The 57,671-nt window shown below is 52.6% G+C and carries 52 protein-coding genes (2 of these 52 cut by a window edge); 35 read left to right on the top strand and 17 right to left on the bottom strand.

The window, feature by feature from the left end:
- Positions 1-481, bottom strand: the 5' portion of a protein-coding gene (locus NNO03_RS08675; RefSeq protein ID WP_271441902.1) for a sugar-binding transcriptional regulator. It extends 473 nt beyond the left edge of the window; 481 of the gene's 954 nt are visible here — the first part of the coding sequence; the start codon lies at positions 479-481; its stop codon lies beyond the left edge, outside the window.
- Between the two features lie 469 nt (positions 482-950).
- Between NNO03_RS08675 and rluF the strand changes: the two genes are divergently transcribed.
- Positions 951-1,826, top strand: coding sequence for a 23S rRNA pseudouridine(2604) synthase RluF (gene rluF, locus NNO03_RS08670; RefSeq protein WP_137381201.1), 876 nt, complete (start codon positions 951-953; stop codon positions 1,824-1,826).
- Here the strand turns inward: rluF and NNO03_RS08665 are convergent.
- On the bottom strand, positions 1,823-2,095 hold the full coding sequence (locus NNO03_RS08665; protein ID WP_137381200.1) for a DUF3811 domain-containing protein: 273 nt from the start codon (positions 2,093-2,095) through the stop codon (positions 1,823-1,825). The two genes, rluF and NNO03_RS08665, sit on opposite strands and share 4 nt — an antisense overlap.
- Positions 2,096-2,231: 136 nt before the next feature.
- Positions 2,232-3,581 (bottom strand): lysine-sensitive aspartokinase 3, encoded by a 1,350-nt coding sequence (gene lysC / locus NNO03_RS08660; protein ID WP_271440982.1) that lies wholly within the window; start codon positions 3,579-3,581, stop codon positions 2,232-2,234.
- Positions 3,582-4,017: 436 nt separating this feature from the next.
- Between lysC and pgi the strand changes: the two genes are divergently transcribed.
- The 6 genes from pgi to psiE all read left to right on the top strand — a co-directional run bounded on the left by pgi (position 4,018) and on the right by psiE (position 10,502).
- The gene (pgi, locus tag NNO03_RS08655; RefSeq protein ID WP_271440981.1) at positions 4,018-5,667 is read left to right on the top strand and encodes a glucose-6-phosphate isomerase; all 1,650 of its coding nucleotides are present in this window, start codon (positions 4,018-4,020) and stop codon (positions 5,665-5,667) included.
- A gap of 418 nt (positions 5,668-6,085) precedes the next feature.
- Entirely contained in the window at positions 6,086-6,328 is a 243-nt protein-coding gene (gene yjbE / locus NNO03_RS08650; protein ID WP_003826562.1) for an exopolysaccharide production protein YjbE, read from the top strand.
- 119 nt (positions 6,329-6,447) lie between these two features.
- The gene (locus NNO03_RS08645; RefSeq protein ID WP_271440980.1) at positions 6,448-7,086 is read left to right on the top strand and encodes a YjbF family lipoprotein; all 639 of its coding nucleotides are present in this window, start codon (positions 6,448-6,450) and stop codon (positions 7,084-7,086) included.
- Positions 7,083-7,820, top strand: a complete 738-nt coding sequence (locus tag NNO03_RS08640; protein WP_271449298.1) for a capsule biosynthesis GfcC D2 domain-containing protein — start codon at positions 7,083-7,085, stop codon at positions 7,818-7,820. The genes NNO03_RS08645 and NNO03_RS08640 overlap by 4 nt, the downstream gene beginning before the upstream one ends.
- Entirely contained in the window at positions 7,820-9,916 is a 2,097-nt protein-coding gene (locus NNO03_RS08635) for a YjbH domain-containing protein (protein ID WP_271440978.1), read from the top strand. The genes NNO03_RS08640 and NNO03_RS08635 overlap by 1 nt, the downstream gene beginning before the upstream one ends.
- 175 nt (positions 9,917-10,091) lie before the next feature.
- Entirely contained in the window at positions 10,092-10,502 is a 411-nt protein-coding gene (gene psiE / locus NNO03_RS08630; protein WP_003031674.1) for a phosphate-starvation-inducible protein PsiE, read from the top strand.
- A gap of 40 nt (positions 10,503-10,542) precedes the next feature.
- On the opposite strand, the gene xylE is transcribed toward psiE, so the two are convergent.
- The 4 genes from xylE to malE form a co-directional block, all read right to left on the bottom strand.
- The gene (gene xylE, locus NNO03_RS08625; protein WP_271440977.1) at positions 10,543-12,018 is read right to left on the bottom strand and encodes a D-xylose transporter XylE; all 1,476 of its coding nucleotides are present in this window, start codon (positions 12,016-12,018) and stop codon (positions 10,543-10,545) included.
- Positions 12,019-12,353: 335 nt separating this feature from the next.
- Entirely contained in the window at positions 12,354-13,244 is an 891-nt protein-coding gene (gene malG / locus NNO03_RS08620) for a maltose ABC transporter permease MalG (RefSeq protein WP_137381190.1), read from the bottom strand.
- Between the two features lie 156 nt (positions 13,245-13,400).
- A complete protein-coding gene (gene malF, locus NNO03_RS08615) occupies positions 13,401-14,945 on the bottom strand; it encodes a maltose ABC transporter permease MalF (protein WP_121585325.1) in 1,545 nt (514 codons plus the stop codon).
- Between the two features lie 130 nt (positions 14,946-15,075).
- Positions 15,076-16,266, bottom strand: coding sequence for a maltose/maltodextrin ABC transporter substrate-binding protein MalE (malE, locus tag NNO03_RS08610; protein WP_003031680.1), 1,191 nt, complete (start codon positions 16,264-16,266; stop codon positions 15,076-15,078).
- Between the two features lie 361 nt (positions 16,267-16,627).
- Here malE and malK point away from each other — a divergent pair, with 361 nt between their 5' ends.
- The 5 genes from malK (at position 16,628) to ubiA (ending at position 21,810) form a co-directional block, all read left to right on the top strand.
- A complete protein-coding gene (gene malK, locus NNO03_RS08605; RefSeq protein ID WP_271449297.1) occupies positions 16,628-17,737 on the top strand; it encodes a maltose/maltodextrin ABC transporter ATP-binding protein MalK in 1,110 nt (369 codons plus the stop codon).
- A gap of 92 nt (positions 17,738-17,829) precedes the next feature.
- The gene (locus NNO03_RS08600) at positions 17,830-19,185 is read left to right on the top strand and encodes a maltoporin (RefSeq protein ID WP_271449296.1); all 1,356 of its coding nucleotides are present in this window, start codon (positions 17,830-17,832) and stop codon (positions 19,183-19,185) included.
- A 113-nt stretch (positions 19,186-19,298) separates the two neighbouring features.
- On the top strand, positions 19,299-20,246 hold the full coding sequence (gene malM / locus NNO03_RS08595) for a maltose operon protein MalM (RefSeq protein ID WP_137381187.1): 948 nt from the start codon (positions 19,299-19,301) through the stop codon (positions 20,244-20,246).
- A 180-nt stretch (positions 20,247-20,426) separates the two neighbouring features.
- Complete coding sequence (gene ubiC / locus NNO03_RS08590) at positions 20,427-20,924, top strand: chorismate lyase (RefSeq protein ID WP_005132668.1); 498 nt, start codon at positions 20,427-20,429, stop codon at positions 20,922-20,924.
- Positions 20,925-20,937: 13 nt separating this feature from the next.
- Positions 20,938-21,810: a 4-hydroxybenzoate octaprenyltransferase gene (ubiA, locus tag NNO03_RS08585; RefSeq protein WP_137381186.1), complete on the top strand. Its 873-nt coding sequence runs from the start codon at positions 20,938-20,940 to the stop codon at positions 21,808-21,810.
- Between the two features lie 59 nt (positions 21,811-21,869).
- Here the strand turns inward: ubiA and plsB are convergent, their stop codons facing one another.
- A complete protein-coding gene (plsB, locus tag NNO03_RS08580; RefSeq protein ID WP_188232235.1) occupies positions 21,870-24,290 on the bottom strand; it encodes a glycerol-3-phosphate 1-O-acyltransferase PlsB in 2,421 nt (806 codons plus the stop codon).
- 171 nt (positions 24,291-24,461) lie between these two features.
- On the opposite strand from plsB, the gene NNO03_RS08575 reads away from it, so the two are divergent.
- From NNO03_RS08575 to NNO03_RS08560, 4 genes are all read left to right on the top strand, one after another.
- Positions 24,462-24,830, top strand: coding sequence for a diacylglycerol kinase (locus NNO03_RS08575; RefSeq protein ID WP_003031701.1), 369 nt, complete (start codon positions 24,462-24,464; stop codon positions 24,828-24,830).
- Between the two features lie 109 nt (positions 24,831-24,939).
- On the top strand, positions 24,940-25,548 hold the full coding sequence (gene lexA / locus NNO03_RS08570; protein WP_103777801.1) for a transcriptional repressor LexA: 609 nt from the start codon (positions 24,940-24,942) through the stop codon (positions 25,546-25,548).
- 121 nt (positions 25,549-25,669) lie between these two features.
- Positions 25,670-26,989, top strand: coding sequence for an MATE family efflux transporter DinF (dinF, locus tag NNO03_RS08565; protein WP_271440974.1), 1,320 nt, complete (start codon positions 25,670-25,672; stop codon positions 26,987-26,989).
- Between the two features lie 136 nt (positions 26,990-27,125).
- Entirely contained in the window at positions 27,126-27,335 is a 210-nt protein-coding gene (locus tag NNO03_RS08560; RefSeq protein ID WP_005132658.1) for a CsbD family protein, read from the top strand.
- Positions 27,336-27,379: 44 nt separating this feature from the next.
- Here NNO03_RS08560 and zur read toward each other — a convergent pair whose 3' ends face one another.
- The gene (gene zur / locus NNO03_RS08555; protein WP_137381183.1) at positions 27,380-27,898 is read right to left on the bottom strand and encodes a zinc uptake transcriptional repressor Zur; all 519 of its coding nucleotides are present in this window, start codon (positions 27,896-27,898) and stop codon (positions 27,380-27,382) included.
- Positions 27,899-28,013: 115 nt separating this feature from the next.
- Between zur and NNO03_RS08550 the strand changes: the two genes are divergently transcribed.
- The 3 genes from NNO03_RS08550 to pspG all read left to right on the top strand — a co-directional run bounded on the left by NNO03_RS08550 (position 28,014) and on the right by pspG (position 29,983).
- A complete protein-coding gene (locus NNO03_RS08550) occupies positions 28,014-28,502 on the top strand; it encodes a cupin domain-containing protein (RefSeq protein WP_048213928.1) in 489 nt (162 codons plus the stop codon).
- A gap of 106 nt (positions 28,503-28,608) precedes the next feature.
- Positions 28,609-29,607 (top strand): tRNA dihydrouridine(20/20a) synthase DusA, encoded by a 999-nt coding sequence (gene dusA / locus NNO03_RS08545; protein WP_137381181.1) that lies wholly within the window; start codon positions 28,609-28,611, stop codon positions 29,605-29,607.
- A 133-nt stretch (positions 29,608-29,740) separates the two neighbouring features.
- Positions 29,741-29,983: an envelope stress response protein PspG gene (gene pspG / locus NNO03_RS08540; protein ID WP_048213926.1), complete on the top strand. Its 243-nt coding sequence runs from the start codon at positions 29,741-29,743 to the stop codon at positions 29,981-29,983.
- A 227-nt stretch (positions 29,984-30,210) separates the two neighbouring features.
- Here the strand turns inward: pspG and NNO03_RS08535 are convergent, their stop codons facing one another.
- Complete coding sequence (locus NNO03_RS08535; RefSeq protein ID WP_271449295.1) at positions 30,211-31,194, bottom strand: quinone oxidoreductase; 984 nt, start codon at positions 31,192-31,194, stop codon at positions 30,211-30,213.
- Between the two features lie 61 nt (positions 31,195-31,255).
- Between NNO03_RS08535 and dnaB the strand changes: the two genes are divergently transcribed.
- The 5 genes from dnaB (at position 31,256) to NNO03_RS08510 (ending at position 36,664) form a co-directional block, all read left to right on the top strand.
- Positions 31,256-32,671, top strand: a complete 1,416-nt coding sequence (gene dnaB, locus NNO03_RS08530) for a replicative DNA helicase (protein WP_137381179.1) — start codon at positions 31,256-31,258, stop codon at positions 32,669-32,671.
- A 145-nt stretch (positions 32,672-32,816) separates the two neighbouring features.
- A complete protein-coding gene (gene alr, locus NNO03_RS08525; RefSeq protein WP_271449294.1) occupies positions 32,817-33,896 on the top strand; it encodes an alanine racemase in 1,080 nt (359 codons plus the stop codon).
- 136 nt (positions 33,897-34,032) lie between these two features.
- The gene (tyrB, locus tag NNO03_RS08520) at positions 34,033-35,226 is read left to right on the top strand and encodes an aromatic amino acid transaminase (protein WP_271440971.1); all 1,194 of its coding nucleotides are present in this window, start codon (positions 34,033-34,035) and stop codon (positions 35,224-35,226) included.
- A gap of 240 nt (positions 35,227-35,466) precedes the next feature.
- On the top strand, positions 35,467-36,180 hold the full coding sequence (gene aphA, locus NNO03_RS08515) for an acid phosphatase AphA (RefSeq protein ID WP_271449293.1): 714 nt from the start codon (positions 35,467-35,469) through the stop codon (positions 36,178-36,180).
- 127 nt (positions 36,181-36,307) lie between these two features.
- Entirely contained in the window at positions 36,308-36,664 is a 357-nt protein-coding gene (locus NNO03_RS08510) for an MmcQ/YjbR family DNA-binding protein (RefSeq protein ID WP_006688292.1), read from the top strand.
- 487 nt (positions 36,665-37,151) lie between these two features.
- On the opposite strand, the gene uvrA is transcribed toward NNO03_RS08510, so the two are convergent.
- Positions 37,152-39,974: an excinuclease ABC subunit UvrA gene (uvrA, locus tag NNO03_RS08505; RefSeq protein WP_271449292.1), complete on the bottom strand. Its 2,823-nt coding sequence runs from the start codon at positions 39,972-39,974 to the stop codon at positions 37,152-37,154.
- A gap of 251 nt (positions 39,975-40,225) precedes the next feature.
- Here uvrA and ssb1 point away from each other — a divergent pair, with 251 nt between their 5' ends.
- Positions 40,226-40,753, top strand: coding sequence for a single-stranded DNA-binding protein SSB1 (gene ssb1, locus NNO03_RS08500; RefSeq protein ID WP_271449291.1), 528 nt, complete (start codon positions 40,226-40,228; stop codon positions 40,751-40,753).
- Between the two features lie 66 nt (positions 40,754-40,819).
- Here ssb1 and NNO03_RS08495 read toward each other — a convergent pair whose 3' ends face one another.
- Complete coding sequence (locus tag NNO03_RS08495; RefSeq protein ID WP_271449290.1) at positions 40,820-41,101, bottom strand: YjcB family protein; 282 nt, start codon at positions 41,099-41,101, stop codon at positions 40,820-40,822.
- Between the two features lie 551 nt (positions 41,102-41,652).
- Here NNO03_RS08495 and NNO03_RS08490 point away from each other — a divergent pair.
- On the top strand, positions 41,653-43,239 hold the full coding sequence (locus NNO03_RS08490) for an EAL domain-containing protein (protein WP_271440969.1): 1,587 nt from the start codon (positions 41,653-41,655) through the stop codon (positions 43,237-43,239).
- 2 nt (positions 43,240-43,241) lie between these two features.
- On the opposite strand, the gene soxS is transcribed toward NNO03_RS08490, so the two are convergent.
- Positions 43,242-43,565 carry a superoxide response transcriptional regulator SoxS gene (gene soxS, locus NNO03_RS08485; protein ID WP_005132611.1) on the bottom strand — a complete coding sequence of 108 codons (324 nt, stop codon included), beginning with the start codon at positions 43,563-43,565 and terminating at the stop codon, positions 43,242-43,244.
- Between the two features lie 86 nt (positions 43,566-43,651).
- Here soxS and soxR point away from each other — a divergent pair, with 86 nt between their 5' ends.
- The 4 genes from soxR to NNO03_RS08465 all read left to right on the top strand — a co-directional run bounded on the left by soxR (position 43,652) and on the right by NNO03_RS08465 (position 48,759).
- Positions 43,652-44,110 carry a redox-sensitive transcriptional activator SoxR gene (soxR, locus tag NNO03_RS08480; protein ID WP_003826630.1) on the top strand — a complete coding sequence of 153 codons (459 nt, stop codon included), beginning with the start codon at positions 43,652-43,654 and terminating at the stop codon, positions 44,108-44,110.
- A 599-nt stretch (positions 44,111-44,709) separates the two neighbouring features.
- Entirely contained in the window at positions 44,710-46,059 is a 1,350-nt protein-coding gene (gene ghxP, locus NNO03_RS08475) for a guanine/hypoxanthine transporter GhxP (protein ID WP_137381172.1), read from the top strand.
- A gap of 157 nt (positions 46,060-46,216) precedes the next feature.
- A complete protein-coding gene (locus NNO03_RS08470) occupies positions 46,217-47,863 on the top strand; it encodes a Na+/H+ antiporter (protein WP_040229801.1) in 1,647 nt (548 codons plus the stop codon).
- Positions 47,864-48,267: 404 nt separating this feature from the next.
- Entirely contained in the window at positions 48,268-48,759 is a 492-nt protein-coding gene (locus NNO03_RS08465; protein ID WP_271449289.1) for a transposase, read from the top strand.
- A 77-nt stretch (positions 48,760-48,836) separates the two neighbouring features.
- On the opposite strand, the gene NNO03_RS08460 is transcribed toward NNO03_RS08465, so the two are convergent.
- The gene (locus NNO03_RS08460; RefSeq protein WP_271440967.1) at positions 48,837-49,727 is read right to left on the bottom strand and encodes a LysR family transcriptional regulator; all 891 of its coding nucleotides are present in this window, start codon (positions 49,725-49,727) and stop codon (positions 48,837-48,839) included.
- Between the two features lie 101 nt (positions 49,728-49,828).
- Here NNO03_RS08460 and NNO03_RS08455 point away from each other — a divergent pair, with 101 nt between their 5' ends.
- Positions 49,829-50,239 carry a CidA/LrgA family protein gene (locus tag NNO03_RS08455; RefSeq protein ID WP_271440966.1) on the top strand — a complete coding sequence of 137 codons (411 nt, stop codon included), beginning with the start codon at positions 49,829-49,831 and terminating at the stop codon, positions 50,237-50,239.
- Positions 50,232-50,921: an LrgB family protein gene (locus tag NNO03_RS08450; protein ID WP_137381170.1), complete on the top strand. Its 690-nt coding sequence runs from the start codon at positions 50,232-50,234 to the stop codon at positions 50,919-50,921. The genes NNO03_RS08455 and NNO03_RS08450 overlap by 8 nt, the downstream gene beginning before the upstream one ends.
- A gap of 45 nt (positions 50,922-50,966) precedes the next feature.
- Here the strand turns inward: NNO03_RS08450 and actP are convergent, their stop codons facing one another.
- From actP to acs, 3 genes are all read right to left on the bottom strand, one after another.
- Positions 50,967-52,616: a cation/acetate symporter ActP gene (gene actP / locus NNO03_RS08445; RefSeq protein WP_271449288.1), complete on the bottom strand. Its 1,650-nt coding sequence runs from the start codon at positions 52,614-52,616 to the stop codon at positions 50,967-50,969.
- The gene (locus tag NNO03_RS08440; protein WP_003031750.1) at positions 52,613-52,927 is read right to left on the bottom strand and encodes a DUF485 domain-containing protein; all 315 of its coding nucleotides are present in this window, start codon (positions 52,925-52,927) and stop codon (positions 52,613-52,615) included. Before NNO03_RS08440 ends, actP begins: the two co-directional genes overlap by 4 nt.
- 242 nt (positions 52,928-53,169) lie before the next feature.
- Positions 53,170-55,128, bottom strand: a complete 1,959-nt coding sequence (acs, locus tag NNO03_RS08435) for an acetate--CoA ligase (protein WP_271449287.1) — start codon at positions 55,126-55,128, stop codon at positions 53,170-53,172.
- 432 nt (positions 55,129-55,560) lie between these two features.
- Between acs and nrfA the strand changes: the two genes are divergently transcribed.
- The 3 genes in view from nrfA to nrfC are tightly spaced (at most 44 nt apart) and all read left to right on the top strand, a layout consistent with a single transcriptional unit that may run on beyond the window.
- On the top strand, positions 55,561-56,997 hold the full coding sequence (gene nrfA / locus NNO03_RS08430) for an ammonia-forming nitrite reductase cytochrome c552 subunit (RefSeq protein WP_137381165.1): 1,437 nt from the start codon (positions 55,561-55,563) through the stop codon (positions 56,995-56,997).
- Positions 56,998-57,041: 44 nt separating this feature from the next.
- Positions 57,042-57,608 (top strand): cytochrome c nitrite reductase pentaheme subunit, encoded by a 567-nt coding sequence (gene nrfB, locus NNO03_RS08425; RefSeq protein WP_137381164.1) that lies wholly within the window; start codon positions 57,042-57,044, stop codon positions 57,606-57,608.
- Positions 57,605-57,671, top strand: partial view of a cytochrome c nitrite reductase Fe-S protein gene (gene nrfC / locus NNO03_RS08420; protein WP_202037163.1) — the start only. The gene runs 605 nt beyond the window's last position; the window shows 67 of its 672 coding nt (coding positions 1-67); its start codon is at positions 57,605-57,607; the stop codon falls past the right edge of the window. Before nrfB ends, nrfC begins: the two co-directional genes overlap by 4 nt.

Raw genomic sequence — 57,671 nt, 5'->3', positions numbered from 1 at the left:
GCGTATTGACGTGGTAACGGCTTTCAAGCTTGCCGGAGGGGCCGCCGATAATCGGTACGCAGATCAGCTGGCGCGACTGGCTGGCGGGGGATAACCCTTCGACCAGCCCCCGAACGGCGCGCCCCCATGAGAAGCCGATAATATCGCCGGGTTCCAGTAAGCGCTCCAGCAACTGTGCACCGTGCACACCCATCATCGCAAGTTGTTCGTCTTCCTGTTCGCTGTCGCAGGAGACCACCACCGCTTCTTTCAGGCCAAATTTCTGTTTTAGCTGTTGTTCCAGCCACAGGTTCTCGTTGAAGTCGTAATTAATGGCAATGGTAACGATGCCTGATTCGCGGCCACGTTTTAGCAGGCGGCTGATCGTGGTGCGATAAATTCCCAGCTCGCGGGCGATTTGCGCTTGCGTCATATCCTGTTCGTAATAGAGCTGCGCTATTTTTACGATCAGGCGGATATCATCGCTGTTTTCCGTTGCCATCTTTGGGCTCCTGCACATTTGTGCAAATCACTATATTGTCTTCTTGATCTGATATAACCCCATCGATGGCCCAGTTCAAAGTAATTTTCTCTTCTTTCAGCGCCATGAACTGGCAGTTTGTGTTGCACATTTGATGTGCAGATAGCGCGTTGTCGGCACATATGTGCTTATTGATGTAATGCCTTGATTCTGTGTATTTTCGCGCAACAAAATTGCAGGTATGGGTTGCGGACACTTTTGTGTCGAAAGGTGTGGCGGATCACAAATAGCGTTCTGGCATTCGAACACGATTATTTTTTATCGCCCGCAAGGTAGGGTATATTTCGCTTTTAATACACAAAGTCATTCAAGTTGTATCAAGGCGGCAAGGGAGCGAATCCCTGGGAGCATAGAGAGCTATGTGACCTGGGTGAGTGAGGGCAGCCAACGCAGAGACAGCCTGAAGGATGACGTGTATACAGGAGAAATTATGCTGCCCGACTCATCTATCCGATTAAACAAATACATCAGTGAAAGCGGAATCTGCTCGCGTCGCGAAGCAGATCGCTTTATCGAACAAGGGAATGTCTTCCTGAATGGCAAACGCGCCACCATTGGCGATCAGGTGATGCCTGGCGACGTCGTAAAAGTAAATGGTCGGTTGATTGAGCCGCGCGAAGCGGAAGATCTGGTTTTTATTGCGCTGAACAAACCCGTGGGGATTGTCAGTACTACTGAAGACAGCGAACGCGACAACATTGTTGATTTTGTTAACCACAGCAAGCGTGTGTTCCCAATTGGTCGTCTGGACAAAGACTCTCAGGGACTTATCTTTCTGACCAACCACGGCGACCTGGTGAATAAAATCCTGCGTGCCGGTAACGATCACGAAAAAGAGTATCTGGTGACGGTAGATAAGCCAGTCACTGATGACTTTATCCGTGGGATGGGAGCCGGTGTGCCAATTCTCGGCACCGTTACCAAAAAATGTAAGGTGAAGAAAGAAGCGCCGTTTGTTTTCCGCATTACGCTGATTCAGGGGCTGAACCGCCAGATCCGTCGCATGTGCGAGCACTTTGGTTATGAAGTGACTAAGCTTGAGCGTACGCGCATCATGAACGTTGGTCTGTCAGGCCTGCCGCTGGGTGAATGGCGCGACCTGACGGATGACGAACTGATCGGTCTGTTCAAGCTTATTGAGAACTCGTCCTCAGAAGCCAAACCGAAGGCCAAAGCAAAGCCAAAAACCGCAGGCATTAAGCGCCCGGTGGTGAAAATCGAAAAATCGGCGGAGAAAGAGAAATCACGCCCGGCGGCAAACGGTAAGCGTTTTACCTCGCCGGGGCGTAAGAAGAAAGGGCGTTAACGTCTGCCGCGCGTTGGCGTATTCGCTGACCAGGAAAACGATGCTTCCGCATCCGGTTTATAAGCCTGCTTTTTCTTCAACTGGCGGGCTTTTTTTGCCTCTGCTTCGCGCAAAACCATCAGTTTATCGATGTACTCTTTCTTAATGCTGTTGGTCTCAGCGTTGGTGAGTAGTCGACCATGTGCAATACGCGCGCGGTCGAGAAGCGTTTTCAGTTCACGCTGTTCGCGCTCGGTCATCTCTTTTTGGGTAATGCGGGGGAGTGCCATTAGGGTGCCCTCAGTTAGCCAGAGATTTTAGTTTACGGGAATCTCTGGCTGAGAGATAGCGCTGCTGCTTATCAGGCTTACGGAGAATTTACAGGCCGGATAGGGCGTTTCGCCGCATCCGGCATGCGAGCTTATATCACTCAAACAAATTATGGTGCAGTTTCTGGACGACCAACTCGGCTTCGGTGCCCGGCACCAGGAAGCACAGGTTATGGCTGGATGCGCCGTAGCAAATCATGCGAATGTTGAATGGCTCCAGTACACCGAACACCTCTTTGCCGACGCCACAGGCTTTTGACAGGTCATTACCAATCAACGCCACCAGCGCCAGACCTTCTTCAACTTCAACCCGACACAGGGCAGACAGTTCCATCAGCAGAGACTGTGTTAACAGTGTATCGCCGGTGGAGGTGGAGCCGGTGGTGTCCAGCGTCAGCGCCACACTGACTTCGGATGTGGTGATCAAATCTACCGAGATATTGTGGCGTGCCAGGATGCCGAACACTTCCGCTAAAAAGCCGCGAGAGTGCAGCATATTCAGGCTATGCAGCGTCAACAGTGTTTGTTTGCGGCGCAGGGCCAGCGCCCGAAACAGCGGCGGATTCGCGGTTTTATTACACACCAGCGTGCCGCCTGCTTTTGGATCTTTGCTGGAGCCAACAAACACCGGAATATCGCTACGTACGGCAGGTAATAGGGTTGCCGGGTGCAGGACTTTCGCACCGAAGGTTGCCATTTCCGCGGCCTCTTCGAAGGCGATCTCATCGATACGCTGCGCTGCGGGAACAACGCGCGGATCGGTGGTGTAAATGCCAGGAACATCGGTCCAGATATCGACGCGCGTTGCGTGCAGCGCTTCGGCCAGCAGGGCGGCTGTATAATCGCTGCCGCCGCGTCCCAGTGTGGTGGTGCGGCCTTTGCTTTCGCTACCGATAAAGCCCTGAGTAATGACCAGACCTTCGCTCAACCGCGGGGCAAGCTGGATGGCTGCCAGTTCGGCTAGCGCCGCTACATCTGGCTCAGCACGACCAAAGCGATCGTTGGTGCGCATCACTTTGCGGACATCAAACCATTGGGCCTGAACGTTACGCTCGCGCAGGATCTCAACAAACAGCAGGGTAGACATCAGTTCACCGTGGCTGACCAGTTCATCCGTCAGCGCCGTGGAGGTAGCCAGTGAGGCCGCCTCGGCCAGCGTAGTGATGTTTTCCAGCAGACGCTCAATTTCTTCGCGGATCACGTTCGGATAACGCAGGCGTTCCAGAATATTGAACTGAATTTGACGAATGGCGTCGAGTTTCTCGAAGCGCTCAGTCGGCTCCAGCCCTTCTGCCAGTGCAACCAGCAGATTGGTAATACCTGCTGAAGCGGAAAGCACCACTAAGCGGACGTTAGTATCGGAAAGTACGACATCCGCGCTGCGATTCATGGCGTCAAAATCCGCCACGCTGGTACCACCAAACTTGGAGACAACTACATCAGTCATAACTACCTCGTGTCAGGGAATGAATAGAGCGACCATGGCACATAAGGCAGAACAAAAACCGGTGCAGGCGCAAATGCAAATACCGTATTACATTTCGTCCTTCAATCTGCCTCTTCGTTGGCTGCACCTGCTCACCACAGTCACTTACTTCAGTAAGCTTCTGTGGATTCTCAGGTTTGCCGCCTTGACGCAAATCGAATGACTTTATGTATATAAATAAAAGGCATGGCCTGTGCTGTCAACGCTGGGATTATGCGGATTTTTCATGCTGCAACTGCGTTGAGTAACGGTACTAATAACAACGCTGAAAACCGCTATACTTTTTAGCCACGTTTGGCGGATGCCCTGGCAATGGCATTAAAACAATCACACTTTTCTGTGACTGGCGTTACAATCGATCCCAGTCACAATTCTCAAAATCAGAAGAGTATTGCTAATGAAAAACATCAATCCAACGCAGACCTCAGCCTGGCAGGCACTACAAAAACACTTTGAAGAGATGAAAGACGTTACTATCGCGGACCTGTTCGCGAAAGATAGCGATCGTTTCACTAAGTTTTCCGCGACGTTTGACGATTTGATGCTGGTGGATTTCTCCAAAAACCGTATCACGGAAGAGACGCTGGCTAAACTGCAGGATTTGGCGAAAGAGACCGATTTGGCGGGTGCCATCAAGTCCATGTTCTCCGGTGAGAAAATCAACCGCACCGAAGACCGCGCCGTGCTGCACGTGGCGCTGCGCAACCGTAGCAATACGCCGATCATCGTTGATGGTAAAGATGTGATGCCGGAAGTGAATGCGGTGCTGGAGAAAATGAAATCCTTCTCTGAAGCGATTATCTCCGGAAGCTGGAAAGGCTACACCGGCAAAGCGATCACGGATGTGGTGAACATCGGTATCGGCGGCTCCGACCTCGGCCCGTTCATGGTGACCGAAGCGCTGCGTCCATATAAAAATCACCTGAATATGCACTTTGTGTCTAACGTCGATGGTACGCACATTGCCGAAGTGCTGAAGAAAGTGAACCCGGAAACCACGCTGTTCCTGGTCGCGTCTAAAACCTTCACCACCCAGGAAACCATGACCAACGCCCACAGCGCGCGCGACTGGTTCCTGGCGACCGCTGGTGACAATAAACACGTTGCGAAACACTTTGCTGCGCTGTCCACCAACGGTAAAGCGGTTGGCGAGTTTGGTATTGATACTGCCAACATGTTTGAGTTCTGGGACTGGGTTGGCGGTCGTTACTCTCTGTGGTCTGCCATTGGCCTGTCCATCATTCTGTCCGTGGGCTTCGACAACTTCGTTGAGTTGCTGTCCGGTGCACATGCGATGGACAAACACTTCTCCACCACCCCGGCGGAGAAAAACCTGCCGGTACTGCTGGCGCTGATCGGTATCTGGTACAACAACTTCTTCGGTGCAGAAACCGAAGCAATCCTGCCGTACGACCAGTATATGCACCGCTTCGCGGCCTACTTCCAGCAGGGCAACATGGAATCCAACGGTAAATACGTTGACCGTAACGGTAACGCCGTGGACTACCAGACTGGCCCAATCATCTGGGGTGAGCCGGGTACTAACGGCCAGCATGCGTTCTACCAGCTGATTCACCAGGGTACCAAAATGGTTCCTTGTGACTTTATCGCGCCGGCGATCACCCATAACCCGCTGTCTGATCACCATCCGAAACTGTTGTCTAACTTCTTCGCTCAGACCGAAGCGCTGGCATTTGGTAAATCTCGTGAAGTGGTTGAGCAGGAATATCGCGATCAGGGTAAAGATCCGGCCCAGCTCGAACACGTTGTGCCGTTCAAAGTGTTTGAAGGCAACCGTCCGACGAACTCTATTCTGCTGCGTGAAATCACGCCGTTTAGCCTGGGTGCGTTGATTGCGTTGTATGAACATAAAATCTTTACTCAGGGTGCCATCCTGAACATCTTCACTTTCGACCAGTGGGGCGTGGAACTGGGCAAACAGCTGGCAAACCGCATTCTGCCGGAACTGAATGATGATAAAGAAATCACCAGCCATGATTGCTCGACCAACGGTTTGATTAACCGTTATAAGTCCTGGCGTGCCTGATGGCGCTGCGCTAATCAGGCCTACAGGCGCACACTTGTAGGCCGGATAAGGCGTTTCGCCGCCATCCGGCATTAATGAAATAAAAAAGCCGATATTAATATCGGCTTTTTTATAAGATTACTCCAGGATATCTACACCTTTTCTTCATTTCTTAATTGAGCTTAATCCTAAAATAATTCATTCAACGTTATCCTGTTTCTGATATTTTCAGATTTTCCGGGTATTGTATTTTTTATTTATATATTTTAACTGATTGATTAATTTAACTTTGTTATAAGTGGTTAATAATTTCATTTCTTGCCATCTAATTATCCTAAATATCCGGCTGGTCTAATTTGCATACTTTGGTTGTGTATACTCGATCTCGCCCGAAATTCTTTTGGGTAAATCTCCATTCATGCAATGAAGGGAATTTGTGATGAAAAAAGTTCTGTATGGCCTGTGGGCTATATCTGCGCTTGCGGCGACCTCTGTTTATGCCGCCCCCGTTCAGGTGGGGGAGGCCGCAGGGTCGGCAGCGGCATCGGTTTCGGCAGGAAGTTCCTCCGCAACCAGCGTGAGCACCGTAAGTTCTGCGGTGGGGGTCGCCCTGGCGGCAACCGGTGGTGGCGATGGTTCTAATACCGGAACAACCACTACTACAACCACCAGTACCCAGTAGTACCGGTACGTTTAACCATAACCACACTTCGGTGTGGTTATTTTGGATTGCCATAAGCCTGTGGGATTTGTAGGCCGGGGTAAACATAGCATCACCCGGCAATAATGCGGAGAAGCGTCGTGAAGCGACCAGCGCTGATATTGGTTTGCCTGTTATTACAAGCGTGTTCAGCTACCACCGAAGGGCTGGGTCATTCGCTGTGGGAGAGTGTGTTTGGGTCACCTGGCGTTCTGATGACGGATGATGATATCCACAATATGCCCTACGCCAGCCAGTATATGCAGCTCAACGGTGGTCCCCGGCTGTTTGTCGTGCTCGCTTTTACCGAAAACGGGCAGCAGAAATGGGTGACTCAGGATCGGGCCATTCTCGTAACGCAGCATGGGCGACTGGTGAAAACGCAACTCGGTGGCGACAACCTGATCGAGGTGAATAATCTGGCGGCGGATCCACTGATCAAGCCCAATCAGATAGTCGATGGCGCAACGTGGACCCGAACGATGGGCTGGACTGAGCATCAACAGGTCCGTTACGCCACTGCCCACTCGATTTTCAAATGGGATGGCCCTGATAGCATCAGCGTGGGCAGCGAAGAGACCGCGGTTCGGGTGCTGGACGAAGAGGTGACGACCGATCAGGCGCACTGGCATAACCGCTACTGGATCGACAATGAAGGGCAAATCCGTCAGTCAGAGCAGTATCTGGGTGCACACTTCTTCCTGGTGAAAACCACGCTGATTAAGGCGGCAAAACCATGATGAAACGGACAATTACCGCGTTGCTCGTCAGTCTGAGTATGTCATCTGTTTTTGCCGCAGGTGACGTAAAAGTGATGATCGCAGGCCACTCAGAACCGCAGATGTTGACCGGTGCTGAACATCTGATCGACCTGGTGGGGCAGCCACGATTAAGCAACAGCTGGTGGCCGGCAGCGGTTCTCGGTGAAGCGCAAGCCACTATCTCGGCACAACGCCAGCAGCAGGCATTACTGGCGCGCCTGGCAGTGCTGAGTGCAGAGGAAAGTGGTGAGGATGCTGCAGCGATTAACGCGCTACGCCAGCAGATTCAGGCAGTGAAGATAACCGGCAGACAGAAGATTAACCTCGACCCGGATGTTGTGCGCGTCAGCGAACGAGGCAACCCGCCGTTGCAGGGTAATTACTCGTTGTGGGTTGGTCCACAGCCAACGGAGATAACGCTATTTGGCTTACTAAGTCGTCCGGGTAAACAACCGTTTATGCCCGGCCGTGATGTGGCCAGTTATCTCGCTGAACAACATCGGCTCAGCGGTGCAGATCGCAGCTATGCGTGGGTGGTCTATCCCGACGGACATATGCAGAAAGCGCCAGTGGCTTACTGGAACAAACGCCACGTTGAGCCGATGCCCGGCAGCATCATTTTTGTCGGACTTTCCGAAGCCGTCTGGAGCAACGTTCCGGATGAAATCAATGCCGATGTTCTTCGCACCCTGACTCAGCGGATCCCTGAATAATGAGAAAAACTTATCTGCTCAGCCTGTTGGCGCTGGGCGTGAGCGTTGCCTGCCACGGTGAAACCTGGCCTGCACCCGTTGGACCATCACAGTCCGATTTTGGCGGCGTGGGGCTGCTGCAAACCCCGACTGCGCGGATGGCCCGTGAAGGTGAAATGAGCCTCAACTACCGCGATAACGATCAATACCGTTACTACTCAGGGTCGGTGCAGCTTTTCCCCTGGCTGGAAACCACGCTGCGCTATACCGATGTTCGCACCAAAAAGTACAGCAGTGTAGAGTCGTTTTCTGGCGATCAGACATACAAGGATAAGGCGTTTGACCTCAAACTGCGGTTGTGGGAAGAGAGTTACTGGATGCCGCAGGTCGCGGTTGGTGCACGGGATATTGGTGGAACCGGTCTGTTTGATGCGGAGTACATCGTGGCGAGTAAAGCCTGGGGACCGTTTGATTTCTCACTGGGTCTTGGCTGGGGCTACCTGGGGACCAGCGGCAACGTCAGCAACCCGCTGTGTTCCTACAGCGATAAATTCTGTTATCGCGACAATAGCTACAAACAGGCGGGTTCTATCGATGGTAGTCAGATGTTCCATGGTCCGGCATCGTTGTTTGGCGGTGTGGAATATCAAACCCCCTGGCAGCCGCTGCGTTTGAAGCTGGAGTATGAAGGCAATAATTATCAGCAGGATTTTGCGGGTAAGCTGGATCAGAAGAGCAAGTTTAACGTCGGCGCTATTTATCGCGTCACCGATTGGGCCGACGTTAACCTCAGCTACGAACGTGGCAACACTGTTATGTTTGGCTTCACGCTGCGTACCAACTTTAACGATCTGCGGCCCGCGTATAATGACAATGCCCGCCCGAAATATCAGCCCCAGCCCCAGGATGCCATCCTGCAACATTCTGTGGTGGCGAATCAGCTAACGTTGCTGAAATATAACGCTGGGCTGGCAGACCCTAAAATTCAGGTGCAGGGCGATACGCTATACGTCACCGGTGAACAGGTGAAATACCGTGATTCGCGTGAAGGGATCGAACGCGCCAACCGGATCGTGATGAACGATCTCCCTGACGGGATCCGCACGATCCGCATTACGGAAAATCGCCTGAACTTACCGCAGGTGACGACCGAAACGGAGGTTTCCAGCCTCAAGCGCCATCTGGAAGGCGAGCCGCTGGGTCATGAAACCCAACTGGCGCAAAAACGCGTTGAGCCCGTGGTGCCGAATACTACCGAGCAGGGCTGGTATATCGACAAATCACGTTTCGATTTTCACATCGATCCGGTACTTAACCAGTCGGTGGGTGGCCCGGAAAACTTCTATATGTATCAACTGGGCGTGATGGGAACGGCGGATCTGTGGGTCACGGATCACCTGCTGACCACCGGTAGCCTGTTTGCCAACCTCGCCAATAACTACGACAAGTTTAACTACACTAACCCACCGCAGGATTCGCATTTACCGCGGGTGCGTACCCATGTGCGTGAGTATGTACAGAACGACGTCTACGTGAATAACCTGCAGGCCAATTACTTCCAGTCTCTCGGTAATGGATTCTATGGACAGGTTTACGGCGGTTATCTGGAAACCATGTACGGCGGGGCGGGCGCGGAAGTATTGTATCGTCCGCTGGACAGCAACTGGGCGTTTGGCATTGACGCCAACTACGTGAAACAGCGTGACTGGCGTAGCGCACAGGACATGATGAAGTTCACCGACTACAGCGTGAAGACCGGGCATTTGACGGCGTACTGGAATCCTTCGTTTGCTCAGGATGTTCTGGTGAAAGCCAGCGTGGGGCAGTATCTGGCGGGTGATAAAGGCGGCACGCTGGAAATTGCGAAACGCTTCGATAGCGGCGTGATAGTTGGCGGCTATGCGACTATCACGAATGCATCGCCGGACGAGTACGGAGAGGGGGATTTCACCAAAGGGGTGTACGTTTCCGTGCCGCTGGATCTTTTCTCCTCTGGTCCAACCCGCAGCCGTGCAGCGATAGGCTGGACACCGTTAACGCGTGATGGTGGTCAGCAGCTTGGGCGTAAGTTTGGTTTGTACGATATGACCAGTGACAGGAGTGAGAACTTCCGTTGATGTGAATGTTGATCGCCCGGTGGCGCTACGCTTACCGGGCCTACGGCAGGCCGAATAAGGCAAAGCCGCCATCCGGCAAGAACCGTTGTGCGAACAAAATCTAAACAAAAAATGTAGATCTCTGTCACATTTTTGCGTTATACAGGAACCTCGCCACTGAGTAAGAGGTGCTGTTATGACGTCGCTATCTCGTCCGCGCGTGGAGTTTATCTCCACCATCTTGCAGACCGTGTTGAATCTGGGGCTGCTGAGTCTGGGCCTGATCCTGGTCGTATTCCTCGGGAAAGAAACGCTGCATCTGGCAGATGTGTTGTTCGCGCCGGAACAAACCAGCAAATATGAGCTGGTGGAAGGACTGGTGGTTTACTTTCTGTACTTTGAATTTATCGCGCTGATTGTGAAGTATTTTCAGTCAGGGTTTCACTTTCCGCTGCGCTACTTTGTCTATATCGGGATCACGGCGATTGTGCGGTTGATCATTGTCGATCATAAAGCACCCATGGATGTGCTGATCTACTCTGCGGCGATCCTGCTGCTGGTGATCACCCTGTGGCTGTGCAACTCGAAGCGGTTGAAGCGAGAGTAAAAAACAACACGCCGTTGGGGCGGCGTGTTGCAGGTCAGTCTTATTGTGCAGAGACGGGTTTGGCTTTCTCTGCTGCGGGTTCCCACAGCTCTTCAAGTTCTTCCAGTGTTTTACCTTTGGTTTCCGGTACGAATTTCCACATGAACAGCGCCGCCAGAATGCCCATACAACCGTAAATCCAGTAGGAGAAACCGTTGTGGAAATGGGAAACCAGCCAGGAGTTTTTGTCCATCATCGGGAAGGTCCAGGAGACGAAGTAGTTCGCCAGCCACTGGGCTGCGACCGCAATGGCGAGTGCTTTACCGCGAATCGCATTGGGGAAGATTTCTGCCAGCAACACCCAACACACCGGTCCCCAGGACATAGCGAATGCTGCGACATAAAACAGCATCGACAGCAGCGCCACCAGGCCGGAAGCCTGTGTATAAAATGCAGTGCCGAGGCTGAACATCCCAATTGCCATGCCGAGTGCGCCAATGATCTGCAGCGGTTTACGACCAAACTTGTCCACCGTCATGATAGCCAGCACGGTGAAGCTGAGGTTGATTACACCGACAATAATGGTCTGCAATAGCGCCACATCGGTGCTGGCCCCAAGCGTTTTGAAGACTTCCGGTGCGTAGTACAGCACGACATTGATGCCGACAAACTGCTGGAAGATGGATAACATCACGCCGATGACGATCACGCCTGCACCAAACATCAACAGACGACCACCGGTTTTGCGTCCATGCTCAAGTGACTGATTAATCTCCTGCATTGCCTGAGTGGCGAGTGTGCTACCCATAATTTTGCGCAGAATACCTTCTGCCTGCTCATGTCTGCCGCGCGCCATCAGCCAACGTGGGCTTTCTGGTACGGTATACAGCAGCAGTAAAAACAGCAGGGCGGGGATACTTTCGGAGGCAAACATATATCGCCAGCCATCGGTATTCAGCCAGTTGGCATCACCAGAACGGGCAATAAAATAGTTAACGCAGTACACCAGCAACTGGCCAAAAATAATCGCGAATTGGTTAAAGGAAACCAGTTTTCCACGAATATGTGCCGGAGCCAGCTCAGCAATATACATAGGTGAAAGCATGGAAGCTAAACCTACGCCAATACCACCGATGATGCGATAAATAACGAATTCGGGGACATACCCTGCTAAATAAACAGGTACAGCATTATCGGGATTAATGGTGGTAAAACCTAATTCTGGCCATGCGGAACCGATGCCGGAAATAAAAAATAACAGCGCAGCGATTTTCAGCGAATCCCGGCGACCAAAGCGGTTACTGCAATACCCGCCAAGCGCGCCGCCGATGATGCAGCCAATCAGTGCACTGGCAACACAGAAACCTAACAGCGAGTTAGCGGCGGATTCACCGAGGTTTTGTGGGGCAACAAAAACAGTATTTAAGGACTCTACCGTACCGGATATGACCGCAGTGTCATAACCAAATAATAGACCTCCTAATGTAGCAACTAGCGTAATCGAAAATATATAGCTGGAATTATATTGGGTATTCATTCAGACCTGCCTTAGACGATACAGCTCTTTTTATCAGTATTGGAGATGGTGGATTTAACAGGCAGGGAAGACAATTATCATTTTTTACATTGCAATTACGTTTTGTCTTTTCTGTGATCTTAGCTCTGTTTAATATGTTGCCAGTCAGGTGGAGAATTTAATTGCAGTGATGGAGAGCACGAAAGGAAATAATCATAACGGCAATGCAAAATAACATAAAAAAAGGGCGCTCCGTAGAGCGCCGAATAACAGTCACAGGTTGGGATAACATAAGTTGAGGGTTGCAGTGGCATTGCCCGTTGCCGGGCGGGGTAACACAACTACTTTGATGAAACTTAACCTTTCACACCACCCGCGGTCAGGCCGTTGACCAGCCAGCGCTGTGCCAACAGGAATACCAGCGTGATCGGAATGGCGGAAAGTACAGCTGCGGCGGCAAAGTCGCCCCACAAATAGTTCTGTGGATTGAGGTACTGCTGCATACCTACCGCAAGGGTGTAGCTGTTCACATCACGCAGCAGCAGTGATGCGACCGGGACTTCAGTAATGGCGGCAATGAATGACAGAATAAACACGACCGCCAGAATCGGTACCGAGAGCGGCAACAGCACCAGGCGGAAAGCCTGCCACGGCGTTGCGCCATCCAGCGCGGCCGCTTCTTCCAGCGATCCATCAATGGTTTCGAAATAGCCTTTAATCGTCCATACATGCAGCGCGATACCGCCAAGATAAGCGAAGATCACGCCGCCATGGGTGTTGAGACCGATAAACGGAATATATTGGCCCAGACGGTCAAACAACGCGTATAACGCCACCAGGGACAGCACCGCCGGGAACATCTGGAAAATCAGCATCCCTTTCAGCAGCGTTGCTTTGCCCGGGAAACGCATGCGGGCAAAGGCATAAGCACAAGTGGTGGAGAGCGTCACAATACCGATCGCGGTAATGGTGGCTACTTTCACTGAGTTCCACAGCCATAACAGCACCGGGAAAGGCGGTGGCGTCACACGACCATCCGCGTGCTCTACGCTAAAGCCCAGCGCCAGTTTCCAGTGCTCCCAGGAGATGTTTTCCGGGATCAGACTGCCAGTGGCGAAGTTACCTTCGCGCAGCGAGATGGCAATAACCATCAGCAGCGGGAACATGATCGCCGCAATGAAAATCAGTAGCCCTAAGTGCGTGATTAGAAGGCGGAGCTTCTGAGATTTAGGTTGTACCATAGCCATAATATTTTTTACTCCCCTTGATACCGCTCCAGGCTATTTTGCTTGCCATTTTGAACTCGGCAGTGCTCAGAATCCTCACGTACTACGTGTACGCTCCGGTTCTTCCGCGCTGGCCGAGCTCAAACTGCCCGCGCCAATGACGCCTGGTTATTCCAATTAATCAAACTTCATACGTGTGGCTTTCAGGTTCACGATCGCCAGTGCGCCTACCAGCAGGAAGATCAGCGTGGCAATCGCCGCCGCCAGACCGAAGTCCTGCCCGCCACCGCCTTCAAAGGCGATACGGTAGGTGTAGCTCACGAGCAGGTCGGTATAACCGGCTGGCGTGGTGGTGCCAAGTCGGTCCGGGCCACCGTTGGTCAACAGCTGAATCAGCACGAAGTTGTTAAAGTTAAAGGCAAAGCTGGCAATCATCAGCGGCGTTAGCGGCTTAATCAGCAGCGGAAGCGTAATCTTAAAGAAGTTCTGGAACGGGCCTGCGCCATCCATTGCTGATGCTTCATACAGGTCATCAGGAATCGCCTTCAGCAGACCCATGCACAGGATCATCATGTACGGATAGCCCAACCAGGTATTGACGATAATAATCATCGAACGCGCGGTGGTCGGGTCGCTGAACCAGGCCGGTTTGATGCCAAACAGTGTGCTCAGCATCATGTTGATTTCACCAAAACTTTGGTTGAACAATCCTTTGAAAATCAGAATCGAGATAAACGACGGTACGGCGTAGGGCAGGATCAGCAGGACGCGGTAAATCGCTTTGCCTTTCAGGGATTCCCACTGCACCAGACAGGCCAGCACCATCCCTACCGCAACGGTCAAAATAACGGTCAGTACCGAGAAGACTACCGTCCAGACAAAGATGGCGAAGAACGGCTTCTGGATGCCCTCGTCGGTAAAGACGCGGGTGAAGTTGTCCCACCCAATAGCGACGGTATAGCCTGGGCTGAGCTTTTCTGTACCCCAGCTCCCGTCAGCGTTAATGGCCTGATAGTAACCAATATCGTTGTTGGCGCGGTATTTTACGCCGCTCTGGTTATTGGTGAGTGTGCCGTCATCAGCGAGCGTATAGAGCGGCTGCGTGCCGGAGAACTGACGCAGTGAACTCATGATAACTTTGCTGTCATCCGGCAGAATGGCCGTTAACTGCGTCAGCGCCTGACGATTTTGGGTGATGATGCGCAGCGTCGCGCGTTCGCCAGTTGGCAGTGCATCAGCGTCCTTCAGTTGCAGTTTCTGCTCGCCGCCAAATTTAAAGGCGTCGGAAACGTAATTTTTTCCTGTTTCACCGTCGGTAAGGGCCAGTTGCCACTCATCACCCGCCGGGTACAAGCCGAAATTATAGGTTTTGCCCGCCTGATATGAACGCTCCATCAGGACTTGTTGAGCGCGTTCAAAGGTCAGCTGGTTAGTGCTGCTGTAGTTGGTAAAGGCAATGGCAATGGTGCAAACCAACGGAAACAGAACAAACAGCCCCATCCCCGCGACACCAGGATAAACATAGCGCCAGGCATAGGCTTTACGGTTAGCGAAAATATACAGGCCAGCAGAGCTTAAAATCAGCGTCATGATGGCAAACAGGTACTCCCCCTGAGCGTACATCAAAACAACAAGGTAACCGACCAGTAGCCCAAGCAGACCCATCACTGACCATTTCAGCGTGTCGCTTTGCCACCAGTGTTTCTTTTTAATGACATCCATGGGGATCTTCCTCTACAACATTGAACATCTGTCGGCAAAAGTGCCTGATGGCGCTGCGCTTATCCGGCCTACGGTGAGTTGTAGGCCGGATAAGGCATTTATGCCGCCATCCGGCACGTGTGCTACAGCACTACTTGGTGATACGACCCTGCGCGTCTTTCAGTGCAGCATCAACAGTCTGACGACCGCTGGCTGCGTTGATCACTGCGGTACGAACGGCGTACCAGAATGCTGACATCTGCGGGATGTTCGGCATGATTTCGCCTTTCTGGGCGTTATCCATGGTGGCCGCGATGCGAGGATCTTTTGCTAATTGATCCTGGAAGGATTTCAGCGCAACGGCGCCCAGCGGTTTGTCCTTGTTCACTTCATCCAGACCCTGATCGGTCAGCAGGTAGTTTTCGAGGAACTCTTTCGCCAGTTCTTTGTTCGGGCTGGCGGCGTTAATACCGGCGCTCAGTACCCCAACAAACGGTTTAGACGCTTTGCCTTTGAAGGTTGGCAGCAGCGTTACGCCGTAGTTGATTTTGCTCTTGTCGATGTTCGACCATGCCCACGGACCGTTAATGGTCATCGCGGTATCGCCTTTGTTAAAGGCCGCTTCAGCGATGGAATAGTCGGTATCCGCGTTCATGTGTTTGTTCTTGATGAGATCAACCAGGAAGGTCAGACCGGCTTTCGCGCCAGCGTTATCCACACCGACGTCTTTCACATCGTACTTGCCGTTTTCAAACTTGAATGCGTAACCACCGTCGGCAGCAATCAGCGGCCAGGTGAAGTACGGTTCTTGCAGGTTGAACATCAGTGCAGATTTGCCTTTTGCCTTCAGCTCTTTATCCAGCGCCGGGATTTCTTCCCATGTTTTTGGCGGGTTCGGCACGAGGTCTTTGTTATAAATCAGCGACAGCGCTTCAACCGCGATTGGGTAGGCAATCAGCTTGCCGTTATAGCGTACGGCATCCCAGGTGAACGGATAGAGTTTGTCCTGGAACGCTTTGTCCGGCGTGATTTCAGCCAGCAGGCCAGACTGTGCATAACCACCAAAACGGTCATGCGCCCAGAAGATGATGTCCGGGCCATCACCGGTCGCGGCAACCTGCGGGAATTTTTCTTCCAGCTTGTCAGGGTGCTCAATGGTGACTTTGATACCCGTGTCTTTCTCGAATTTTTTGCCCACTTCAGCGAGGCCGTTGTAGCCTTTATCGCCGTTAATCCAGATAACCAGCTTACCTTCTTCAATCTTGGCGAGAGCCGAGGCGGAGAACATCATCGTCGTCAATGCGGACAATGCGAGGATGCGTGCGCCAGTTTTGATTTTCATAGTTCCCATCCTGTTTGGTGATTTTGCAGAGGTGGCTTAACGGTTACTAGTTTCTTTATACGACAACCTCTTTCCATCCTCCTTACCCCTACGCCCCACCCGTTCTTTATGTGATCTGTGTTACATAAATGTGAGTAATGCGTACTGGCGCACATAAAAACCCACTGATTTTTGCAGGCTGCATCACGAAATTCCTCTGAGGCAGGTAGCCAGGGTCTCAGACGCTGCTCTCTCATCCTCCCGCCTCCTCCCCCATAAAAAAGCTGGGGGGTGGAGGATTCACGCAGTTAAGGGATAACGCATAGTCAATCCATCAATGAATGTTGCTGTCGATGACAGGTTGTAACGAAGGGAGAAGGGCATGGCGAGCGTACAGCTGCGAAATGTAACGAAAGCCTGGGGTGACGTGGTGGTATCGAAAGATATCAATCTCGACATTCACGAAGGGGAATTCGTGGTGTTTGTCGGACCGTCAGGCTGTGGTAAGTCAACCTTGCTGCGTATGATCGCCGGACTTGAGACCATTACCAATGGTGATTTGTTTATCGGGGAGACCCGGATGAACGACATTCCACCCGCCGAACGTGGTGTGGGGATGGTCTTCCAGTCCTATGCGCTGTATCCCCATTTGTCCGTCGCAGAAAACATGTCATTTGGCCTCAAACTCGCTGGCGCGAAAAAAGAGGTGATGAACCAGCGTGTTAATCAGGTTGCGGAGGTGCTGCAACTGGCCCATCTGCTGGAGCGCAAACCCAAAGCGCTCTCCGGTGGGCAACGTCAGCGTGTGGCAATTGGCCGTACGCTGGTTGCAGAGCCACGTGTCTTTCTGTTGGACGAACCGCTGTCAAACCTCGATGCCGCACTGCGCGTCCAGATGCGCATTGAAATCTCCCGCCTGCATAAGCGTCTTGGCCGCACGATGATTTACGTCACCCACGATCAGGTCGAAGCGATGACCCTGGCCGACAAAATTGTGGTGCTGGATGCCGGCCGCGTTGCGCAGGTCGGTAAACCCCTCGAGCTATACCACTACCCGGCTGACCGCTTTGTTGCCGGGTTTATTGGTTCGCCAAAGATGAACTTCCTGCCGGTGAAAGTGACGGCAACGGCGATCGATCAGGTTCAGGTTGAGCTGCCTAACCGCCAGCAAATATGGCTACCAGTGGAAAGCCGCGCGGTGCAGGTTGGCGCCAATATGTCTTTAGGTATCCGCCCGGAACATCTGCTGCCCAGCGATATTGCTGATGTCACCCTCGAAGGTGAAGTACAGGTAGTCGAGCAGCTTGGTCACGAAACTCAAATCCATATCCAGATCCCCGCCATCCGTCAGAACCTGGTTTACCGCCAGAACGACGTGGTGTTGGTAGAAGAGGGTGCCACATTCGCTATCGGCCTGCCGCCAGAGCGTTGCCATCTGTTCCGTGAGGATGGCACTGCATGTCGTCGGTTGCATCAGGAGCCGGGCGTTTAAGGTCCCCATAAAAAAAACGAAACGCAAAACCATTCGTAGTTGCAGAAGGTGGCAGCGTTTAAAGAAAAGCAATGATCTCAGGAGATAGAACGATGATTACTCTGCGCAAACTCCCTCTGGCGGTTGCTGTAGCAGCAGGCATTATGTCTGTTCAGGCAATGGCTGTGGATTTCCATGGTTATGCTCGTTCCGGCATTGGCTGGACAGGTAGCGGCGGTGAACAACAGTGTTTCCAGGCAACTGGTGCCCAAAGTAAATACCGTCTTGGTAACGAATGTGAAACCTATGCGGAAATCAAATTAGGTCAGGAAGTGTGGAAAGAGGGCGATAAGAGCTTCTACTTCGACACCAACGTTGCCTACTCCGTTGCACAGCAGAATGACTGGGAAGCGACCGATCCTGCTTTCCGCGAAGCCAACGTGCAGGGTAAAAACCTGATTGAATGGCTGCCGGGTTCCACCATCTGGGCCGGTAAACGTTTCTACCAGCGTCATGACGTCCATATGATCGACTTCTACTACTGGGATATTTCAGGTCCTGGTGCCGGTATTGAAAACATCGATCTGGGCTTCGGTAAACTGTCTCTGGCCGCAACCCGTTCTCAGGAAGCGGGTGGTTCTTACACCTTCAGTAGCCAGAATATCTACGACACATCCAAAGATACCGCGAACGACGTATTCGACATGCGTTTAGCGCAGATGGCCATTAACCCGGACGGCATGCTGGAACTGGGTGTTGACTACGGTCGTGCGAATAAAACTGACGGTTATAGTTACGCGGATAGCGCGTCTAAAGATGGCTGGATGTTCACTGCAGAACATACTCAGAGCATGCTGAAGGGCTATAACAAGTTCGTGGTTCAGTATGCAACTGACGCGATGACCACGCAGGGTAAAGGTGGCTCGCAGGGTACTTACGGTTCAACCTTCGATACCCAGGCAACACCAAATGATCCCGTTATCCATCATGTAAACAACAACATCAATAACAACGGTAGCCTGGTGCGCGTACTTGACCACGGTGCTATCTCTCTGGGCGACAAGTGGGACCTGATGTACGTCGGTATGTATCAGAATATCGACATGGATAACGACCTGGGTACTGAATGGTACACCGTGGGTATTCGTCCGATGTACAAATGGACGCCAATCATGAGCACCCTGATGGAAGTCGGCTACGACAACGTCAAATCTCAACAGACTGGCGATCGCAACAGCCAATACAAAATCACCCTGGCGCAACAGTGGCAGGCAGGCGATAGCATCTGGTCTCGTCCGGCAATCCGCGTCTTTGCAACCTATGCCAAATGGGATGAAGAATGGGGCTACGTGAAAAACGGAGATTCGGTCTCTAAATATGCTGCTGCAACCAACTCCGGTATCAGCACAACCAGCCGTGGCGATAGCGACGAGTGGTCCTTCGGTGCCCAGATGGAAATCTGGTGGTAATCCAGCATTAACCTGACGTAATGACCTAAAGAGGGGCGTAAGCCCCTCTTACTTACGGTTTAGCGCGCTATTGCCTGGCCACCGCTGAACCCATGCTCTCTGAGGTGATAACAATGAAAATGAAGAAAAGTCTCGTTGCCCTTTGTTTATCGGCAGGGTTATTTGCCAGCGTTCCTGGAATCAGCCTGGCCGATGTGAATATCGTTCCGCAGGACACCGCCGCTGCACCGTCGATTCCGACCGCTGCATTGCAACAGCTGACCTGGACGCCAGTCGACCAATCGAAAACCCAGTCAACCCCGTTGGCAACAGCGGGACAGCGTCTGGACATTGCCGGTATTAGCGGCCCGGTTGCCGCCTATAGCGTACCGGCCAACATTGGTGAACTGACCCTGACGCTGAGCAGTGAAGTTAACAAACAAACCAGTGTATTTGCGCCAAACGTCTTAATTCTTGATCAGAACATGACGCCATCTGCGTTCTTCCCCAGCAGTTACTTTACCTACCAGGCTCCGGGTGTGATGAGTGCGGATCGCCTGGAAGGCGTGATGCGTCTGACGCCAGCGCTGGGACAGCAGAAGCTTTATGTTCTGGTCTTTACTACTGATAAAGATCTCCAACAAACCACCACGCTGCTTGACCCGGCGAAAGCGTATGCCAAGGGTGTGGGCAACGCTGTTCCGGATATTCCGGACCCGATTGCCCGCCATACTACCGATGGTCTGGTGAAACTGCAGGTGAAAACCAACAGCACCTCCAGCGTGCTGGTTGGGCCGTTATTTGGTTCCTCTGGCCCGGGGCCGGTGACAGTGGGTAATACCGCAGCGCCTGCGGTGGCTTATGCGGCTCCGGCTGCCGCGGTAGCCGCGCCGGCACCGCAACCTGTGAAGAAAAGTGAACCGGTGCTGAATGACACTGAGAACTATTTTAACCAGGCGATTAAGGATGCCGTGGCGAAAGGTGATGTTGATAAAGCGCTGAAGCTGCTTGATGAAGCTGAACGTCTGGGATCCAAATCTGCCCGTTCCACCTTTATCAGCAGTGTAAAAGGCAAGGGGTAACCATCTCCCCACATTGTTGATTTTGCAACAACTGGTGCGTCTCCTGGCGCACCTTTTTTTATCCTTCGATGCTACTTGTTACACTTATGTTGCCCTACCGATCACTTAATCGTGTTTGCTCACCCCGCAAAGCCTTTTCTGCGATACAATGCCCTCAGGTTATGAATCGGAGAGTAAGGCATGCCACACCCCGCGTTAACGCAACTGCGTGCTCTGCGTTATTTTGATGCGATCCCGTCGCTTGACCCTCAATTGCTCGACTGGTTGTTACTGGAAGATTCCATGACCAAACGTTTTGAGCAGCAGGGAAAACAGGTCACCGTAACATTGATACGAGAAGGATTCGTTGGGCAAAATGAGGTCACTGAAGAGTTGACGCTGTTGCCGGCAGAATCCCGCTATTGGTTGCGGGAAATCCTGTTATGCGCGGATGGTGAGCCGTGGCTTGCCGGTCGGACTGTCGTGCCGGAATCCACCTTGTGCGGCCCCGAACTGGCTTTGCAAAATCTGGGGAAAACCCCGCTCGGGCGCTATCTGTTTACATCATCGACATTGACCCGCGATTTTATTGAGATTGGCCGTGATGCAGCGCTGTGGGGACGCCGTTCCCGCCTGCGGCTGAGCGGTAAGCCGCTGATGCTTACCGAGCTTTTTTTGCCTGCATCGCCGTTGTACTGAGAGGAAGATAAAGATGGAGTGGAGTCTGACGCAGAATAAGCTGCTGGCGTTTCACCGCTTGATGCGTACGGATAAGCCAATTGGCGCCTTACTGCTGCTCTGGCCGACGCTGTGGGCGCTGTGGGTAGCGACCCCTGGCGTACCGCAATTGTGGATACTGGCGGTGTTTGTCGCCGGTGTGTGGCTGATGCGCGCTGCCGGATGCGTGGTGAATGATTATGCCGACAGGAAATTTGACGGACACGTCAAACGCACCGCAAACCGACCGCTGCCGAGCGGTGCAGTCACGGAGAAAGAGGCCCGAACGCTGTTTGTTGTGCTGGTGTTGCTCGCCTTCCTGCTGGTTCTGACTCTTAACACGATGACGATTTTGTTGTCCGTTGCGGCGTTAGCACTGGCGTGGGTTTATCCCTTCATGAAACGCTATACGCACCTGCCGCAGGTGGTGCTGGGGGCGGCGTTTGGCTGGTCTATTCCCATGGCGTTCGCCGCCGTCAGTGAATCTGTACCGCTGAGCTGCTGGCTGATGTTCCTCGCCAACATTCTCTGGGCGGTGGCGTATGACACCCAGTATGCGATGGTTGACCGTGATGACGATCTGAAGATTGGCATTAAATCGACCGCCATTCTGTTCGGTCAGAACGACAAGCTGATTATTGGCATTCTGCAGGTCGGTGTTTTGGCGCTGATGGCGACGGTGGGTTGGTTAAACGGGTTGGGGCTGGGCTATTACTGGTCACTGCTGGTGGCGGGCGCGCTGTTTGTGTATCAGCAGAAACTGATTGTCGATCGTGAACGGGATGCCTGCTTTAAAGCGTTTATGAACAATAACTATGTGGGGCTGGTGCTGTTCTTAGGGCTGGCGATGAGCTACTGGCACCTTTGAGTTTGGCTTAACCTGCAAAATAAAAACCGGTCATTTCATTTTGACCGGTTTTTTTATGCTTACTCGCCCTGCGTTGCGCTTTCGATGGTCAGACGCACATCGGATGTGACCAGTTCGGCCAGCATCTGATAAATCTTCATCGTTTCTTCCGGTTCGGCATCACCGGTATCACTGATGTAGCCCTCGTCACGCAGCGTCAGCACCAGGGAACTGAACACGGCTTTATCGAAGAACTCAGGCGCGTTGATACCGTGCAGCACGGAAAGACGTTGCGCCACGGTGCGGCTCTCTTTCTCCAGTGTACTGCGGTTGATGGACGGGTTCGCACTCAGCAGCCAGAAGGTAATGGCATAGCGCTGTAGCGTTTCACGCGCGCCCGCAGCCAACAGCTGCAGCGTGCGAGAGTGAACCGGGTTGATATGCAGCTCATCGTTCTGCAGGGTTATCAGACCCTGACGCTGCATTTCGTTGGCCAGCTCGTCAATCACACCGGCAAGCTCATCGCGCTCCCAACGCAGGAACAGCTCTGCTTTCAGCATCGGGTACAGCGCTTCAATATGCTGCTGCAATGCGGCGCGTGAAATCCGACGGTGCTGAGTCACAATCGCGGCCATCAACGAAGGCAGAACCAGCATGTGCGCAATGTTGTTGCGGTAGTAGGTCATCAGTACCGCCTGCTCGCGCGGCAGAATGATGATGTCACCGATCGTGTCTTTCTCAACCTCAAATTTGTTCATCTGCAAGGCGTGGTCGATCAGTTCACTGGCGCTTTGTGTCGGTACTGTCGTATCCGAAGCATACGGCACATTGCGTAGCAGGCTCAGGTAGCAATCGAGCTGTTCGGTTAGCTGCTCGCGCGTCAAAGAACGCTGACGGGAAGCCAGTAACGCGGTGCAACACAGGTTCATCGCGTTGGCCGCGCCCGCGTTGTTAATGCGTACCATCAGATCGGCAGCAATGTTATTCACCGTCGGCGTCAGCCAGGCCGGGCGAATAGACTCGATAGGATCGATAGATTCGCGCCACTCCGGCACATGCTGATTCAGGTAGGTCATCAATGGCATAGGTTCGCCAAAGTTAACGTAGCCCTGGCCCAGGTTACGCAGCTTGCTCAAACCGCGTAGCATTTGCGGCAGGCTTTCTTTCTCTTTGGTCGCGCCACGCAGCTCTTTGGCGTAAGTCCCCACTTCCATCACGTGCTCGTAGCCGATGTAAATCGGAACGAGGGTAATCGGACGCGTACCGCCGCGCAGCATCGCCTGAATGGTCATCGACAGCGTGCCGGTTTTCGGGTCGAGCAGACGACCGGTACGTGAGCGACCACCTTCAACAAAGTATTCAACCGAGTAACCACGGCTGAACAACTCGCCCAGATATTCGCGGAATACGGTGGAATAGAGCTTATTGCCTTTAAACGTACGACGAATAAAGAATGCGCCCAGACGGCGGAAAATCGGACCTGCCGGCCAGAAGTTCAGGTTGATCCCTGCAGCGATATGCGGTGGAACCAGCCCCTGATGGTACAGAACATACGACAGCAGCATGTAATCCATATGGCTGCGGTGGCACGGTACATAGACGATTTCATGCCCGTCGTGCGCCAGTTGGCGTACGCGCTCGGCATTGTGAACGTTAATTCCCTGGTACAGACGGTTCCAGGTAAAGCCCAGGATACGGTCCGTCAGGCGGATCATCTCATAGGAGAAATTCGCGGCAATCTCTTCCATCAATGCGATAGCGTTTTGCTGCGCCTTTTCATGGGAGATTTTTTTGCTGCGTGCTTCATCTTCCACCGCGCGTGCGATGGCTTTTGAGGCCAGCAGTTTATTAAACAGATCCTGGCGGGCAGGGAGGCGAGGGCCAACCGCGGCTAAGCGCTGGCGGGCAAAGTGCATACGCGCCACGCGTGCCAGTTTCTGTGCGATTGTTTTATCTGTGCCGTGTTCGTCTGCCATGCGGCGCAGGGAGACGGAAGGTGAGAAGCGGACAAAACTGTCGCGCCCCAGCCAGGAGACGGCAAAGAATTTCTGCACGCCATTCAGCATGCGCAGTGGCGGGTTGACCTCACCTTTCTCGCGCCCTGGGGCTCGGCCAAACATCACCGATACCGGCACCATCTGCACATCCAAATCGGGGTTGCTGCGATGCAGATCGAGATAGTTATGGAACAGCTTGATGGACTCTTCTTTTGGCGTGTAATAGGTGAATACACGCGGGCCGCCGTGTATAAACACGTAGCGCGGCAGCAAAGTCCCGTCTATCTCCAGCGGTTCCAGGGGATCGGGGAGGTCGTGCACCAGACATTGGGCACGCAGTGTCAGCAAGTCAGCTTTTGAGTTGTACGGTAAGACGTACATAATGGGACGAGAGGTATCGAGTCCCAATTCCGGGGCGGGTTCCGCCGGGATAGACTTGCTTTTTACCAGGATGCTTAATGGTAAATTCAGTAATTTGTAGTAAATTCGTGGCCAGCCGGACATAAACGATGTAAAGCCTCTGGTTAATAATGCAAATGCGCTGCAAGGATATCAGAAAGTTTAGTGAATTTCTGTGGTATCCCGTCATACTTCGCGCAGCTTTGCTTATGCCCTGAAACAAACAGGGTAATGAGACAATAATACTCACGCTAATAATGTAAAAAGGTTCTTTTGATGGCCAATAATACCACTGGATTCACCCGGATTATCAAAGCAGCAGGCTATTCCTGGAAAGGTTTCCGCGCCGCATGGATCAATGAGGCGGCATTCCGTCAGGAAAGCGTTGCCGTACTGTTGGGGGTAGCCATTGCCTGCTGGCTGGACGTTGACGCGATTACCCGCGTACTGCTGATTGGTTCGGTGATGCTGGTGATGATCGTTGAAATTCTGAACAGCGCCATTGAGGCGGTTGTCGACCGAGTTGGTTCTGAGTATCACGAGCTTTCTGGCCGGGCGAAAGATATGGGATCGGCTGCGGTATTGCTTTCTATTTTCGTCGCTCTGATCACCTGGGGCATCCTGTTGTGGTCGCATTTGCGATAAAGATTCCACAACTTCATAAATCTCCTGTTTTTTGTGCAGTTTGCGGTTCCAAATTCGCCTTTAGCTGTATATACTCACAGCATAACTGTATATACACCCAGGGGGCGGAATGAAAGCGTTAACGGCCAGGCAGCAAGAGGTGTTTGATCTCATTAGAGATCACATCAGCCAGACAGGTATGCCACCGACGCGTGCGGAGATCGCGCAGCGTTTGGGGTTCCGTTCCCCAAACGCGGCTGAAGAACACCTGAAAGCGCTGGCGCGTAAAGGTGTGCTGGAAATCGTTTCTGGCGCATCGCGTGGTATTCGCCTGCTGCAGGAAGAAGAGGAAGGCTTACCGCTTGTTGGTCGTGTCGCGGCCGGTGAGCCACTTCTGGCACAGCAGCACATTGAAGGCCATTACCAGGTTGACCCATCACTGTTCAAACCGAACGCCGATTTTCTGCTGCGCGTCAGCGGTATGTCGATGAAAGATATCGGGATTATGGATGGCGATTTACTGGCTGTGCATAAAACACAGGACGTACGTAATGGCCAGGTTGTTGTTGCCCGTATTGATGATGAAGTCACGGTTAAGCGCCTGAAAAAGCAGGGCAATAAGGTTGAACTTTTGCCAGAAAACAGCGAGTTCAAACCGATCATCGTTGACCTGCGTGAGCAAAGCTTCACTATTGAAGGGTTGGCTGTCGGCGTGATTCGTAACGGTGAATGGCTGTAATGATCAGCTGATTTCCTGTAGGCCGGAAAGGGCGTTTACGCCGCTCTCCGGCAAATTGCCCGATGACGCTACGCTTATCGGGTCTACAAAAACGCGTTAATTTCTTTTCAGGCTCCTTTCCATGCCTTTCTTTACCTCCTCTGATAAAGCACTTTGGCACCTTGCCTTACCGATGATTTTCTCCAACATCACTGTTCCACTGCTGGGGCTGGTGGACACGGCGGTGATTGGTCATCTGGATAGCCCGGTCTATCTTGGCGGCGTTGCCGTTGGCGCAACAGCGACCAGTTTTCTCTTTATGCTGCTGCTGTTTTTACGCATGAGTACCACCGGTCTGACAGCCCAGGCGTTCGGCGCGAAAAATCCGCAGGCACTGGCACGCGCGCTGGTTCAGCCGCTGATGCTGGCGTTGGGTGCCGGATTGCTTATCGCACTGTTTCGTACACCGATTATCAGCCTGGCGTTACATATCGTGGGAGGTAGTGAAGCGGTGCTGGAGCAGGCCCGAAGGTTCCTGGAAATCCGCTGGCTCAGCGCGCCCGCCTCGCTGGCAAATCTGGTGCTGCTTGGCTGGCTGCTTGGCGTCCAGTATGCACGCGCGCCGGTTATCCTGCTGATTGTTGGCAATGTGCTTAACATCGCGCTCGATTTGTGGCTGGTGATGGGCCTGCATATGAACGTGCAGGGCGCGGCGCTGGCGACGGTGATTGCCGAATATGCCACTTTGCTGATCGGCCTGATGATGGTACGTAAAGTCCTGCATATACGCGGAATTTCGCTGGCGATGTTGAAGCTTGCGTGGCGCGGCAACTTCCGCCGTTTACTGGCGCTTAACCGCGACATCATGCTGCGCTCGTTGCTGCTGCAACTCTGTTTTGGCGCTATCACGGTGCTGGGCGCGCGTCTGGGGGGCGATATCATTGCGGTTAATGCCGTTCTGATGACTCTGCTGACGTTCACCGCTTACGCGCTGGACGGATTTGCCTATGCTGTAGAAGCGCACTCTGGCCAGGCCTATGGGGCACGCGATGGTAGCCAGTTGCTGGATGTCTGGCGGGCGGCTTGCCGGCAGTCGGGTATCGTGGCGATCCTGTTTTCCCTGGTCTATGCCCTGTTCGGCGAGCAGATCATTACGCTATTGACCTCATTGCCGCAGATCCAACTTCTGGCCGATCGCTATCTCATCTGGCAGGTGATTTTACCGCTGGTGGGCGTCTGGTGTTATCTGCTGGACGGGATGTTCATTGGCGCAACACGAGCCGCGGAAATGCGTAACAGCATGGCCGTTGCGGCCGCGGGTTTCGCGTTAACGCTACTGGCTTTACCGTGGCTTGGAAACCACGGCTTGTGGCTGGCGTTAACCGTTTTTCTCGCGCTGCGCGGGCTTTCACTGGCCTTCATCTGGCGACGTCACTGGCGTAATGGCACCTGGTTTGCCTGATGCTTATGGTTAAAAATTCTGAATAGTAAATAAAACCCAGAATCCCTGACTACACTTATTATCACGCCCAGCAAAAACAGCATGTATCCGGGCGCAGCACTCTCGCTATTCACAACCTAACGATGAGGACTTGATGATGAATAAAGACGAAGTCAGCGGTAACTGGAAACAGTTCAAAGGTAAAGTGAAAGAGCAATGGGGCAAACTGACCGATGATGATATGACGGTCATTGAAGGTAAACGCGACCAGCTGGTAGGTAAAGTCCAGGAACGATACGGGTACGCGAAAGATCAGGCGGAGAAAGAAGTTAAAGATTGGGAAAAACGCAACGATTACCGCTGGTAATTAACCCCTCCCTCCTGAGAGTACAAGGATGTACGCTCTTTTATTTACCGCCCGACTTTCTTCTTCACCTGAATGGTATGGTCATGCTGGCAATCGCCAGGATGGCGGCATGATTCCACTTCCACACATGCCGGACACAGGCCGTGGGCTTCAATCACGTTATGGCGCAGAGCAAATCCCATTTTAGCTGCCAGCGTATGCATAATATCTTCCACGCCTTCCGCACACTCTTCTTTTACCACGCCACAGCGGTCACAAATAAACATTGCCGAGCTATGGGTTGGCTGATCGAACAGATGACAGAGCACATAGCTGTTGGTGGATTCCACTTTGTGCACAAAACCTTGTTCAAGCAGAAAATCAAGCGCACGATACACGGTAGGGGGTTTGGCCTGCGGCTCGGTTTCCCGCAGCAGATCAAGCAGATCATAGGCGCTGATCGCCCCTTCCTGCAGGCTCATCAGGCGCAGCACTTCGAGGCGTTGTGGCGTTAGTCGCACGTTACGTTGCACACAGAGTTTTTCAGCTTGAGCCAATAACTCCTGCGTGGTGGTTTTGTCCATTTGGCGCCTCGATTTGTGTGGAAGGTTAATCCCTTACTTTATCATGTTCTGCTTAAAACGCCGAGATCCACCGCTGTGTGCTATACCTGACGCATCGCAACACTGGAAAATTAACATGAAAAGACCCGATTGTATTCGCCACTGGCGTGAAGTTGAGGGGCCTGATGACTCCACCTATCCAGGTAGCGATGAGCTATTTTCTATTGGCGCGCCGTTGGCCCGCAGGTTGGGGTTAGGGCGATTAGGCATTCATCACGAACGTCTGCCGCCGGGGCGTCGTACTTCTTATCCACACGCTGAAAGCGATGAAGAAGAGTTTATCTACGTGCTGGAAGGCTACCCGGAAGCCTGGATAAATGGTTACTTATGGAAGCTGGAACCCGGCGATAGCGTCGGTTTTCCGGCAGGAACCGGCGTGTGCCACACTTTTATCAACAACACCAGTGACGAGGTGCGGCTGCTGGTCGTCGGTGAGGCGAACAAGAAGCATAACCGTATCTACTATCCGCTCAATCCGGTCTACGCGGTCACACGTGAGGATCGCTGGGTTGACCATCCTCCACAGTTTTTTGGTCCACACGACGGAAAACCTGGGCGGAAATGACGATCTACGCGAACGAAGGGCGCTATCCACGACGATGTGGCTCACTATCGCAACGGTCTATGCTATAGTAGCGCCCCTTTTTTAACCGGATGCTTGAATATTCGCCATGCTGCCTGAATCTCAGTCTACCGCTTTTCCCGCTCATCGTTTTTCTATCGCGCCGATGCTCGACTGGACGGACAGACACTGCCGCTACTTTTTGCGCCTGTTGTCCCGCCAGACCTTGCTCTATACGGAGATGGTGACCACCGGGGCAATTATTCATGGCAAAGGCGATTACCTGGCATATAGCGAAGAAGAACATCCGGTTGCTCTTCAGCTAGGTGGGAGCGATCCGGCCGCGCTGGCCCAGTGCGCAAAGCTGGCTGAAGCACGAGGCTATGACGAGATTAACCTCAACGTCGGCTGCCCTTCCGATCGCGTACAAAACGGGATGTTTGGCGCTTGCCTGATGGGGAATGCGCAACTGGTCGCCGATTGCGTGAAGGCGATGCGCGATGTGGTGTCGATTCCGGTGACGGTCAAAACGCGTATCGGTATCGATGACCAGGACAGCTACGAATTCCTGTGTGACTTCATCAATACGGTTTCCGGTAAAGGTGAGTGTGAGATGTTTATCATCCACGCCCGTAAGGCCTGGCTGTCCGGGCTAAGCCCGAAAGAAAACCGTGAGATCCCACCGCTGGATTATGACCGTGTTTATCAGTTGAAGCGTGATTTCCCGCACCTGACGATGTCGATAAACGGTGGAATTAAATCACTGGAAGAAGCAAAGACGCATCTGCAATATATGGACGGCGTAATGGTGGGTCGGGAAGCCTATCAAAACCCGGGTATTCTGGCATCGGTCGACCGTGAAATTTTTGCTGCGACTACTCCGGATGCTGACCCTGTCGCCGTGGTGCGCGCCATGTATCCCTATATTGAGCGGGAGCTGAGTCAGGGGACGTATCTGGGGCATGTGACCCGCCATATGCTCGGGTTGTTCCAGGGCATTCCAGGCGCACGTCAGTGGCGTCGTTATCTGAGTGAAAATGCGCATAAAGCCGGGGCCGATATTAACGTTCTGGAACATGCGCTGAAACTGGTCGCAGATAAGCGTTAAGTTCTCACCAAAAGTTAGTCAATTTCACCACGCCCTGCGTTTTATCGCGGGGCGTTTTCGTTATAAATCAATGCATTAATTTTGGCATGTTTCTTGTAAAGCAATGGAGAGAATTTCATTTCGGGAGAGCGTCATGCTGGAACTACTTTTTGTGATTGGCTTTTTTATCATGCTGATGGTCACTGGCATATCACTGTTGGGCATCCTCGCCGCGCTGATGGTGGCGACGGCAGTGATGTTCCTCGGTGGGATGTTTGCGTTGATGATTAAACTGCTTCCCTGGCTGCTACTGGCCGTCGCCGTGGTGTGGGTGATTAAGGCGATAAAAGCGCCAAAAGTCCCACAGTATCAGCGCAATAACCGCCGCTTTTACTAAGGTATTGAGCGGTACGTCACAACCTGCAACATTGCCTTTAGAACCAAATAGGAATTGATTATCAAATCTGTCACTATTGCGTGGTTAACGAATTCATCGAGCTGTACCCTACATACAGCCGAACTAAAAAAGAAAGGGCTTCCTGCGGGAAGCCCTAATTCTTTCTTTCCCAGTCATAATTCAAACCGCAGGTGTGTTGGCTGCTTGAATTATTTAAGAGGGAAGTCTCACGGGATCAGCAAACTCGAACCCTGCGTGGCGCGGCTTTCCAGCACTTCATGGGCACGCCGTGCGTCGTGCAGCGCGAATGTCTGACCAGGCGCAACATCCACTTTAATCACCCCACTGGCAATCAACGAGAAAAGCTCATTGCTGGCTTCCGTTAATTCGTGGCGGTTGGTGATGTAACCCGGCAGAGAAGGGCGCGTGACATACAGCGAGCCTTTCTGATTCAGAATACCTAAGTTAACGCCGGTTACCGGCCCGGAGGCGTTGCCAAAGCTGACCATCAATCCCCGGCGTTGCAGGCAATCCAGTGAGGCTTCCCAGGTATCTTTCCCCACCGAGTCGTATACCACCCGTACTTTTTTACCACCGGTGATTTCCTTAACCCGTTCGACGATACTTTCTTCACGGTAGTTAATCACTTGCCATGCACCGGCCTGCTGCGCTATTTGCGCCTTCTGCGCATTGCCGACAGTACCAATCAGCTTCGCTCCCAGCGCTTTTGCCCACTGGCAGGCAATCAGCCCAACGCCGCCCGCTGCTGCATGGAACAAGAAGGGCTCGTCGGGCTGGATTTCGTAGGTTTTACGTAACAGATAAAAAACGGTCAACCCTTTCAGAAATGAGGCCGCTGCCTGCTCAAAAGAGATGGCATTAGGCAGAATGGCGGCTTTATCGGCTGGCACGTTGTGCACTGAGCTGTAAGCGCCAAGGGCAGACTGGGCATACACCACACGGTCGCCAACTTTAATGTGCGTCACTTTGCTGCCGACTTTACTGACCACGCCTGCGGCTTCTGTGCCCAGACCACTGGGTAACGAGGGAGGCGGATAAAGCCCACTGCGGATGTAGGTGTCGATGTAGTTGATGCCAATCGCTTTGTTCTCGACCTGGATTTCATGTTCCGCCGGGTCAACGGGCGTAAACTCCACAGCCTTCAGTACATCAGGGCCGCCGTGCTTGTGAAATTCAATACGTGTTGCCATGCTTCCTCCAGAAATGTGGTAATCTTTCGACCCAATCATTATCTCGGTAACTCCATTCACTATGGCAGGAAATAAACCCTTCAACAAACAACAGACTGATGCTCGTGAGCGCGATCTGCAGGTCGCCGGGCTGAAAGTACCGCCGCACTCGATTGAAGCGGAACAGTCGGTGTTGGGCGGTTTAATGCTGGATAACGAACGCTGGGACGATGTCGCCGAGCGCGTGGTGGCGGAGGACTTTTACACCCGCCCACATCGGCATATTTTCACCGAAATGCATCGCCTGCAGGAGATGGGAAAACCTATCGACCTGATTACGCTGGCAGAGTCGCTGGAGGTTCAGGGACAACTGGACAGCGTCGGCGGTTTTGCTTACCTGGCTGAGTTATCTAAAAACACGCCAAGTGCGGCGAATATTAGCGCCTATGCTGATATCGTCCGCGAACGCGCCGTTGTTCGTGACATGATTTCGGTGGCCCATGAAATTGCGGAAGCGGGTTTCGATCCGCAAGGGCGCTCCAGTGAAGACCTGCTGGATCTCGCGGAATCCCGCGTCTTTAAAATTGCCGAAAGCCGCGCCAATAAAGACGAAGGCCCGAAAAATATTACCGATGTGCTCGACGCCACCGTCGCGCGTATTGAACAGTTGTTCCAGCAGCCGCACGACGGTGTCACCGGGGTGAATACCGGCTATGACGACCTCAACAAAAAGACCGCGGGTCTACAGCCGTCGGACTTGATTATTGTCGCGGCGCGTCCGTCAATGGGCAAAACGACATTTGCAATGAACCTCGTCGAAAATGCGGCGATGTTGCAGGATAAGCCGGTTCTTATCTTCAGTCTTGAAATGCCCTCAGAACAGATCATGATGCGTTCTTTGGCCTCGCTCTCACGCGTAGACCAAACCAAAATCCGTACCGGTCAACTGGATGATGAAGACTGGGCGCGAATTTCCGGAACAATGGGTATTTTGCTGGAGAAACGAAACATCTATATTGATGATTCCTCCGGTCTGACGCCAACGGAAGTGCGATCGCGCGCACGCCGTATCGCCCGTGAACACGGCGGTATCGGACTTATCATGATCGACTACCTGCAGCTGATGCGTGTACCGTCGCTTTCCGATAACCGTACGCTGGAAATTGCCGAAATTTCCCGCTCGCTGAAAGCGTTAGCGAAAGAACTGCATGTGCCGGTGGTGGCGCTGTCACAGCTTAATCGTTCTCTGGAACAACGTGCTGACAAGCGCCCGGTCAACTCAGATTTGCGTGAATCAGGCTCTATTGAGCAGGATGCCGACTTAATCATGTTTATCTATCGTGATGAGGTTTATCACGAAAACAGCGACCTGAAAGGGATCGCAGAAATCATTATTGGTAAGCAACGTAACGGCCCAATCGGTACGGTACGTCTGACGTTTAACGGACAGTGGTCGCGATTCGATAATTATGCGGGCCCACAATACGACGACGAATAAATCTCCGTCATCCTTCATGCTGCAGATGCGTTGGCTACGCCTGTTCACCCCGGTCACTTAGTTTACTAAGCTCCCGGGGATTCTCAGGCTTGTCGCCTTTCTGCAACACGAATGATTTAGGCGATTCTTTTATTAAGGAATTAAAATGCAAGCGGCAACTGTTGTCATTAACCGCCGCGCTCTGCGACACAACCTGCAACGTCTGCGTGAACTGGCACCTGCCAGTAAACTGGTTGCGGTCGTGAAAGCGAACGCTTACGGCCATGGTCTGTTAGAGACCGCGCGAACGCTCCCGGATGCGGACGCTTTTGGTGTCGCTCGTCTTGAAGAAGCCCTGCGGCTACGCGCGGGAGGGATCACGCAACCCATCCTGCTGCTGGAAGGCTTTTTTGATGCAGCCGATCTGCCGACGATTTCCGCGCAGCGCCTGCATACTGCCGTACATAACCAGGAGCAGCTTGATGCTCTGGAAGCGGCCGAACTGACTGAACCTGTCACTGTCTGGATGAAGCTCGATACGGGTATGCACCGCCTGGGCGTACGCCCGGAGCAGGCTGAGGCGTTTTATCAGCGCTTGACGCAATGTGAAAACGTGCGCCAGCCGGTCAATATCGTTAGCCACTTTGCCCGTGCCGACGAACCTGAGTGTGGCGCGACCGAAAAGCAGCTCGATATCTTCAATAGCTTTTGCGAAGGTAAACCGGGGCAGCGATCAATTGCTGCATCTGGCGGTATTTTGCTGTGGCCGCAGTCTCACTTCGACTGGGCGCGTCCGGGTCTGATTCTGTACGGTGTATCGCCGCTGGAAAATCACTCCATCGGAGAAGATTTTGGCTGCCAGCCAGTGATGTCACTGACATCAAGCCTGATTGCCGTGCGCGAGCATAAAGCTGGTGAGCCAGTGGGTTATGGTGGCACATGGCAGAGCGAACGCGACACACGTCTCGGAGTGGTGGCGATGGGGTATGGCGATGGTTATCCGCGAGCTGCGCCGTCGGGTACGCCGGTGTTGGTTAACGGCCGTGAAGTGCCGATTGTCGGTCGTGTTGCGATGGATATGATCTGCGTTGATTTAGGCCCAGAGGCGCAGGATAAAGCGGGCGATCCCGTGATCCTGTGGGGCGATGGCCTGCCTGTGGAACGCATCGCTGAAATGACAAAAGTAAGTGCTTACGAACTTATCACGCGCCTGACCTCAAGGGTGGCGATGAAATATATCGATTAATTACCTGATATGCCGGATCAGGCGTGACCGCCGCCATCCGGCAATATTCTCACCGACTGCAACATCCTCTCGATCTTCTCCCGCTTCCGGTTTATTGTGTTCTTATCCCACTGCCTGTAAACCTGGAGAACCACACGTGTTTCAAAAAGTTGACGCCTACGCTGGCGACCCGATTTTATCGCTCATGGAGCGCTTTAAAGAGGATTCACGTAGCGACAAAGTGAACCTCAGCATTGGTCTGTATTACAACGAAGATGGGATTATTCCTCAACTTAAAGCCGTTGCAGAAGCGGAAGCCCGCCTCAATGCGAAGCCGCATGGCGCTTCGCTGTATTTGCCGATGGAAGGTCTGAACACGTATCGCCATACCATTGCGCCGCTACTGTTCGGGGCGCAGCATCCGGTACTCCAGCAACAGCGTGTGGCAACGATTCAGACGCTGGGGGGGTCTGGTGCGTTAAAAGTGGGAGCGGACTTCCTGAAACGTTACTTCCCTGATTCTGGCGTATGGGTCAGCGATCCGACGTGGGAAAACCATATCGCGATTTTTGAAGGTGCGGGATTCGAAGTAAGTACTTACCCATGGTATGACGACGTGACTAATGGCGTTCGTTTCAACGACCTGCTGGCAACATTGAGCACCTTGCCAGCGCGTAGCATTGTGCTGCTCCATCCGTGCTGCCATAACCCGACGGGTGCGGATTTAACACCAGCACAGTGGGATGCGGTTATTGAGATCCTGAAAGCGCGCGACCTGATCCCGTTCCTCGACATTGCCTACCAGGGCTTTGGTGGCGGAATGGAAGATGATGCCTACGCCATCCGCGCGATTGCGAGTGCTGGTTTACCGACTCTGGTCAGCAACTCATTCTCGAAGATTTTCTCGTTGTATGGCGAACGTGTTGGCGGGCTTTCTGTGGTGTGTGAAGACGCAGATGCCGCCAGTCGTGTTCTGGGGCAGCTAAAAGCGACGGTTCGTCGTAACTACTCCAGCCCGCCAAACTTTGGCGCACAGGTTGTTGCCGCGGTACTGGGTGATGAAGAGCTGAAAGCCAGCTGGCTGGCGGAAGTTGAGGTAATGCGTACCCGTATTCTGGCGATGCGTCAGGAATTGGTCAACGTGCTGAACGCTGAGATTCCGGGCCGTAATTTCGACTACCTGCTGCAACAGCGTGGTATGTTCAGCTATACCGGGCTGAGTGCGGCTCAGGTTGACCGCCTGCGTGATGAGTTTGGTGTTTACCTGATTGCCAGTGGACGCATGTGCGTTGCGGGCTTGAATCACGGCAACGTGAAGCGGGTTGCGAAGGCATTTGCCGCAGTAATGTAATTAGGTGCCGGATGGCGGCGAAAATGCCTTATCCGGCCTACAAAGGCATATGGATTTTTCATTTGTAGGCCTGATAAGCGCAGCGCCATCAGGCACGTTTCCCTGTGTGATCGTCCTCTTTTTCTGTAACAAAACCAGAGAAAATCCTTCCTTTCCCTTCCCCCAGGGGGTAAGGTCAGATAGTTTTTTGACCAGTTGTTAAATAAAAAATCATAACTAACTGACTACTTAGGGAAAAATATGCGCAAGATTACTTTGGCACTGAGTGCCGTTTGTTTATTGTTCACGTTGAATCAGCCAGCCCAGGCTTTAGTTTCTTCTCCTTCTCAGCTCAATCCAGGTACTAACGTTGCAAAACTTGCTGAGCAGGCCCCCATTCACTGGGTCTCTGTTGCACAAATTGAAAATAGTTTGACGGGCCGCCCGCCGATGGCCGTTGGCTTTGATATCGATGATACGGTTCTCTTTTCCAGTCCGGGCTTCTGGCGCGGTAAAAAAACGTACTCCCCGGACAGCGAGGATTACCTGAAAAACCCAGCCTTTTGGGAGAAAATGAACAACGGTTGGGATGAATTCAGCATTCCGAAAGAAGTAGCGCGGCAGTTGATTGATATGCACGTGCGTCGTGGGGACAGCATCTTTTTCGTGACCGGACGCAGCCCGACGAAGACCGAAACGGTCTCTAAAACGCTGGCTGATAACTTCCACATCCCGTCTGCAAATATGAACCCGGTTATTTTTGCCGGTGACAAGCCTGGGCAGAACACCAAAACGCAGTGGTTGCAGGAAAAAAATATCCGCATGTTCTACGGCGACTCCGATAATGACATCACCGCCGCTCGCGATGTCGGTATCCGCGGGATTCGTATTCTGCGCGCCTCTAACTCTACCTATAAGCCGCTGCCACAGGCAGGAGGGTTTGGCGAAGAGGTGATCGTAAATTCAGAGTATTGAGGTCACCGAATGCGGGGTGATGATTTTTTAAACAAATTTACGTTACCGGCTTTTACCTTTTGCGGACTTGCTGCACACTGAATAAATGATGTTCTCATTAGGCGACTTGCTGGTAAGGGGAATAAAAATGACGAATTCGGAGTTGCTGCAATACTGCATGGCGAAAACAGGCGCGGAGCAGAGCGTGCACAGTGACTGGAAAGCCACACAAATCAAAGTCGAAGATGTGCTCTTTGCCATGGTAAAAGAGGTGGAAGAACGCCCGGCAGTCTCTCTGAAAACCAGCCCAGAACTGGCGGAGTTGTTACGCCAGCAGCATAGTGATGTCCGGCCAAGCCGGCATCTGAACAAAGCACACTGGAGTACGGTGTATCTGGACGGCTCGTTGCCGGATTCACAAATTTATTATCTGGTCGATGCCTCTTATCAGCAGGCGGTGAACACGCTACCGGAAGATAAACGCCGGATACTGGCGCAGCCCTGATCCGTTTCGCCGGATGCGGCGCAAGACCTTATCCGGCCTACAGATATTTATGTATTTTCGGCCCGTTTCGTAGGCCTGATAAGCACAGCGCCATCAGGCGCAACCGTTGCCGGGTGCGGCGCAAGCGCCTTATCCGGCCTACGGCTATTTATGTATTTTCGGTCCGTTTCGTAGGCCTGATAAGCACAGCGCCATCAGGCGCAACTGTTGCCGGGTGCGGCGCAAGCGCCTTATCCGGCCTACGGCTATTTATGTATTTTCGGTCCGTTTCGTAGGCCTGATAAGCACAGCGCCATCAGGCGCAACCGTTGCCGGGTGCGGTGCAAGCGCCTGATCCGGCCTACGGCTATTTATGTATTTTCGGTCCGTTTCGTAGGCCTGATAAGCACAGCGCCATCAGGCACAGCCATTGCCGGGTGTGGTGCAAGCGCCTTATCCGGCCTACAATATTTACGGCTATACTGCAGGCCTGATAATTTCAGCGCTATTACAGCAGCGGTTTGAGGAAGCGGGCCGTGTGTGAGGCTTCACACTCAGCAACTGTTTCTGGCGTACCAGAGACCAGAATTTCGCCGCCGCCGCTACCCCCTTCCGGACCGAGGTCGACAATCCAATCGGCTGTTTTAATCACGTCCAGATTGTGCTCAATCACCACAATGGTGTTGCCCTGATCCCTGAGCTGATGTAACACGTCAAGCAGTTGCTGAATATCGGCAAAATGTAGCCCGGTTGTGGGCTCATCAAGAATATACAGCGTCTGCCCGGTACCGCGTTTTGACAGCTCACGCGCCAGCTTCACGCGCTGGGCTTCACCGCCAGAAAGCGTGGTCGCAGACTGGCCCAGTCGAATGTACGTCAAGCCAACATCCATCAACGTTTGCAACTTACGCGCCAGCGCAGGAACAGCATCGAAGAACTCGCGAGCTTCTTCAATCGTCATATCCAGCACTTCGTGGATGGTCTTGCCCTTGTACTTAATCTCCAGCGTTTCACGGTTATAACGCTTACCTTTACACTGGTCGCACGGCACGTAAATATCTGGCAGGAAGTGCATTTCGACTTTGATCACGCCATCGCCCTGGCAGGCCTCGCAGCGCCCACCACGAACGTTAAAGCTGAAACGACCTGGCGTGTAACCACGCGCACGGGATTCCGGTACGCCGGCAAACAGTTCGCGCACTGGCGTAAACACGCCGGTGTAGGTTGCCGGGTTGGAACGCGGTGTACGACCAATCGGGCTTTGGTCAATGTCGATCACTTTGTCGAAATGTTCCAGACCCTGAATATCCCGGTATGGCGCGGGCTCTGCCAGCGTGGCGCCGTTAAGCTGAGTTTGGGCAATCGGGAATAATGTGTCGTTAATCAGCGTCGACTTCCCGGAACCGGACACGCCGGTAATACAGGTGAACAGACCCACCGGCAGCGTCAGGGTGACATCTTTCAGGTTGTTGCCGCGTGCGCCAGTCAGCTTCAGCACTTTTTCCGGATCAGCCGCAACACGTTGTTTTGGCACTTCAATCTTGCGTTTACCGCTCATGTACTGGCCGGTTAACGATTCCGGTACGGCCATGATGTCTTCCAGCGTCCCTTCGGCCACAACCTGACCACCGTGAACGCCTGCACCTGGGCCAATGTCGATAACGTGGTCGGCGGCGCGAATGGCATCCTCATCGTGTTCAACCACAATCACGGTGTTACCCAGATTGCGCAGATGGATAAGTGTCCCGAGCAGGCGTTCGTTATCACGCTGATGCAGACCGATTGACGGTTCATCCAGCACGTACATCACACCGACCAGACCTGCGCCAATCTGGCTTGCCAGACGAATACGTTGTGCTTCGCCACCGGAGAGTGTTTCTGCTGAACGGGACAGTGTCAGATAGTTCAGGCCTACGTTGACCAGGAACTTAAGGCGGTCGCCGATCTCTTTGAGGATTTTCTCGGCAATCTTCGCCCGTTGACCTGCAAGTTTCAGGTTGTTGAAGAAATCCATTGCATGGCCGATGCTCATGTCGGAAATCGCAGGCAATGGCGTATTCTCGACAAACACGTGACGGGCTTCCCGGCGTAAACGGGTTCCGTCACAGCTGGCGCAAGGTCTGTTACTGATAAACTTGGCTAACTCTTCGCGGACTGCACTGGATTCCGTCTCTTTATAGCGACGTTCCATATTGTGCAATACACCTTCAAACGGGTGGCGACGTACGGACGTATCGCCACGATCGTTCATGTATTTGAATTCGATATTCTCTTTGCCGGAACCGTATAGCACCACTTTGTGGACCGTAGGATTCAGGCTGGCCCACGGGGCTTCTACATCGAATTGATAGTGCTCAGCCAGAGACTTAAGCATCTGGAAGTAATAGAAATTACGGCGATCCCAGCCACGAATCGCCCCGCCTGCCAGCGACAGTTCCGGGTTCTGGATCACACGGTCCGGGTCGAAGTACTGTTGTACGCCAAGACCATCGCAGGTCGGACACGCGCCTGCCGGGTTGTTGAACGAGAACAACCGTGGCTCCAGCTCGCGCATGCTATAACCACAAATAGGGCAGGCGAAGTTGGCGGAGAAGAGCAGCTCTTCTGCTTTCGGGTCATCCATATCAGCGACCACTGCCGTACCACCGGAAAGCTCCAGCGCGGTCTCAAACGATTCGGCCAGACGTTGAGTGAGATCGTCACGTACCTTGAAGCGGTCAATCACGACTTCGATAGTGTGTTTCTTTTGCAGCTCAAGCTTAGGCGGATCGGAAAGGTCGCACACTTCACCATCAATACGTGCGCGGATATAGCCCTGGCCTGCCAGGTTTTCCAGCGTTTTGGTGTGCTCACCTTTGCGTTCTTTAATTACCGGTGCCAGCAGCATCAGGCGCTTGCCCTCTGGCTGCGACAGGACGTTGTCTACCATCTGGCTGACCGTTTGCGCCGCCAGCGGCACGTCGTGATCCGGGCAGCGTGGCTCGCCAACGCGGGCATACAGCAGGCGCAGATAATCGTGAATTTCGGTAATTGTCCCAACCGTGGATCGCGGGTTATGCGACGTCGATTTCTGCTCGATTGAGATGGCGGGAGAGAGCCCCTCAATGTGGTCGACGTCCGGTTTTTCCATCAGCGACAGAAACTGACGTGCGTACGCGGAAAGGGATTCAACGTAACGACGCTGCCCTTCGGCATACAAGGTGTCGAAAGCGAGCGAAGATTTGCCTGAGCCCGAAAGCCCGGTGACGACAATCAGCTTGTCGCGCGGGATGACGAGGTTGATGTTTTTGAGATTATGGGTGCGGGCGCCCCGAACTTCGATCTTATCCATTCATCTTTCCCGGATTAAACGCTTTTTTGCCTGGCTGCATGGTGCTACCGGCGATCACAAACGGTTAATTATGACACAACCCAACCTGAATGGATATACAGTATTGGAATGCAAAACACAGGCGTCTGTGCAACAATGTCTGGCTGAGGTTGTTTACTGGAATCAACTTCGCAACGTAGTAAAAGCGCTATTGGAAATGCTACAATCCCGCGCTTACACTTATTCAGTAACGTTTTTCAGGAGACACGATCATGGCCAGCAGAGGCGTAAACAAGGTGATTCTCGTCGGTAATCTGGGCCAGGACCCGGAAGTACGCTATATGCCGAATGGTGGCGCAGTTGCCAACATTACGCTGGCTACTTCCGAATCCTGGCGTGATAAAGCGACCGGCGAAATGAAAGAGCAGACTGAGTGGCACCGTGTTGTGCTGTTCGGCAAACTGGCGGAAGTCGCCAGCGAATATCTGCGTAAAGGTTCTCAGGTCTATATTGAAGGCCAACTGCGTACTCGCAAATGGACCGATCAATCCGGCGTAGAAAAATACACCACTGAAGTCGTTGTTAACGTTGGCGGCACCATGCAAATGCTGGGTGGTCGTCAGGGCGGCGGCGCACCGGCGGCAGGTGGTGGTCAGCAGCAGGGTGGTTGGGGTCAGCCTCAGCAGCCACAAGGCGGCAACCAGTTCAGCGGTGGCGCACAGTCTCGCCCGCAGCAATCCGCTCCGGCAGCACCGTCTAACGAACCGCCGATGGATTTCGACGACGATATTCCGTTCTAATCCCTCTGCTTTATTTCGTTAATCAGGGTTGCCCCAGTGTCGGGGTAACCCCATTCCTTTCTGTTATCAGTTCAACACCATCGGCCAGTCTGGCGGAGTATGGCTCATCACGTCGAGCATCACGGATCCGATGTTATTCCAGATAGTGGATACATCTACCAGGGTGATACCGAGTAATCCGGTTGCAAACCAGCAGGCAAAAACAAGCCCTAAACCGCTACTGATAACGGCCAGTCCAACATAATCTGATTTACGAAAACGAATATTGAGCGTACTGGCTAAAAACATCAGTACTGCGCTGAGCAGTTGCCACCGCAGAAGAACCACGCCAGTTGTTATTGTTGCCATGAAAAACGTCCTCAGAAAGTCTTGATGCCCAGGACAGCGCGGGGGTGTTCACAGAGGGTGTGGTACTCTGGCTATCGACGGGCAATAACATGAATGAAACAATGTTTCTGTTACATTAATTCTGTGAACTATATCACAACTGCTCGTTTGTTCACCAGTATCTGACGTTATTTTTGCCTGTCATTACCCATTGTAGTTGTGTGGTTATTTGGGTTCATAAACGAATAATAAATTATGCGTTATGTAAGATGCATTCATGTTGCTTGTTTTCTTTATCCGAAATTAATCGTTAAAAAAGTTAATGTGTTTTATACGTGCCGTCAGTATAACGCGTGTAAAACATTACTCCTTCTTGATAATGATGTTGCAAAATAAGCGTAACTTTAAGTTTGCCTTACGGGAAAATAATATCATCATCCACTATTATCAGACTTTTACATAGAGACGTCTGTTGATAATGTTGATAGATTCATGCAACTTAACCAGCTGGTGTTTATAGCATCCTGCCTTGATGGGTACTGGCATATACGAAACAGGGAAATAGGGCTGACATGAATCTCAGTGCGCAAAGCAAGATGCTGAAGCTCCTCGGCACGCTCACGGTGGTATTGCTCCCCGTGGTGCTGGCGCTATGGTTTGCTCATATCCGGGCGATGTCCGAAACCCGCACTCAACTCCGCTCTTTTGCTCAACTGGTGTTAAATAAAACGGAACTGGTGATCCAGCAAGCCGATTTAGCGCGTGATATGGCTCAACTGTATCAGGGCAAGATGTGTACCCCTGCACATCAGAAAAGTATGCTGAATATTATTCGCGGGCGTTTATATATCAGCGAGCTAATTTATGCACAAGCTGATCATTTTTTGTGCTCTACGTCGATGGCGCCGTCAGTTCCCTATATTATGCCAACCGCTGACTATAAACGTACGCCGGACGTTTCGATCTATTACTATCGCGATACGCCTTTTTTCTCTGGCTACAACATGACGTATATGCAAAGAGGAAACTACGTCGTAGTCATTAACCCATTATCTTACAGCGAAGTCATGTCAGATGACCCTGGCCTATTGTGGGGCGTCTATGACACGATAACGGATACTTTCTTCTCCGCCAGCAATCAGGCGCATGTTAAGCAATTTCTGCCACTGGTACGCGGTAAAGCCTCTACCTTCCAACTGGACGATCGGTTCTATACCATCGTTCGTTCTGAGAAGCGCCCGATCGCGATTATTGTTTCGACTACCAGCGATCGCGTCCATCAAAATTTCTATCACGAAGCCGCACTAACGGTCCCCTTTGGAGTGATCTGCAGCATTCTGATGCTGTTGATGTGGTGGCGCACGCGCCAGCAGTACCATTCCCCTCGTCGTTTGCTAAGACGTGCACTGGAAAAGCGCCAGCTACGCCTGCATTACCAGCCGATCATCGATATCAAGAATGGTCAATGTGTGGGGGCCGAGGCGCTGATGCGTTGGCCAGGTTGCAAAGGTGAGGTCATGAGCCCGACGGAATTTATTCCGCTGGCTGAAAAAGAAGGCATGATTGAAAGGATCACGGATTACGTGGTCGAAGAAGTGTTCAATGATTTAGGGTATTTTCTTTCTGCGCATCCCCAGATTTATATCTCAATTAACCTCTCAGCTTCTGATTTCCATTCATCCCGACTGATTGCCCTGATCGCTGAGAAAGCGCGTGATTACTCAGTAGCTGCTCAGCAAATTAAAGTCGAAGTGACGGAACGTGGATTTATTGATGTGCAGAAAATGACCCCGGTAATCCAGGCATTCCGTCAGGCAGGTTATGAAGTGGCATTTGATGATTTTGGGACGGGATATTCCAATCTGCACAACCTGGCGGCACTGAACGTGGATATCCTGAAGATTGATAAATCTTTTATTAGTACGCTGGCGACCAACAGCACCAGCCACCTGATTGCCGAACATATCATCGAGATGGCGCAAAGCTTACATCTGAAGACAATTGCTGAAGGGGTGGAAACGGCAGATCAAATTGAATGGCTGCTTGAACGTGGCGTTCAGTATTGTCAGGGGTGGTACTTTGCGAAAGCGTTACCGCCGCAGGAGTTTATGCACTGGCTACAGCGCTCGCCCGCCATACTGACGCAGAGCGGGCAATAATCTTACAGGCGATGACGGTAGTCGCTGGGAGTGCGATCAAACTCGCGACGGAACACCCGTGAGAACGTTTGTTGCGACACATAGCCGAGATCCATTGCGATATCGAAAATAGGTCGTTCGGTCGTCCGTAGTTCCACGGCGGCTAACAAAAGTCGGCGCTGGCGGATATAGTCACCCAACGTCTGACGCATCACCGTGCGGAACATCCTCTGTAAATACCACTTCGAGTAACCTGATTTTTTCGCCACCGCCTCAATGTTCAGCGGTTGATCGATATGTTCATCAATCCATTCAATAAGGGTCTGAATTATCTGCTGATGGGACATAGGGCTGCCTCTTTCTCAGTATTCGATTCGTCGTTTTGTCTGTGGGCGAGTATAATTCCTCAAGTTAACTTGAGGTAAAGCGATTTATGGAAAAGAAATTACCCCGGATAAAAGCGCTGCTCACGCCAGGTGAAGTCGCAAAACGTAGCGGTGTAGCGGTATCAACTTTGCACTTCTATGAAAGCAAAGGGTTAATCAGCAGTATGCGCAACAGTGGCAATCAGCGTCGATACAAACGTGATGTGTTGCGTTATGTTGCGATTATCAAGATTGCTCAACGCATCGGGATCCCACTGGCAACGATTGGCGATGCGTTAGGGGTATTACCTGAAGGGCATTCACTCAGTGCCAAAGAGTGGAAGCAGCTCTCGTCGCAATGGCGTGAAGAACTGGACCGACGTATTCATACTCTGGTGGCATTACGTGATGAGCTGGATGGTTGTATTGGTTGCGGTTGTTTATCGCGCAGCGATTGCCCGTTGCGTAACCCAGGCGACCAGCTTGGCGAGCAGGGAACCGGGGCGCGCCTGCTGGAAGATGATTGATGGGTTTGAAATATGTGACGGGTATAAAACTAAAGCGCCACAGAGGGCGCTTTAGTTTGGTTCCGGTCTTTGTCTTTCACTCTATCCCGCTGGTTCACGGGAGGGTTTCCCCCGACATCAACACCCCTCAGTCGAGCACATTAGGGGAGGTTCCGGCTTGTGTTGATAAGGTAAGTGTATGCCACCCCCGTCTATTTACCAGTCAATTGGTGATTTTTTAGCCGAAAAATTTTCCGCATCTTCATCCATTTTTTTGCGCGAGTGAACGTGAAAGGTAACTGTCGAGGTTGTAATAACTGCGCGAAATTTGTTGCCAGATTGCGCATTGACGATAACGTTTGCGCATCGACTGGCTATTTCTTGTGCGTTATAAGAAGAAATGAGTAAAAAGCGGCAAAGTTCAGTTGAAAACCGGCACATGATCGCTAGATAATCGTTTGCTTTTTTTTACCACCCGTTTTTTATGCGCGGAGCTAAACGTTTGCTTTTTTGCGACACCCCTACTGACGCAAACCTGGCACAGGGAGAAAACGTTAAGCAGGCAGTGGATTGTCCAGCACGCATAATGACGAAAAATAAACTCTCAGGGGATGTTTTCTATGTCTACGCCTTCAGCGCGTACCGGCGGTTCACTCGACGCCTGGTTTAAAATTTCGCACCGTGGCAGTACTGTTCGACAGGAAGTCGTTGCCGGATTAACGACGTTTCTGGCAATGGTCTACTCTGTTATCGTGGTTCCAGGAATGCTGGGTAAAGCCGGTTTCCCGCCTGCCGCTGTATTTGTGGCAACCTGCCTGGTCGCCGGTGTCGGCTCTATTGTGATGGGGTTGTGGGCAAACCTGCCGCTGGCGATTGGTTGTGCCATTTCGTTGACGGCGTTTACCGCGTTCAGCCTGGTGCTGGGGCAGCATATTAGCGTACCTGTTGCGCTGGGCGCGGTATTCCTGATGGGTGTTTTGTTTACCATCATTTCCGCGACAGGTATCCGTAGCTGGATCCTGCGCAATCTGCCACAGGGCGTTGCGCATGGTACAGGTATTGGTATCGGCCTGTTCCTGCTGCTGATTGCGGCAAACGGTGTTGGTCTGGTCATTAAGAACCCGCTGGACGGCCTGCCGGTTGCGCTGGGTGACTTCGACACCTTCCCGGTAATTATGTCGCTGATTGGTCTGGCGGTGATTATTGGCCTCGAAAAACTGAAAGTACCGGGTGGCATACTGTTGACCATTATTGGTATTTCCGTTGTTGGCCTGATTTTCGATCCCGCGGTGCATTTTTCCGGTATTTTCGCCATGCCTTCTTTGAGTGATGCTGAAGGTAACTCTCTGATTGGCAGCCTGGACATTATGGGGGCGCTGAACCCTGTCGTCCTGCCGAGCGTGCTGGCGCTGGTTATGACTGCGGTCTTTGATGCGACCGGAACCATCCGCGCGGTTGCGGGTCAGGCGAATCTGCTGGATAAAGACGGTCAGATTATCGATGGTGGCAAAGCGTTAACGACAGACTCCCTGAGCAGCGTGTTCTCTGGTCTGGTAGGGGCAGCTCCGGCGGCGGTTTACATTGAATCTGCAGCGGGTACCGCAGCAGGTGGTAAAACCGGTCTGACGGCGATCACCGTAGGTGTTCTGTTCCTGCTGATCCTGTTCCTTTCTCCGCTCTCTTACCTTGTTCCTGCTTACGCAACGGCGCCGGCCCTGATGTATGTTGGTCTGCTGATGCTGAGCAACGTGGCGAAAATCGACTTTACCGACTTCGTCGATGCGATGGCGGGACTGATTACCGCCGTCTTTATCGTGCTGACCTGTAATATCGTTACCGGTATTATGATCGGTTTTGCCACTCTGGTTATTGGCCGTATTGTTTCCGGCGAATGGCGCAAACTGAATATCGGAACGGTGGTCATTGCCGTGGCGCTGGTAGCATTCTATGCGGGCGGTTGGGCTATTTAATCCCGATACGCTCTTGATCCTGAAAACGGGTGGCTTTTGCCGCCCGTTTTTATTTTCAGAACACACTCGTTGTCTTTTGCGTTACTCTCGAGTAGATAGAATTGAGGCACGACGCCTCTCATCACTAATCATAAGAAACATCGCAAACAGGGAACGCATGGAAATCTTTTTTACCATACTCATCATGACCCTTGTGGTCTCGTTGTCGGGGGTATTTACTCGCGTATTACCCTTCCAACTCCCTTTACCCCTTATGCAGATCGCCATTGGCGCGTTGCTGGCGTGGCCGACGTTTGGTTTGCATGTGGAATTTGACCCTGAACTGTTTTTGGTTCTGTTCATTCCGCCGTTGCTGTTTGCCGATGGCTGGAAGACGCCGACGCGGGAGTTTCTGGAGCATGGACGAGAGATCTTCGGTCTGGCACTGGCGCTCGTACTGGTTACGGTGGTCGGCATTGGTTTTATGATTTATTGGCTGGTCCCGGGGATTCCGCTGATCCCCGCTTTTGCGCTGGCCGCAGTGCTGTCGCCAACCGATGCCGTTGCCCTTTCTGGCATTGTAGGCGAGGGGCGTATACCGAAGAAAATCATGGGGATCCTGCAGGGCGAAGCGTTGATGAACGATGCGTCTGGCCTGGTATCGCTGAAATTTGCTGTGGCCGTGGCAATGGGGACGATGGTGTTTACCGTCGGCGGAGCGACGGTTGAGTTCTTCAAGGTAGCGATTGGCGGCATCCTGGCGGGTTTTGTCGTCAGCTGGTTGTATGGACGCTCTCTGCGCTTTCTTAGCCGCTGGGGTGGTGATGAGCCAGCAACGCAAATCGTTCTGCTGTTCCTGCTGCCGTTTGCTTCTTATCTGATTGCCGAACACATCGGTGTTTCCGGGATTCTCGCGGCGGTCGCAGCCGGGATGACGATAACCCGTTCAGGTGTAATGCGTCGTGCGCCATTGGCGATGCGTTTACGTGCTAACAGCACCTGGGCAATGCTGGAGTTCGTCTTTAACGGCATGGTCTTCCTGCTGTTAGGGCTGCAATTACCGGGGATTCTGGAGTCTTCGCTGGTGGCGGCAGAAGCCGATCCGAACGTTGAAACCTGGATGCTGTTTACCGATATCGTGCTGATTTACGTGGCGCTGATGCTGGTGCGTTTTGGCTGGCTGTGGACGATGAAAAAATTCAGTCTGCGTTTCCTGAAGAAAAAGCCCATGGAGTTTGGTTCCTGGACAACGCGTGAAATCCTGATCGCCTCCTTTGCGGGTGTTCGCGGGGCGATTACGCTTGCCGGTGTGCTCTCCATCCCGCTGCTGTTGCCGGATGGTAGCGGCTTTCCGGCGCGCTACGAGTTAGTATTCCTTGCCGCGGGCGTGATCCTGTTCTCGCTGTTTGTCGGTGTGGTGATGCTACCGATTCTGCTGCAACACCTGGAAGTGGCAGATCACTCACAGCAACTGAAAGAAGAACGGATAGCCCGCGCTGCGACGGCGGAAGTCGCGATTGTTGCTATCCAGAAAATGGAAGAGCGTCTGGCGGCGGACAGCGAAGAGAATATTGATAATCAACTGCTGACCGAAGTGAGCTCTCGTGTAATCGGTAACCTGCGTCGTCGCGTCGATGGACGTAACGATGTGGAAAGCTCATTACAGGAAGAGAACCTCGAGCGACGTTTCCGCCTGGCGGCATTGCGTTCGGAACGAGCAGAACTGTATCACCTGCGCGCCACGCGCGAAATCAGCAATGAAACGCTGCAAAAACTGCTGCACGACCTGGATTTGCTGGAAGCGTTGTTGATTGAGAATCAATAAACGGTAGTGCCTGATGCGCTACGCTGATCAGGCCTACAAAACCGGCAATAGCGATGTAGGCCGGATAAGGCGTTAGCCGCACCCGGCGAAAGGTGTGCCTGATGCGCTACGCTTATCAGGCCTACAAAACCGGCAATAGCGATATAGGCCGGATAAGGCGTTAAGCCGCATCCGGCGAAAGGTGTGCCTGATGCGCTACGCTTATCAGGCCTACAAGACCGGCAATAGCGATGTAGGCCGGATAAGGCGTTAGCCGCATCCGGCGAAGAATGTACCTGATGGTGCACAGCCTTCAGGTCTGCAAAAAATTATTCATCGTGTAATTTGCGAGCGGCTTTCCTGAACGAATCCATCTCTCTTGTCGATTCCCTCTTTTCTCCATACGGTTGAGAAAAGGGGGAAACATGTCTAACTATCGGCGCCATTACATCAGCGGTGGAACATGGTTTTTTACGGTGAATTTACAGGACCGTAGAAGCCATCTTTTGACATCCAACATTAACCAGCTTCGCTGCGCTATTTCGGCGGTAAAGAAGGTTATGCCTTTTCAAATCAATGCGTGGGTGGTTTTACCTGAGCATATGCATTGCATATGGACGTTACCTGATAGCGACGCTGATTTTTCCTCTCGTTGGCGGGAAATTAAAAAGCATTTCACCCGATCGTTATCCGCCAGGCATATCTGGCAGCCCCGCTTTTGGGAACATACCATTCGTGATGCGCGCGATTATTGTCAGCATGTGGATTACATTTATCTCAATCCTGTGAAACACGGTTGGGTGCAGCAGGTGAAGTCATGGCCTTTTTCAACGTTTCATCGTGATGTTAAATCGGGGTTGTATCCGGAAAACTGGGCGGGGAATATGATGGACCTCCGTACAGGTGAACGAGCCTGATGGCGCTGTGCTTATCAGGCCTACAAAATCGGCATACCGATGTAGGCCGGATAAGGCGTTTACGCCGCATCCGGCACTTACGATTCTTGCGTTAGCCAAAACCCTTCGCAGCATGTCAGCCACGCCTGAGCGCTGTGCGAGAGATACACACCTTCGCGCCAAATCATGCCGAGTTGCCAGCGTAAATCGCTCTCCAGCGGAATCCAACGCAGCGTCTGTTTGTCCAGCCGTTGGCAAATTGGCTCCGGTAAAATGGCGATACCGACCCCGGCTTGCACCATGGCCGCCAGAAAATCCCACTGCCCGCTACGTACCGCGATGCGGGGTTTTACATCGTGCTGGTTAAACAGTTCCAGTAACTGACGGCTCAGGGCGAAATCTTCGTTGTAGATAAGCAGTGGGTGTTCCGCCAGCGCCTCGGGGGAAATGGATTCGCAGGTTGTCCACTGGCCCGAGCGCGGGACCAGCACGCAGAGCGGATGACTGAAAAGCGGCAAGGTTGCCAGTCCACTCTCTTCTTCGACCGGAAGTGCCGTCATTGCGACATCCAAATCACCGTTCATTACTGCCTGCTGGACGGTTAAGCCGCCAAACTCTGATACTTTAAGTTCAACTCCGGGATAACGCTGGCGAAACAGGCTGATGGGACCAGCCATCAACATACCGACCATTGGCGGGATACCAAGGCGTAATAGCCCTTTGTTCAGGTGGTTAATGTCGCTAAGTTCGGCTTCAAGCTGGCGAAACTCGGCCAAAATCGCCAGACCGCGCTCAAAAACAACCTGTCCGGTATCGGTCAGCAACAGCCGTCGTCCGTCGCGGATTAACAGCGTGCAGTTCAGCTCGTCTTCAAGGTTCTTCAACATTTTGCTGATGGTGGGTTGGGTGACAAAAAGCTTCTCCGCTGCGCGGGTAAAGCTCTGCTGACGCACCACCTCAACAAAATATCGCAGTGTTCTGATATCCATGATTATTCCTTAAGACTATGCCTGCAATGAGTTTAATTCATTTCAGTCCTGGACGGGTGCTCTCTATACTGGCGCTCTCTATTTTTTAAGGACATACCCTCATGGCTGTGGCGATAAGCCGCGTGACGCCTGCTGTCATTCACCGACTTCAGATACCTGTCCAGGTGCTGTTGTACGCAGGTTTATTTGTATTTGCTCAATATCTTGTCTCCTGGCTGCATTTACCGCTTCCCGCCAATCTGGTTGGGATGGTGCTGATGTTGGCGCTGATTGTCTGTCGGATCATTCCGCTGAGTTGGATACGCGCCGGCGCCCGCTGGTTACTGGCTGAAATGCTACTATTTTTTGTTCCAGCGGTAGTTGCCGTCGTCAACTATACGCAGCTGCTGTTGGTCGATGGCTGGCGTATTTTTGCTGTCATTGCGATAAGCACGCTGATGGTTCTCGGCGCAACCGCGTGGGTTGTGGATAAAGTGTACCGCTATGAAATGAGCAGGTTAAACCGTGAGTAACTTCCAGCTAAGCGTGCTGTGTCTGGTGATTACGCTGGGTATCTATTTTGCCAACAAGCGTCTGTATCGCCGTTTTCGCAAATTGCCGCTGATGCCGCTGGTTCTCACGCCAGCGTTACTGGTGCTGATGCTGGTCTTCGGACATATCTCCTGGCAAAACTATATTGGTGAATCACACTGGCTGCTGTGGCTATTAGGTCCCGCGACCATTGCCTTCGCTGTTCCGGTTTACGATAACCTCGCGGTGATTAAGCGTCACTGGATGTCGTTGACGGCGGGGGTGATCACGGCAACGCTGGTGGCTGTCACCAGTTCCGTGTGGCTGGCGCGTCTGTTTATGCTGCCTGATGAGATCCAACGTAGCCTGGCGGTACGTTCCGTCACTACGCCTTTTGCGCTGGCAGCGGCAGAACCCTTGGGTGGGCAGCCAGATCTGGTGGCGTTGTTTGTGGTCGTGACCGGTGTATTCGGTATGGCGGTCGGCGATGTGTTGTTTTTACGACTCTCTATCCGCGAAGGTATGGCCAAAGGGGCAGGGTTTGGCGCAGCATCGCACGGTGCAGGTACGGCTCGCTCTTATGAGCTCGGTCAGCAGGAAGGCGTAGTGGCAAGTCTGGTGATGATGCTGTCCGGTGTGGTGATGGTTCTGGTTGCCCCGCTGGTTGCGAGGGTGATGTTCTGAGATTCGGTGATATCCTCCGGCCCGAAAGCCGGAGGATAAGTGAGATTAATGCGCGCGACCTTGCTCCACACCGTACCCGGTTTGGGAACGGATGAACTGCGCACGGAACTGCTCACGCTCACGGTTACCTTCTTCTGAGTTATCCGTGGCAGAGAAGAACCAGATCCCGAGGAATGCAACGCTTATCGAGAACAGCGCCGGATATTCATACGGGAAAATGGCTTTTTCGTGACCGAGGATTTGTACCCAAATTGTTGGACCAAGCACCATCAGCACAACGGCAGTCAGCAGACCTAACCAGCCGCCCATCATGGCACCACGCGTGGTCAGTCTTGACCAGTACATGGAAAGCAGAATGATGGGGAAGTTACAGCTTGCGGCGATGGCAAATGCCAGACCTACCATGAAAGCGATGTTCTGATTTTCGAACAGCACGCCGAGCACGATGGCAATGACACCCAATACCAGTACGGTAATTTTCGAGACGCGCAGTTCTTCACGTTCGGTCGCGCCTTTGCGGAACACGTTAGCGTACAGATCGTGCGACACCGCCGATGCGCCCGCGAGCGTCAGACCTGCAACCACCGCTAGGATAGTGGCAAATGCTACGGCGGAGATAAAGCCGAGGAACAGGTTACCGCCCACCGCGTTAGCCAGATGCACTGCCGCCATGTTGTTACCACCGATCAGCGCGCCTGCAGCATCTTTATACGCCGGATTTGCACCGACCAGCATGATGGCACCAAAGCCGATGATAAAGGTCAGGATGTAGAAATACCCCATAAAACCGGTCGCATAGAACACACTCTTACGTGCTTCGCGGGCATCGCTGACCGTGAAGAAGCGCATCAGAATATGCGGCAAGCCTGCCGTACCGAACATCAGACCGAGGCCTAACGACAGCGCGGATATCGGATCTTTAACCAACCCGCCTGGACTCATGATTGCGGAGCCTTTCGGGTGTACCGCCATTGCTTCAGTGAACAGATTGTTGAAGCTGAAGCCGACATGTTTCATGACCATGAAAGCCATAAAGCTGGCACCGAACAGCAGCAGTACCGCTTTGATGATTTGCACCCAGGTGGTCGCCAACATGCCGCCGAACAGCACGTACATCATCATCAGTACGCCAACCAGCACCACGGCAATGTGATAGTTCAGACCAAACAGCAGTTCAATCAGCTTGCCTGCGCCAACCATCTGCGCGATCAGATACAGCGCGACCACCACCAGCGATCCACATGCTGACAGAATACGGATGGGACCTTGCTTCAGGCGATAAGAGGCCACGTCGGCAAAGGTGTAGCGACCGAGGTTACGCAGGCGTTCAGCAATCAGGAACAGAATGATCGGCCAGCCGACGAGGAAGCCGAGCGAGTAAATCAGCCCGTCATATCCTGAGGTAAAGACCAGTGCGGAAATCCCGAGGAACGAGGCCGCCGACATATAGTCGCCTGCAATTGCTAACCCGTTCTGGAAGCCGGTAATGTTGCCACCTGCGGTGTAATAGTCATTACGCGAACGCACACGTTTAGACGCCCAGTAGGTAATACAGAGCGTAAAGATGACGAAAATCAGGAACATGATAATCGCCTGCCAGTTGGTTGGCTGGCGTTGGACTGCACCGCTAATAGCATCCGCCGCGTTTGCGGCGAAGGGCAGCGTGGCGGCAAGCGCCGTCAGGACTCTCTTCATGATGCTTTAACCTCGTGCAGAACCGCGTTGTTAAGACGGTCGAATTCACCGTTTGCCCGCCAGATGTAGATCCCGGTCAGGATAAAGGAAATAAGGATCACGCCGACGCCAATAGGGATACCTCGGGTAACGCTGGTTCCCGCATGCAGTGGGGTGCCCAGCCAGCCAGGTGCAAAAGCAATCAGTAAAATAAAGCTGATATAAACTGCCAGCATGATGATGGACAGAATAGTGGCAAACCGTTGCCGTTTTTCAACTAACTCCCTGAAACGCGCACTGTCTTCTATCCGCTGATAAATTTGGTCATTCATCACAGAGCTCTCCAGAGGTCCCCCTGCGTCTTTCGCGCTACAGGTTCGTTGGCCGCACTCGCCCACCCCAGTCACATAGTGAACTATGCTCCTGGGGATGTGCTCGCTTGCCGCCTTCCTGTAACACGAAATCCTTTGGGGGAGGTTTTTTATATTTCCCCCCCGGTGAAGAGAGGGTAGGGTCAGATTTGTAGGCCGGATAAGACGCTTTCGCGTCGCCATCCGGCATTTTCAGGACTTTGTTATGATGGCATCGCGATGGCCTGCTTCTCTTCGAGCAGTTTCTCTACCACGCCAGGATCGGCGAGGGTCGAGGTATCGCCCAGATTGCTGGTATCGCCCGCCGCAATTTTACGCAGAATGCGGCGCATGATTTTGCCGGAGCGGGTTTTCGGCAGTGAGTCGGTCCAGTGCAGCACGTCTGGCGTTGCCAGCGGGCCAATTTCTTTTCGTACCCAGTTGCGAACCTCGGCGTACAACTCAGGTGACGGCTCTTCGCCGTGATTCAGCGTGACGTAGGCGTAAATGGCCTGGCCTTTAATACTATGTGGAATGCCGACCACGGCGGCCTCGGCAATCTTTGGATGCGACACCAGCGCCGACTCGATTTCTGCTGTACCCAGGCGGTGACCCGAGACGTTCAGCACGTCATCCACGCGTCCGGTTATCCAGTAATAACCATCTTCATCACGGCGTGCGCCGTCGCCGCTGAAGTACATATTCTTGAAGGTAGAGAAGTAGGTTTGCTCAAAGCGTTCGTGATCGCCAAACAGTGTTCTCGCCTGACCCGGCCAGGAGTCGGTGATCACCAGGTTGCCTTCGGTCGCCCCTTCCTGCGGATTGCCCTCGTTATCAACGATGGCCGGTTGTACGCCAAAGAATGGACGCGTTGCCGAGCCGGCTTTCAGCTCGGTTGCACCCGGCAGTGGGGTGATCATGAACCCCCCGGTTTCGGTCTGCCACCAGGTATCGACGACAGGGCATTTTTCGTTACCGATCTTCTTCCAGTACCACTCCCATGCTTCCGGGTTAATCGGCTCGCCAACGGAACCTAAAATGCGCAGTGATGAACGGTTAGTGCCTTCTATCGCCTTATCACCTTCAGCCATCAGGGCGCGGATAGCCGTTGGTGCAGTATAGAGGATGGTGACCTGGTGCTTGTCCACGACCTGTGACATACGCGCCGGGGTCGGCCAGTTAGGTACGCCTTCAAACATCAGCGTGGTGGCACCGCAGGCCAGTGGGCCGTACAGCAGGTAGCTGTGGCCGGTAACCCAACCCACATCAGCGGTACACCAGTAGATATCGTCCTGATGGTAATCAAACACATACTTAAAGGTCGTTGCCGCGTAAACCAGATATCCACCCGTGGTGTGCAGCACGCCTTTTGGCTTACCGGTTGAACCAGAGGTATACAGGATAAACAGCGGATCTTCCGCGTTCATCTCTGCCGGCTGATGTTCAGGGCTGGCTTTCTCGATAAGATCGGACCACCACAGATCGCGGCCTTCCTTCCAGTCCGTTTTTCCGCCGGTACGTTTGAGGACAATGACATGCTCAACCGTCTTCACATTCGGGTTTTTCAGCGCATCATCAACGTTCTTTTTCAGCGGGATACCGCGCCCGGCACGTACGCCTTCATCGGCGGTGATCACCAGACGTGAATTGGAATCGATAATACGTCCGGCAACGGCTTCTGGAGAGAAACCGCCAAAGATGACCGAATGTACCGCGCCAATACGGGCGCAGGCCAGCATGGCAACCGCGGCTTCCGGGACCATTGGCATATAAATAGCCACGACATCGCCTTTTTTAATCCCCAAATCCAGAAGGGTATTAGCAAAACGGCAGACATCGCGATGCAGTTCGCGATAGGTAATATTTTTACTCTGGGTAGCATCATCGCCCTCCCAGATAATGGCGGTGCGATCGCCGTTTTCCTGTAGGTGGCGATCAAGGCAGTTCGCTGCCAGATTCAGCGTGCCGTCTTCGTACCATTTAATGGATACGTTACCAGGGGCAAAAGAGGTGTTCTTTACCTGGTTGTACGGCTTGATCCAATCAAGAATTTTTCCCTGCTCGCCCCAAAATGTGTCGGGATCGGTAATGGACTGTTGGTATTTCGCTTCGTACTGCTCCGGGTTTATCAGGCAACGGTCCGCAATATTTGCGGGAATAGCGTGTTTGTGTATTTGGCTCATGGCTTTTGTTCTCCTTGTAGGATGTTAATAATATGTCGCACAAACGTTAAATGTAGGGGCTTTGCAAGTTTTGTTTAGTATTTGGGCGACAGATCACGCAATAACCGAATTGTGCAAATTAGCGGCAAACTGAATTTTGAAGAGAACTAGCAAAAATTGATTAAACATCGCGATAACATGCGGTTATATAGAGGGTTTTGAAAAGGTGATCTGTGTCGGGTATAGACAAAAGAGTAAGGGGTTAGAGGGGGTGAATAACTCTAAAGTGGTATTTTACATACACTTACAATTGATTAAAAACAACATTTCTTGTGGGGTTTCTTGTTACAAATAGGGTGGAGCAATGTCATGACAGTATTGTGTGGTTGCTGTTATGGAAAACAATAAAAGAACCGCCATTGCAGATAATGGCGACATCTGGATGAGACCCCTATGGCAAGGACAAAATCACGCGTACGCCGTTTCTTCAGCCTGATATTACCGTTTTTATTTATTACTGCCGTTCACGCTGAGCAAACCTCTGTACCCGCAAAGACCGTCACCGTTGAAGCGAAGAATGAAACCTTCGCCCCTCAGCATCCTGATCAATACCTCTCCTGGAAAGCCACGTCTGAACAGTCAGCCCGTGAAGATGCGCTGGCAGAAGACCCTCGCCTGGTGATCCTGTGGGCGGGATATCCTTTCTCCCGCGATTACAACAAACCGCGTGGACACGCGTATGCGGTTACCGATGTGCGTGAAACGTTACGTACCGGTGCGCCAAAAACGGCTGAAGATGGTCCGTTGCCGATGGCCTGCTGGAGCTGTAAAAGCCCGGATGTGGCACGTCTGATCCAGAAAGACGGTGAAGATGGGTACTTCCACGGTAAATGGGCGCGTGGCGGCCCGGAAATTGTTAACAACCTCGGCTGTGCTGACTGCCATAACACGGCATCAGCAGATTTCGCGAAAGGGAAACCGGAACTGACGCTGTCGCGTCCTTATGCCGAGCGAGCGATGGAAACCATTGGCAAACCGTTTGAAAAAGCCAGCCGCTTCGATCAGCAATCCATGGTCTGCGGTCAGTGCCACGTGGAGTACTACTTCGACGGTAAGAACAAAGCCGTTAAGTTCCCATGGGATGACGGCATGAAAGTCGAGAACATGGAGAAATACTACGACAACATAGCTTTCTCTGACTGGACCAACTCTCTGTCTAAAACCCCAATGCTGAAAGCGCAGCACCCGGAGTATGAAACCTGGAGTGCGGGCATTCACGGTAAGAACAACGTGACCTGTATCGATTGTCACATGCCGAAAGTGCAGAACGCAGAAGGCAAGATCTACACCGACCATAAAATTGGTAACCCGTTCGACAACTTCCCACAGACTTGCGCCAACTGCCACACCCAGGACAAAGCGTCCCTGCAAAAAGTGGTTGCTGAGCGTAAGCAAGCGATTCATGACCTGAAAATCAAAGTTGAAGATCAACTGGTACATGCGCACTTCGAAGCGAAGGCTGCGTGGGATGCGGGTGCGACGGAAGCGGAAATGAAGCCGATTCTGGAAGACATTCGCCACGCACAATGGCGCTGGGATCTGTCGATTGCTTCTCACGGTATCCATATGCACGCGCCGGAAGAAGGTCTGCGGATGCTGGGTAGCGCGATGGATAAAGCCGCTGATGCACGTACCAAACTGGTCCGTCTGCTGGCGACCAAAGGCATCACGCATGAAATCCCACTGCCGGATATCTCTACCAAAGAGAAAGCCCAGCAGGCGATTGGTCTGAACATGCAGCAAATCAACGCTGAGAAGCAGGACTTCATCAAAACGGTGATTCCGCAATGGGAAGATCAGGCGCGTAAAAACGGTCTGTTAAGCCAATAACCCCATTCCGCCTCGCAAGGGGCGGATAACTCAACGGAGTGAATATGAGCGTATTACGTTCGTTATTAACTGCTGGGGTGCTGGCGTCAGGTCTGTTCTGGAGCCTGAGCGGGATAACCGCCACGCCAACCCCGCAGGAGTCAGATCAACGCTGGACGGTCACCCAACAGCGTAATCCGGATGCGGCGTGCCTCGATTGTCACAAGCCGGATACCGAAGGCATGCATGGTAAACATGCAGAAGTCATCAACCCAAATAATAAACTGCCGGTTACCTGCACCAACTGTCACGGCCAGCCATCTCCAAACCACCGTGAAGGGGTGAAGGATGTGATGCGCTTTAACGAGCCGATGTACAACGTGGAGCAGCAGAACAGCGTCTGTATGTCCTGTCACCTGCCTGAGCAGTTGCAAAAAGCGTTCTGGCCGCACGATGTTCACGTGACGAAAGTAGCGTGCGCCAGCTGTCACTCACTGCATCCGAAGCAAGACACGATGCAGACGCTAAGCGATAAAGGACGGATCAAGATTTGCGTCGATTGCCACAGCGATCAGCGTAACAATCCAAACTTTAACCCGGCGTCTATTCCCTTGCTTAAGGAGCATCCATGAGTTGCTCTCGTCGCCAGTTTATCACCGGCGTCGGCGCGCTGGTGGCTGTTAGCGGGACGGCGG

It is taken from the genome of Citrobacter sp. Igbk 16, assembly GCF_028069755.1.
Taxonomy (GTDB): Bacteria; Pseudomonadota; Gammaproteobacteria; order Enterobacterales; family Enterobacteriaceae; genus Citrobacter.
This window is presented reverse-complemented; position numbering and strand designations above follow the sequence as displayed.

Bases quoted from the DNA above. Each gene is read 5' to 3' on its own strand.
- rluF (WP_137381201.1), top strand. From the start codon at position 951: ATGCTGCCCGACTCATCTATCCGATTAAACAAATACATCAGTGAAAGC.
- NNO03_RS08665 (WP_137381200.1), bottom strand. From the start codon at position 2,095: ATGGCACTCCCCCGCATTACCCAAAAAGAGATGACCGAGCGCGAACAG.
- lysC (WP_271440982.1), bottom strand. From the start codon at position 3,581: ATGACTGATGTAGTTGTCTCCAAGTTTGGTGGTACCAGCGTGGCGGAT.
- pgi (WP_271440981.1), top strand. From the start codon at position 4,018: ATGAAAAACATCAATCCAACGCAGACCTCAGCCTGGCAGGCACTACAA.
- yjbE (WP_003826562.1), top strand. From the start codon at position 6,086: ATGAAAAAAGTTCTGTATGGCCTGTGGGCTATATCTGCGCTTGCGGCG.
- NNO03_RS08640 (WP_271449298.1), top strand. From the start codon at position 7,083: ATGATGAAACGGACAATTACCGCGTTGCTCGTCAGTCTGAGTATGTCA.
- NNO03_RS08635 (WP_271440978.1), top strand. From the start codon at position 7,820: ATGAGAAAAACTTATCTGCTCAGCCTGTTGGCGCTGGGCGTGAGCGTT.
- psiE (WP_003031674.1), top strand. From the start codon at position 10,092: ATGACGTCGCTATCTCGTCCGCGCGTGGAGTTTATCTCCACCATCTTG.
- xylE (WP_271440977.1), bottom strand. From the start codon at position 12,018: ATGAATACCCAATATAATTCCAGCTATATATTTTCGATTACGCTAGTT.
- malG (WP_137381190.1), bottom strand. From the start codon at position 13,244: ATGGCTATGGTACAACCTAAATCTCAGAAGCTCCGCCTTCTAATCACG.
- malF (WP_121585325.1), bottom strand. From the start codon at position 14,945: ATGGATGTCATTAAAAAGAAACACTGGTGGCAAAGCGACACGCTGAAA.
- malE (WP_003031680.1), bottom strand. From the start codon at position 16,266: ATGAAAATCAAAACTGGCGCACGCATCCTCGCATTGTCCGCATTGACG.
- malK (WP_271449297.1), top strand. From the start codon at position 16,628: ATGGCGAGCGTACAGCTGCGAAATGTAACGAAAGCCTGGGGTGACGTG.
- NNO03_RS08600 (WP_271449296.1), top strand. From the start codon at position 17,830: ATGATTACTCTGCGCAAACTCCCTCTGGCGGTTGCTGTAGCAGCAGGC.
- malM (WP_137381187.1), top strand. From the start codon at position 19,299: ATGAAAATGAAGAAAAGTCTCGTTGCCCTTTGTTTATCGGCAGGGTTA.
- ubiC (WP_005132668.1), top strand. From the start codon at position 20,427: ATGCCACACCCCGCGTTAACGCAACTGCGTGCTCTGCGTTATTTTGAT.
- ubiA (WP_137381186.1), top strand. From the start codon at position 20,938: ATGGAGTGGAGTCTGACGCAGAATAAGCTGCTGGCGTTTCACCGCTTG.
- plsB (WP_188232235.1), bottom strand. From the start codon at position 24,290: ATGTCCGGCTGGCCACGAATTTACTACAAATTACTGAATTTACCATTA.
- NNO03_RS08575 (WP_003031701.1), top strand. From the start codon at position 24,462: ATGGCCAATAATACCACTGGATTCACCCGGATTATCAAAGCAGCAGGC.
- lexA (WP_103777801.1), top strand. From the start codon at position 24,940: ATGAAAGCGTTAACGGCCAGGCAGCAAGAGGTGTTTGATCTCATTAGA.
- dinF (WP_271440974.1), top strand. From the start codon at position 25,670: ATGCCTTTCTTTACCTCCTCTGATAAAGCACTTTGGCACCTTGCCTTA.
- NNO03_RS08560 (WP_005132658.1), top strand. From the start codon at position 27,126: ATGAATAAAGACGAAGTCAGCGGTAACTGGAAACAGTTCAAAGGTAAA.
- zur (WP_137381183.1), bottom strand. From the start codon at position 27,898: ATGGACAAAACCACCACGCAGGAGTTATTGGCTCAAGCTGAAAAACTC.
- NNO03_RS08550 (WP_048213928.1), top strand. From the start codon at position 28,014: ATGAAAAGACCCGATTGTATTCGCCACTGGCGTGAAGTTGAGGGGCCT.
- dusA (WP_137381181.1), top strand. From the start codon at position 28,609: ATGCTGCCTGAATCTCAGTCTACCGCTTTTCCCGCTCATCGTTTTTCT.
- pspG (WP_048213926.1), top strand. From the start codon at position 29,741: ATGCTGGAACTACTTTTTGTGATTGGCTTTTTTATCATGCTGATGGTC.
- NNO03_RS08535 (WP_271449295.1), bottom strand. From the start codon at position 31,194: ATGGCAACACGTATTGAATTTCACAAGCACGGCGGCCCTGATGTACTG.
- dnaB (WP_137381179.1), top strand. From the start codon at position 31,256: ATGGCAGGAAATAAACCCTTCAACAAACAACAGACTGATGCTCGTGAG.
- alr (WP_271449294.1), top strand. From the start codon at position 32,817: ATGCAAGCGGCAACTGTTGTCATTAACCGCCGCGCTCTGCGACACAAC.
- aphA (WP_271449293.1), top strand. From the start codon at position 35,467: ATGCGCAAGATTACTTTGGCACTGAGTGCCGTTTGTTTATTGTTCACG.
- NNO03_RS08510 (WP_006688292.1), top strand. From the start codon at position 36,308: ATGACGAATTCGGAGTTGCTGCAATACTGCATGGCGAAAACAGGCGCG.
- uvrA (WP_271449292.1), bottom strand. From the start codon at position 39,974: ATGGATAAGATCGAAGTTCGGGGCGCCCGCACCCATAATCTCAAAAAC.
- ssb1 (WP_271449291.1), top strand. From the start codon at position 40,226: ATGGCCAGCAGAGGCGTAAACAAGGTGATTCTCGTCGGTAATCTGGGC.
- NNO03_RS08495 (WP_271449290.1), bottom strand. From the start codon at position 41,101: ATGGCAACAATAACAACTGGCGTGGTTCTTCTGCGGTGGCAACTGCTC.
- NNO03_RS08490 (WP_271440969.1), top strand. From the start codon at position 41,653: ATGAATCTCAGTGCGCAAAGCAAGATGCTGAAGCTCCTCGGCACGCTC.
- soxS (WP_005132611.1), bottom strand. From the start codon at position 43,565: ATGTCCCATCAGCAGATAATTCAGACCCTTATTGAATGGATTGATGAA.
- soxR (WP_003826630.1), top strand. From the start codon at position 43,652: ATGGAAAAGAAATTACCCCGGATAAAAGCGCTGCTCACGCCAGGTGAA.
- ghxP (WP_137381172.1), top strand. From the start codon at position 44,710: ATGTCTACGCCTTCAGCGCGTACCGGCGGTTCACTCGACGCCTGGTTT.
- NNO03_RS08470 (WP_040229801.1), top strand. From the start codon at position 46,217: ATGGAAATCTTTTTTACCATACTCATCATGACCCTTGTGGTCTCGTTG.
- NNO03_RS08465 (WP_271449289.1), top strand. From the start codon at position 48,268: ATGTCTAACTATCGGCGCCATTACATCAGCGGTGGAACATGGTTTTTT.
- NNO03_RS08460 (WP_271440967.1), bottom strand. From the start codon at position 49,727: ATGGATATCAGAACACTGCGATATTTTGTTGAGGTGGTGCGTCAGCAG.
- NNO03_RS08455 (WP_271440966.1), top strand. From the start codon at position 49,829: ATGGCTGTGGCGATAAGCCGCGTGACGCCTGCTGTCATTCACCGACTT.
- actP (WP_271449288.1), bottom strand. From the start codon at position 52,616: ATGAAGAGAGTCCTGACGGCGCTTGCCGCCACGCTGCCCTTCGCCGCA.
- NNO03_RS08440 (WP_003031750.1), bottom strand. From the start codon at position 52,927: ATGAATGACCAAATTTATCAGCGGATAGAAGACAGTGCGCGTTTCAGG.
- acs (WP_271449287.1), bottom strand. From the start codon at position 55,128: ATGAGCCAAATACACAAACACGCTATTCCCGCAAATATTGCGGACCGT.
- nrfA (WP_137381165.1), top strand. From the start codon at position 55,561: ATGGCAAGGACAAAATCACGCGTACGCCGTTTCTTCAGCCTGATATTA.
- nrfB (WP_137381164.1), top strand. From the start codon at position 57,042: ATGAGCGTATTACGTTCGTTATTAACTGCTGGGGTGCTGGCGTCAGGT.